Raw genomic sequence first — 57,671 nt, forward strand, 5'->3', positions numbered from 1 at the left:
ACCCCCCAACAGCCCCCCACTCCACCCGGAACAACCCATCCCGACGCCCCGCCAACACCCCCAACCCCGCCACATCAACCGACCGCAACACCAACGACCCCACCACCGCCACCGGAACACCCACAGCATCAGCAACCAACACCGACACCGCATCCCCACCCACCGGCACCAACCGCACCCGCACCGCCGACGCACCCACCGCCGCCAACGACACACCACCCCACACAAACGGCAACCGCACCCCACCACCCACCGGCAACACCGCATGCAACGCACCATCCAACAAAGCCGGATGCACCCCAAACCCACCCACATCACCCCCCACCGACTCCCCCAACACCACCTCCGCAAAAACCTCAACACCCCGCCGCCACACACCCCGCAAACCCCGAAACACACCCCCATACCCATAACCAGCCGCGTGCAGGAGCTCGTATCGGTCGGAGATGTCCACCGGTTCGGCACCGACGGGCGGCCAGATCGTCAAGTCCTCATCCGGGAGGGACGGTTCGTCGGCGCTGAGACGGCCTTCCGCATGGACGACCCACGCCTCGTCGAGTTCGCCTCCCTCGGTCCGGGAATGGACGGTGACCGGCCTCTGCCCGTCCGCCTCCGCTCCCCCGACGACGACCTGGAGGTTGACGGCACCCTGTTCGGGCAAGGCCAGCGGTGTCTGCAGGGTGAGTTCGACCAGATGGCCGCAGCCGACCTCGTCCCCCGCGCGAATCGCCAGCTCCACGAACCCGGTCCCCGGAAAGAGAACAGTCCCGGCGACGGCATGGCCGGCGAGCCAAGGATGGGTGCGCAGGGACAGCCGCCCGGTCAGAACGGCTCCGTCCCCCGTAGCGAGGCTTACCGCCGCGCCGAGCAGCGGATGGTCGGCGGCTGCCAGCCCCGCGCCGCTGACGTCGCCCGTGGCCGAGTTGGACTCCAGCCAGTACCGGTCACGTTGGAAGGCGTAGGTCGGCAGATCGACCCGCTCCACGGCACGCCCCGCGAAGACGGCGGCCCAGTCGATGTCGACACCCCGCACCCACAGTTCAGCGGCACCGGCGATCAGCCGGGCGTTCTCGTCCTCGTCCCGACGCAGGCTCCCCACAACGGTGACCGACGTCTCGGCCGCCTCCGCGATGGCCTGCACCGCAGTCGTCAACACCGGATGCGCGGACACTTCGATCAACCGTGAGTGCCCCTGAACCAGCACCTTCTCGACCGCGTCGGTGAACTGCACCGGCCGACGCAGACCCTCGTACCAGTAGGTCGCGTCCATCGTCGACGTGTCCAGGGCCTCACCGGTCACCGTCGAGATCAACGGAATACGCGCCCCATGCGGCCGCACAGGGGCAAGGGCCTCCAGGAGACGCTCTCGGATGTCCTCCACCTGCGCGGAGTGCGACGCGTAGTCCACCGGGACCCTGCGCGCCCGGACGCCGGCCGCCTCGGCCACCGCCGCGATCTCGTCCAACGCCTGCGGGTCACCGGCCACGACAGTCGCATCCGGACCGTTGAACACGGCGACCGACACCCGATCCCCGTACGTCTCAACCCACTCAGAGACCCGCTCCGGACCGGACGCCAGCGACAACATGCCACCACGACCGGCGAGTTCGTCCCGAACGGCTGCCGACCGCAGCGCCACCACCCGCGCCGCGTCCTCCAACGACAGCGCACCCACCACCGCCGCAGCCGCAATCTCACCCTGCGAATGACCGATCACCGCCGCCGGCACCACCCCGAGCGACTCCCACACCGCAGCCAGCGACACCATCACCGCCCACAACACCGGCTGCACCACATCAACCCGCTCCAGCCAGGCGTCGTCGTCATCCCGCAGTACGTCGGTCAACGACCAGTCCACGAAGGACCCGAGCGCCGCCTCACACTCACCGATCCGCGCCGCGAACACCGGCGAGGACTCCAACAACCCCCGCCCCATCCCCAGCCACTGCGACCCCTGCCCCGGAAACACCAACACCGGAGCACCAGAGGCCCCCGACGCCACGCCCGAAGCAACCTGAGCCGAAGCGCCACCCGAAGCCAACGCCCCAAGCCCAGCGACCAGTTCAGCGCGCTCCCGCCCCCACACCACCGCCCGATGCTCGAACACCGAGCGTGAGGACCACAGCCCCCAACCCACATCCACGGGCGCACCCGTGACGCCCGCGAGCCGCCCGGCCTGCTCCGCCAACGCCTCCGCCGAACGACCCGACACCAACCACGGCACCACGGGCGACCCGGACAAACCTCCGGACGCACCGGGCATCGCCGGCGCCGTCCCGGAGTCGGAAGCCTCCTCCAGGATCACGTGGGCGTTCGTCCCGGAGATGCCGAAGGAGGAGACAGCCGCGCGACGGGGTCGGTCGTGGGACGTCCACGGCCGGTCCTCCGTGAGCAGGCGGACGTCTCCCGCGGACCAGTCGACGTGAGGCGTGGGCTCGTCGACATGCAGGGTGCGCGGCAGCACGCCTGCCCGCATCGCCATCACCATCTTGATGACACCAGCGACACCCGCCGCCGCCTGCGTATGCCCGACGTTCGACTTCACCGACCCCAACCACAAGGGCCGTTCGGCATCCCGCCCCTGCCCGTACGTCGCCAGAAGCGCCTCGGCCTCGATCGGGTCACCCAGAGTCGTCCCCGTGCCGTGTGCCTCCATGGCATCCACGTCCGGCGGGGTGAGGTCGGCGTTGGCGAGGGCGGCGCGGATGACGCGCTGCTGCGACGGGCCGTTCGGTGCGGAGAGGCCGTTCGAGGCGCCGTCCTGATTGATCGCGGACCCTCGGACGAGGGCCAGCACCCGGTGCCCGTTGCGGCGTGCGTCGGACAGCCGCTCCACCACCAGGACCCCGACACCCTCCGCCCACCCGGTACCGTCCGCCGCCGCCGCGAACGGCTTGCACCGACCGTCCGCGGCAAGCCCCCGCTGACGGCTGAACTCCACGAACATGCCAGGAGTGGGCATGACGGTGACGCCGCCCGCGAGCGCGAGATCGCACTCACCGTTGCGCAACGACTGCACCGCCAGATGCAGCGCGACCAACGACGACGAACACGCCGTGTCCACCGTGACCGCCGGCCCCTCCAGACCGAACGAGTACGACAACCGACCCGAGACCACACTCGCCGCATTACCGGTCAGGGTGAATCCCTCTACGGGTTCGGCCGCCTCGTGGAGGCGGTCGCCGTAGTCCTGGGACATGGCACCCGCGAAGACGCCGGTGAGGCTGGAGCGCAGGGAGCCGGGGGCGATTCCGGCACGTTCGACGGCTTCCCAGGAGGCTTCGAGGAGGAGCCGCTGCTGCGGGTCCATGGCCAGGGCCTCGCGCGGCGAGATACCGAAGAAGTCGGCGTCGAAATCGCCGACGTCCCGCAGGAAGCCGCCCGCGCGGGTGTAGCTGGTGCCGTGGTGGGCGGGGTCGGGGTCGTAGAGAGCGTCCAGATCCCAGCCACGGTCGGCCGGGAAGTCCCCGACCGCGTCGCCACCCTCATCGACCACCCGCCACAGGTCCTCGGGGGACGCGACCCCGCCGGGGTAACGGCAGGCCATGCCCACGATCGCGATGGGTTCGCCGACATGGGTGGTGGGGGTGGGGATGGAGGTGCGGTGGGACGGGGCTGCACCGAGGAGTTCGGCGCGGAGGTGGTCGGCGAGCACCGCCGGGGTGGGGTGGTCGAAGAGGAGTCCCGCGGGCAGGCGAAGACCGGTGGTGGCGGTGAGTCGGTCGCGGAGTTCGACGGAGGAGAGGGAGTCGAAGCCCAGGTCTTTGAAGGTCCAGGAGACGTCGATGGCGTCGTCGTCGGTGGTGGAGTGGCCGAGTACCAGCGCGATGTCCTCCCTGACCTGGTCGAGGACGGCGCGCGTCTGCTCGGCGACGCTGGTGAGCCCGCTGAGACGGCGCCGCCAGCCGGTGGTGTCCGTACCGCTCTCGGCCGGCGCATCCGCCGTCGGCTCCGGCCCGGTGCCGGCGTCGACGCCACCGCCACCGTCACCATCGCCATCGCCCCCACCAACCCCCGCCACGGAGGCCGCTGCCACCCCCGTCCCCGTCCCCGTCTCGCTCAACCAGTACCGCTTCCGTTGGAAGGCGTACGTCGGCAGCGGGACGCGGCGTGCGGTGGGACCGCCCGTGAAGGCGGGGAGGGCCGGGGCGGCGCCCCGGACGTACAGGCCGGCCACGGCTCGCAGCAGGGTCTGTGGCTCGGGGCGCCCGCGGCGCAGTGCGCTGAGGAAGGCCACGTCGGTGGGGCGGGTGTCCTCGGGGCGGGCGGCGAGGCATTCCCGTGCCATGGCGGCGAGGGTGCCGTCGGGGCCGAGTTCGAGGAACGTGGTGACGCCCTGGTCGAGCAGCCAGTCGACGCCGTCGGCGAACCGGACGGTGTGGCGGACGTGGCGTACCCAGTGGTCCGGGTCGCTGAGTTCCTCGGTGGTGGCGGGGCGGCCGGTGAGGTTGGAGACGACCGGGATGGCGGGCGGGTGGTAGGTGAGGCCGCGTGCGACGGCTCGGAAGTCGTCGAGCATGCCGTCCATGTGGGCGGAGTGGAAGGCGTGGCTGACGCGCAGGGCGTGGATCTTGCGGCCGCGTTCGGTCCAGGTGGCGGCGTAGGCGGTGACGGTGTCGGCGTCGCCGGAGATGACGCAGGAGCCGGGGCTGTTGACGGCCGCGATCGTGATGTGACCGTCCAGTCCGGCGAGTTCGGGGGTGACCTCGGCCTCGGTGGCCTGGAGGGCGACCATGGCGCCGCCGCCGGGCCGGCTCTGCATGAGGCGACCGCGCGCGGTGACGAGGGCGCAGGCGTCGGGGAGCGTGAGGACGCCGGCGATGTGGGCGGCGGCGATCTCGCCGACGGAGTGGCCGAGTGCGTAATCGGCCGTGACACCGAGGGATTCCGTGAGGCGGTAGAGGGCGACTTCCAGGGCGAACAGGGCGGTCTGGGTGAGTGCGGTGCGGTCCAGGCGGGCGGCGTTCTCGGGGGTGGGTGGGGCGGTGAGCAGCAGGTCGCGTACGTCCGGGTCGAGGTGGTCGCAGACGGCGTCCAGCGCTTCGGTGAAGGTGGGGTGGGTGGTGTACAACTCCCTTCCCATGGCGATGCGTTGGCTGCCCTGGCCGGAGAAGAGGACGGCGGTGGTGCCGTCGGTGGCGGTGCCTTGGACCAGGTCCGGGGAGGTGCGGCCTGCGGCGAGGGCGGCCAGTGCCGCGGCGCCCCGGTCCAGGTCGGCGGCGAGGACGACGGCGCGGTGGGTGAAGGCGGTGCGGGTGGTGGCCAGCGAGTGGCCGAGGTCGGCGGGGGTGTGCTCGGGGTGGGTGTCGAGGTGTTCGCGGAGCTTGCGGGCCTGGGCGCGCAGGGCGGTGGCGGTACGCGCGGAGAGGGTCCAACCGTGCAGGGGCGGCGGGCCGGTGGGCGTGGTCGTGTCGGTGCCAGGGGATTCCTGGCCGCCCATGACGGCTTCGGCGGTCCGGGGTGGTGCCTCGGTGAGGACGACGTGGCAGTTGGTGCCGCCCATGCCGAAGGAGCTGACTCCTGCGAGGAGTTGGCGGTCGGGTTCGGGCCAGTCGCTGAGCGTGGTGTGGACGCGCAGGCCCAGTTCTTCGAGGGGGATGTCGGGGTGGGCCTGTTCGTAGTTGAGGCTGGGGGGCAGTTGGCGGTGGCGCAGGGCGAGGACGGTCTTGAGGAGTCCGGCGATGCCAGCGGCGCCTTCGAGGTGTCCGATGTTCGTCTTGACGGAGCCGACGGCGACCGACCGGCCCGCGTGGCGGGCGGCGGTACCGACGGCGGCGCCGAGCGCGGCGGCCTCCACGGGGTCGCCGCGGCGGGTGCCGGTGCCGTGCAGTTCGACGTACTGGACGTGGGTGGGGTCGATGCCGGCGCGGTCGTAGGCCCGGGTGAGGACGCGCTGCTGGCCCTCGGGGGTGGGGACGGTGAGGCTCTCGCCGCCGCCGTCGTTGCCGGTGGCGCTGCCCGCGATGACACAGTGGACGTCGTCGCCGTCGGCGAGGGCGCGGGCGAGGGGTTTGAGGACGACGAGTCCGGCGCCTTCGCCGCGTACGTAACCGTTGGCGCGGGAGTCGAAGGTGTAGCAGCGGCCGTCGGGTGAGAGGGCGCCGAACTTGGCGGTGCTGAGGGTGCTTTCGGGGGCGAGGTTGAGGTTGACGCCGCCGGCCAGGGCGAGGTCGCTCTCACCGCTGCGGAGGCTTTCGCAGGCGAGGTGGACGGCGACGAGGGAGGAGGACTGTCCGGTGTCGACGGTCATGCTGGGTCCGCTGAGGCGGAGCGTGTAGGACACTCGGTTGGCGATGATGCTGCGGTGCAGGCCGGTGACGCTGTGGGTGCCGATGGCGGGGGCGCCCCGGCGGTGCAGGAGGGTGGCGTAGTCGTCCCAGATGGCGCCGACGAAGACGCCGGTGCTGTGCTCGCCGAGGGTGTGGGGGAGGATTCCGGCGTCCTCCAGGCTCTCCCAGCCGAGTTCCAGCATGAGGCGTTGCTGGGGGTCCATGGCGGTGGCCTCACGGGGTGCGATGCCGAAGAAGGCGGGGTCGAAACGGTCGACGTGGTCGAGGTAGCCGCCGCGCCGGGTGTCGGGCGTTCCCTCGGCGGTGGGGTCGGGGGCGAAGTGGGCCTCGGTTTGGCGGCGTTGGGGCGGGGTGGTGGTGACGGCCTCGCGGCCTTGGCGCAGCAGCTCCCAGAAGGCGGCGGGATCGGGGGCGCCGGGGAGGCGGCAGGCGAGGCCGATCACGGCGATCGGCTCGGGGTGCGTCGCGTGCGCGTCCGCGGGGTGGGTGCGGCCGACAGAGCTTCCCGTTTTCGCCACCAGGTCTCCCATTGACGCTCGGCTCCTGTGGAGCACAACCGAGTTGCGGATCGTTCGGGGGCCGGGGTCGGGGTGAGGGGGTGGGTGTGGGGTATCGGGAGGCGGAGCGCGTCCGGGGCGGCCGGGGCGGGGAGCCCTGTTCCGGCCACCTCGGACGGTTTCCGCGTCTTCTTCGCCGTGTTGCCACCTGCGGTGGTGCGTGGTCCGGCGTGTGCGTCACCCTGTGCTCCGGCCAAGATGTCGCCAACCCTAGGAAGACGGGCGGGGCGACCCAACCCCTGATCTGTCCGGGCCGGTCGGGCAACGGGGTGGGGGGTCATGAATAGGGGTGGGGCGCGTAGGGGTGTCGCGGCTCGCGGCGCGGCTGTGACACTGCTGCGGTCCGTCCGGCGGCGAGCGGTGCGGCAAGGGGGCGAAGTCCGTGTCCGACGAGGTGGGGCGAGGGGACGAGGTCCATGTCCGACGAGGTGGGGCGAGGAGGCAAGTCCGTGTCCGACGAGGTGACGCGCAAGGCTCTGGCCGTGGCGCACTGCGAGCGCGTCAACGCCGGTGATGTGGAGGGGTTGTTGGCTCTCTACTCGCCGGGCGTACGGTTCGAGGATCCGGTGGGTTCCGGTGAGCGCCTCGGTCATGGCGCGCTGCGTTCGCACATCGCGGGTGCGGTGGCCGCGGGGGTCCATGACGCGTACGGGGAGCCGGTCGCGGCGCCCGACGGGCGGCATGCCGCGGTCCCGGTCACCTCGACGATGGATTTCCTGCCGAACGGGCCGTTGATGGTGCGCCACGGGCTGCTGGAGCGTCCCGAGGATCCGGAGAAGGCGCGTCTGGAGTTCACCTGCATGCTGGTCATCGAGGTCGGCGCGAGTGGGCTGATCGAGGACATGCGGGCCTATTGGGGCAGGTCGGATGTTCGCTTCGTGGACTGATACCGGGACCGTGAAGGAGGGGCGCCCGCTGTGGTGGACGAGGTGAGGCGCAAGGCGGTGGCGCTGGAGTACTGCCGGCTGCTCAACGCCGGTGATCTGGAGGGTGTCCTGGCACTGTTCGCCCCCGATGTGCGGTTCGAGGATCCGGTGGGGTCGCCCGCGCTGGTGGGGCGTGAGGCGGTGGGCCGGCATCTGGCGGCCGCGGTCGCGGCGGGCATCGAGGAGACGCCGGGCGTGCTGACGGCGGCACTGGACGGGGAGAGCGTGACGCTCGCGGTCACCGGGACCATGGCGGTGCCGGGTGCGGCGGACGGGAGTCGGGTGGCGTTCCGGCTGGTCAGTGTGATGCGGGTGACCGAGGAGGGCCTGATCCGGGAGGCCCGGGTCATCGCGGGGCGTTCCGATGTCACCCCGGTCGGCTGAACCCCCGGCCGCTCGGCGCAGCGCCTGCTCCTCAGCGCAGGAGTGCGCGCTCCTCCGGGGTGAGCGGGGGTTCGGTGAGGGGAGGCTGGGCGGGGCCGGTGCGCAGGGCGTTGAGCACGGCGGGTGACTGGAGGCTGGTGACGGGGGCGGCGAGGGTGGTGACGCCGGCGCAGGCGGCGCTGACGACCGGGTCGGAGAGGCCGACCGTGCCGACGCGTTCGGAGAAGTCCTGGCGGGTGTGGAGTTCCTCGGAGAGCCGCGGGTCCTTCGCCTCGACGCGGCAGCCGGGGTAGAACACGTCCTGGGAGGCCGCGAGGATCCAGGGGTCGTCGATGGCGTCCGCGATCCGCCGCAGGACCGTCCGCGCGAAGTCGGGGGTGCCGCGGTCGCGGCGCAGCGCGCGGTCGAGGACGGCGACGGCGCGGGCGGCGGAGCTCATGCCGTGGCCGTAGACGGGGTTGAAGGCGGCGAGGGCGTCGCCGAGGACGAGGAGGTTGTCGGGCCAGCGGTCGAGTCGGTCGTAGTGGACGCGGCGGTTGGCGGTGCTGCGGGAGCCGCGGACCGGTCCGAGGGGCTCGGCGGTGGCGAGCACCTCGCCGACCAGGGGGTGGCGCAGTCCTTCGGCGAACGCGGTGAAACCGGCCTCGTCGGTGGGTGGTTCGTCGCCGCGGGTGCCGGAGAGGGTGACGATCCACTGACCGTCCTCGACGGGCAGGATCAGTCCGCTGCGGCCGGGTACTCCGGCGCGGTAGTCGGCGTAGACGCTGACCATGGGGAAGCGGGCGGCGGCGCGTCGGGGGGCGCGGTGGACGCGGGTGGAGTAGGTGATCCCGGAGTCGACGATGTCCTCTTCCGGTTCGGGGATGCCGAGTGGGGTGATCCACTGGCGGAGCCGGGAGCCGCGTCCGCCGGCGTCCACGACGATCTCGGCGTCGAGTTCGGAGCTCTCGCCGGTGTCGAGGTCGCGGACGGTGAGGCCGTCGAGGCGGGCTTCGGTGCCGCGCAGTGCCTGGACCTCGGTGCGGGCCCGTACGGTGACGTCCGGGTCGGCGCGGACCTGGTCGCGGACCGTCCAGTCCAGCAGGGGGCGGCTGACGGCGATGAGGAACTGCGTCTCGGGGAACCGGCGTTGCCAGCCGTACGGGGACAGGTTGACGAGGTCGGACTGGACGCCGATGCGGTGGGCGCCGGCGGCGCGCAGCCGGTCGACGGTGCCGGGCAGCAGGGAGTCGACGATGCGTGCGCCGCCGGACCAGAGCAGGTGGGCGTGGCGGGCCTGGGGTACGCCCTTGCGGAGTGCGGGGCCGTCGGGGAGTTCGTCGCGGTCGATGACGGTGACCCGGTCGAAGTGCCTGCGCAGGGCCCGTGCCGTGAGCATTCCGGCGAGGCCGCCGCCGATCACGGCGGCGTGGCTGGGGGTCGTCGACACGGGTGCGTTCCTTCCGTCGGCACCTGGACCTGACCTCGCAATGTAGGGAGCCGACGGCGGGCGGACCAACCCCTAAGTTCGCTGGTCGCTCCCCAGGGGCCGGGGCTGCGCGGATGCGGGTGGTGCGGCGTCAACCCCTATGCGGGGCAACAGGGGTGGGTCGTTCCGGAGCCGCCGAGCGGAGGCCCGGGAAGTCATGGTCCGGCAAAGTTCCGGCAAGAATTCGGCCCTTGAACTGTCGTAGGCTGTCGGCTCGGACAGCACTCGACGACGGTCCGGCGGGGCGAGGACGACGCGGCACGGGCGCTTGGAAATCAGCTCATCCAGTGCTTGAGGACAGAGGACTACCGTCACGACACCGGTATCGGCTGCCCGGCGGGCGGCCCTGCCGCGGCGGTGACGTGTCGTCCCCCGGTGCCACGACGCGTACCCGCTGCCGCGGGGGCGCCGTCCCGGCGCGGTCGGACCAGCGTGAAGGGCACACGTGGAGGGCACAGCGGATGGAAGACGCCGGCTTATTCCATGACGTCGCGTTGAGGGGGGACCAGGGCGGGTGGCACTGATTCAGCGGGAGACCCAGCTCGGTCGGCTCCGTTCGGCCTTCGACCACTGCGACGACCGGCACGGCGGACAGGTCTGTCTGATCACGGGCGGGATCGGGAGCGGCAAGACGGCGCTGCTGGAGGTCTTCGCTCGGGAGGTCACCGGGCGTTCGGCGCGTCTGCTGCGTGCCGTCGGCTCACGTGCCGAACGCGACCTCCAGTTCGCCGTCGTGGACCAGCTCATCGACAGTTCGGGCCTGGGGCGCGCCTCGATGCGCCAGGTCGCCACCGCCGTACGTCATCTGGCCCGCACCCCGCCCCCTCCGCTGCCCGTGGTAGGGGGTGCCGAGGCGGCCGCCGAGCGGAGTGCGCCGTTCCCGGGGCCGGCCACGACGGAGCGGCCGTTGCCGTCGACCGTGCACGGGACGCTGGCCGCCCTGCTCGATCTGGCGGGTCCGGCACCGCTGGTGATCACCGTCGACGATGTGCACCACGCCGACCACAGCTCGTTGCAGTGCCTGCTGTACGCGGTGCGCAGGCTGCGGCACAAGCGGATCATGGTGGTGCTCACCGAGTCCGCGGCGTTGCGTGCCTCGCATCCTCATTTCCGGGCCGAGTTGATGAGCCGGCCGTACTTCTCCCGGATCGATCTGGCCCCGCTGACCGATGAGGCGCTCGGTCTGCTCGCCGAGACCCATCCGGTGCCCGCCACCCGTGCCCGGATCGCCCGCAGGGCGCCCGCGCTGACCGGTGGCAGCCCGCTGCTGATGCGGGCGTTGCTGGAGGATCCCGCCGCGGCCGGCACCGTCCCGCGGCCCGCGACGCCGTTACGGGGCCCGGCCGGGGCCGATCCCGCCGTGGGTGCCGGCGACGGACCGCTCGCCCAGGCCGTGCTGCGTTCCCTGTACCGGCATGAGCCCGAAGTCCGTTCCGCAGCACGGGTCTTGGCGGTGCTGGGGCGTCCCGCGCCGCTGCCCGTACTGGCCCGGTTACTGGCGCTCACCCCCGATCTGACCGCGCAGGCGGTGCAGTTGCTGGCTCAGTCGGGTCTGGTGGACGGCGACCGGATCCGGCGCCCGCTGGCGACCGCGGTGCTGGCGGACCTGTCGGCGGAGGAGCGGCGTCGGCTGCACCGGCGGGCGGCGGAGGTGCTGCACGAGTTCGGTGCCGAGCCGGAGGTGATCGCCCGTCATCTGATCGGCGCCGAGTGGGCCGAGCCGGAGTGGGCGGAGCCGGCCCTGCACCGGGCGGCCGAGCAGGCCCTGGCCGCGGGGCGGCCCGACATCACGTGCGCGTGTCTGTTGCTGGCCCGGCGGGGCGCGCCGGGCACCGGGTGGACGGCGGCCGACGGTCTGCTGCTGCGTTCCCGCTGGCAGCTCAACCCGCTGTCCGTCACGGCGGACCTGGAGGCGCTCGCGGCGGCGGACCGGCCGACGACGGCCGCGCTGGCCGGCGTACCGGCGCTGCTGTGGCAGGGCCGGGGTGACACGGCCCGGTCGATCCTCACGGCCGTCGCCGGTCTGGGCGACTCCTCGCCCAGGGCGCGCGCCCTGCTGGCCGGGTCGCGGCTGCTGCTGTCGCTGGTCCGCCCCGACCACTGCCCTCGGGCGCGCGCCGAGGCCCGCGGCGTCACGGAGTCCGGAACCGCGGCCTCGGTCGGCGGCCGGCATCTGGACGCGCTGCTGCTGCTCGCCGACACGCTGACGCCCGAACGGCAGGCGGGGGACGCGGCGGCGGTCGCGGAGTTGATGATCCAGCGTCATCTCGCCGACGACGGTGCGCTCGGACTGCTGGCGGTCCTGCTGCTGGTGATGGTGTACTCGGGCCGCTCCGAGCTGGTGTGCGAGTGGACGCGGATGCTGCTGGCCCGGCCGGCGGTGGAGTACGCGCCGGGCTGGAAGGCGGTGCTGCACGCGATCCGTGCGGAGGCGGCGCTGCGGCTGGGTTCGCTGGAGGAGGCGGAGGAGCAGGGGCGGGCCGCGCTCACCGTGATCAGTCCGCAGGCCTGGGGGGTGGCGGTGGCGGGGCCGCTGGGCACCCTGGTGGCGGCGGCGACCGAGGCGGGCCGGTTCGAGGACGCCGAGCGCTGGCTGGCCGGGCCGGTGCCCGCGGAGTCGTTCCGTACGCCGCTGGGGCTGCACTACCTGGCGGCGCGGGCCCGCTACGAGCTGGCGATCGGGTGGCGCCGGGCGGCGGCCGACGATCTGCGCTGGGTGCGCCGGGAGGTGACGGCCTGGCGGATGGACAGCGCGGCCCTGGTGCCGTGGCGGCTGGACCTGGCGCGGGTGCAGCTCGCGCTCGGGCAGCGGCGGGAGGCGGTACGGCTGCTGGAGGAGCAGTTGGATCCCGTGCGCTCGGTGGACGACCGCACCCGGGGCGCGGCGCTGCGCCTGCTCGCCGGTCTGCTGCCGGAGCAGGGCCGTCAGCTGCTGGCGCGGGCGGTGAAGGTGCTGGAGGCGAGTGGGGACCGCCGGGAGCTGGCCCGTGCGCTGTCCGACCGGGCGCGGCTGCTGCGGCAGGGCCCTACCGGGGACGAGGCGCCGCGGATCCTGCACCGGCGGGGCCACACCCGGGCGCCCTCCGAAGGGGGGCCGTACCCGGTCGAGCCCCGGGCGGGAGGGCCGGACCGCTCCGGACCGCAGGGCCGCTCCGGGACGCAGGACCGCTCCAAGGGTTCCGATCGCGCTGAACGTCCTGACCGGGCGGAGCCGCGCGGCGGTCTGAGCGAGGCCGAGAGCAGGGTCGCCGCGCTGGCCGCGCAGGGGCACACCAACCGGCAGATCTCCAGCAAACTGTTCATCACGGTGAGCACCGTGGAGCAGCATCTGACGCGGATCTACCGGAAGTTGGACGTCAAGCAGCGCGCTGATCTGGCGACCCGGCTGGCCTCGGCGGGCGCGGCCGGCCCGTGAACCGGCCGCTCTTGCGGGGCCCCGCGTTTGCGGGGGCGTCAGGGTGAGGCGGACGCGGCGGTGGAGCGGAAGGCGTCGACGCTCTCCTTGACCGCCGCGGTCACCTCCGCGGGCCGTCCGTTGAGGTAGAAGTGGCCCCCGGGGAAGGACCGGAAGCGGAAGGTCCCGCTCGTGAGCTGCTCCCAGGCGCGGGCGTCGTCCAGGCTCACCCGGGAGTCGGACTCGCCGGCGAGGACGGTGACCGGCGCGGTGAGCGGCGCGGGGTCGGGGATCTCCCGGTACGTCTCGACGGCCCGGTAGTCGGCGCGCAGCGCGGGCAGCACCATCCGCAGCAGTTCCTCGTCGTCCAGGATGCCCTGTTCGGTGCCGCTCAGTTCGCGGATCTCGGCGATGATGCCGTCGTCGTCGCGCAGGTGGACGGTCTCCTCGCGGAAGCGGTGCGGGGCGCGCCGCCCGGAGGCGATGACGCCCAGCAGTTCGCCGCCGCCGGTGGCCTCCAGCCGGCGGGCGATCTCGTAGGCGAGGACGGCGCCCATGCTGTGTCCGAACAGGACGACGGGTCCGGCCGGCTCCGAGACGAGCGCCCGGTACACCTGTTCGGCGAGGTCCCGCAGGTCGCTCACCGGGGTCTCCCGGTGCCGGTCCAGCCGGCCCGGGTACTGCACGCAGAGCACGTCCAGTTCCGGCGCGAGCGCGCGGGACAGGGGAAGGAAGTAGGGGGCGGAGCCCCCCGCGTGCGGCAGGGCGAGCAGCTTGACGGCGCCGGGCGTGGACGGTGTGTACCGGCGGAACCATGTGTCGTACGGACCGGGTGCCGACATGACGGGCGGTACCTCCAGCGATCGGGGTGGCGGGCCACGCGGGCGGAACGTCCGCCGACGGCCCACCCTACGAGCCGGGACGGGGACGGCAGAAGCCCTTACGACCCCTACTCCGCCCCGCCCGGCCGGGCGTCGCCGCGGTGGGGTCAGTCGTCCAGCGCGTCCATGACGTCCGCGAGGTCGACGAACTTGAAGCCGGTGGCGGTGCGGTCGTCGGACTGCGGGGTCTCGGCGCCGTCCTGCACGACCAGCAGTCCGTCGGGGTAGCGGCGGCCCAGGGACTGGTTGAGGACGGCCGCTCCGTCGCACTCCTCGGAGCCGTCGAGGGTCGCGGAGGCGGCCGTGACACGGAAGCCGCCCTCGTACTCGTTGTCGTCCTCGATCTCGCGGTCGTAGGCGGCGAAGGTGTTGTCGCCCTGGCTGGAGGCGAGGAGGTAGCCGTCGCCGTCGCCCTCGGGGATCAGGGTCAGGCCCTCGACGTCGGCGGAGATACGGCGGCCGCCGTAGCCGGGGTCGGTGCCCGGGGTGCACTCCTCGGTGGCCTCGTCGTACGTGCCGGGGATGCCGTACTCCCGCACCTTGTCGACCAGTCGGGGCTTGCCCTTGAGGTCGGCGGGGACGCGCCAGATGCCGACGTCCTCCTGGCCGGCGTAGAGGACGCCGTTGGCGGGGTCGACGACCATTCCCTCCACCTGGGGCAGTTCGCCGGGCTCCAGGCAGGGGGTCCAGGAGGTGCGGTCGGGCAGCGTGAAGGACGAGGGGAGGTCGAGGGTGCGGATCTTGCGGTATCCGACGGTGCCGGACCTGGTCGGCAGCAGTTCGAGCAGGGCGACGCTCGTCGTCTCCCGCTGGCTGACCAGGGCGTACGAGCGGCCGCGGTCGGTCCAGGTGGCCAGGCCGTAGGCGGTGCGCTGGTCGTTGATCTCGTCCTGGTCGGCGGAGAAGACGGGGGCCGCGGACGGGTCGGTGACGTCGGTGAGCGGGCCGCCGGCCCGGTCGCGGTCGATGCGGTAGAACCGCAGCCGGTCGTTGCCGCGGTCGGTGGTGACGGCGAGGTCGGCGCGGCCGGTGGACAGTTTCAGGCCGTGCACCAGGTCGACGTTGTTGAGGCGGCCCGGGGCGTCCTCGTCGGTGGGTCCGGCGGGCGCGGCCACGGACTGGACGAGCTGTGCGTCGAGGTCGTAGACGCGCAGGCCGCCCTCCTTGGCGGTGGCGACGACCAGGCTGCGGCCGGGGTTGGCGTCGTTGCGCCAGATCGCGGGGTCGTCGGCGTCGGAGTTGCCGCCGGCCTCGTCGTCGTAGAGGGGGGCCGTCTCGGCGCGGGGGGTGAGCGTGGGCAGGGCGGACGATGCCTGTGCCGGGGCGGGCAGGGTCACGGCGAGGGCCACCAGCGTGGCCGTCGCCACGAGGATGTGCGTACGGCGGCTACGGGTCTCGGACACGCTGACGCTCCTTGGGGTCAAGATCGGATGCGTCCCGAAGCCTTTCGGGGGCGCGTGTCCTGGAGGTGTCCGTAGCCCGCCGCCGGATGGACCTGGCATGAACGCTACGTCTTCATACAGCGAACTACCACTCTCCGCACCTCAGTTGACGGCTGCTCCCGCCACTTCTTCGGTCACTCCGTTGAGTTCCGAGTCGGGGTGGGAGCCGTAGGGGCGGGTGAACGCCTCCATGCCGTGCCCGGCGGGGTCGCGGAAGTACACGCCCCGGCCGCCGTCGTTGCGGTTGATCCGGCCCGGGTGGCGGCCGTGCGGGTCGGCCTGGATGGGGATCCGCGCCGTGACGAGGCGGGCGAGGATCGCGTCGAACTCCCCCTCCGAGACGAGGAACGCGTAGTGCTGGACGGGGATGTCGGTGCCGACGGTCGCGAAGTCCAGGGTGACGCCGTTGGCGGTGACGACGGGCAGGAAGGGCCCGGCCGGTGTCCCGGTCTCCAGGCCGAGGATCCCGGCGAGGAAACGGGCGGACCGCTCCCGGTCGTGGGAGAGGACGATGGTGTGGTTGAACTCGACTGACACGGTCAATGCCTCCACGGGCATGTCGCGGAACCTCCATGCCTCACCCGACCGGTGACCGACACGCGATGCCGCGGGGGTCACCCTAGGCGCAGGGGTGCCGCCGGGTCGAGCGGTCCTGCGCCGGGAGGCTGTCCTCCAGGTCCGCGAGGGCCTTGCGGGCGGCGGTGATCCGGGCGAGGAGTTCCTTGTCGGCGGGCGGGGTGTCGTCCTGGCGTTCCCGTTCCAGCTCCCGGGCCTCCTCCAGCGAGCTGATCACGACCCCGATCAACACGTTGACCAGTACGAACGAGGCGATGAGTACGAAGGAGCCGTAGTAGACGACGCTCCAGCGGGTGACCTCAAGGCCCGCGTGGACGGCGTCGCCGAGTCCGTCCAGGGTCATCAGCAGGAAGAGGGTGAGGATCGCGCGGCCGATCGAGCCGTACTGCTCGGGGTTGTGCGCGCCGAGCAGCAGCCAGCCGATCATGGCGTACACGTACAGCAGGAGGGCGCCCACCAGCAGGAAGCTGACCGTGCCGGGCAGGCTGCGGCCCACCGCCACCATCACGATGCGCAGTTGGGGCAGGAAGCGGGCGGTGCGCAGCACTCGGGCCAGGCGCAGCAGCCGCAGGACGGTGGCGTTCTCCCGGACGACGGGCAGGAACGCGCAGGCCACGACGGCCAGGTCGAAGAGGTTCCACGGGTCGCGGAGGAAGTCGCGGGGGCGGTCGGCGTGGGCGCACAGGCGCAGGGCGATCTCGACGGTGAAGGCGGCCAGGCACAGGTGCTCGGCGAGCCGCAGCCCGTGGGCCCAGTCGGCCGCGAGGCCGCGGTAGGTCTCCAGTCCGAGCAGGGCGGCGTTGGCGAGGATGAGGGAGAGGACGGTGAGGGCGAACCAGCGTGCCTCGGTGATGCCGCGGGCCCACTGGGCGAGCGCCCGCCGGGCGGGCCAGACGGAGTTCTGCGGGTGGAGCGGATGGTCGGTCATCGTGCTGAATCTGCTCCGCCGCGGGGGACGGTATGCCGGGGGCACGCATGTACGAATGGGTGGGCACGGCCCTCAAGAGCCGTGCCCACGCCGTCAGTTCGCCCTGCGCCGCAGTCCGGCCGCGGCCAGCGCCGCCCCCGCGAGGCAGAGCCCGCCGGTGAGCACCACGGCCGCGTGGACGCCGTTGAGGAAGGCCTGTCCGCTGCCCTCGACGACGGCGGCGCGCACCGCGGCGGGCATGTCGGCGGAGACGGGCGAGATGCCCATCGCCACCGCGTCCTGGGCCTCGGCCAGTGATCCGGCGAGGCCGGACGGCACGCCCGCCGCGGTGAGTTCACCGGTGAGGGTGGCGCCGACCTTGGCGCTGATCAGGGACACCAGGACGGAGGTGCCGAGTGCGCCGCCGATCTGGAGGGTGGTGGCCTGGAGGCCACCCGCGACGCCTCCGTCCTGCACGGGGGCGTTGCCGACGATGGCGTCGGAGGACGCGGCGAGCACCATGCCGACGCCGAGGCCCAGGGCCACGAAGGGCGGCCACATCGTGGCGTAGGAGGAGTCGGTCTGCCAGGTGAGCATGCCGAAGCAGGCGGCGGCCTGGAGCACCATGCCCAGCGGCATCGTGAACCGGGCGCCGAGACGCAGGGTGAGGGCGGCGCCCAGCGGGGAGGCGACGAGCGAGGCGAGGCTCAGCGGCAGGGTCCGCACGCCCGCCTCGACGGGGGTGAAACCGCGGACGTTCTGGAGGTAGAGCATCACGAAGAAGATCACGCCGAGCATGACGAAGAAGTTGAGCGCGGTGATGATCGCGCCGACCGTCAGGGAGCGGCTGCGGAACAGGCGCATCGGCAACAACGGGTGCTCGACCCGGGTCTCGTACCAGCCGAACAGCACCAGCAGGAGCACGCCGGCCGCGACGGCGGCCCAGGTGCCGGCCGAGGTCCAGCCCCAGGTCTCGCCCTTGACGACGCCGAAGACCACGCTGAGCAGGCCGAGCGCGAGCAGCAGGACCCCGGGGACGTCGAAGCGGTGGTGGCCGGTGGAGTTCTTGCTCTGGGGCAGCACGGTCATGCTGAACAGCAGGGCCGCGACGCCGATGGGCGCGTTGATGTAGAAGACGGACTCCCAGCTCACGTGCTCGACGAGCAGGCCGCCGACGATGGGGCCGAGGGCGGTGGAGACCGCGGAGACCATGGCCCAGATGCCCACGGCCATGCCGAACCTGCGCGGCGGGAAGACCGCGCGCAGCAGGCCGAGGGTGTTGGGCATCAGCAGGCCGCCGAAGACGCCCTGGAGGGCGCGGAAGGCGATCACGCCGGTGATCGAGCCGGACAGGCCGATGGCGACGGAGGCGAGCGTGAACCCGGCCACGCCGATGAGGTAGTAGGTGCGCCGGCCGAAGCGGTCGCCGAGCTTCCCGCCGAGGATGAGGGTGGCGGCGAGGGCCAGCAGGTAGGCGTTGGTGACCCACTGGAGCTGGGCGGTGTCGGCGTTCAGGGCCTCCCCGATCGCGGGGTTGGCGATGGCGACGACGGAGCCGTCGAGCTGCACCATGAACAGGCCGAACGCCACGGCGCACAAGGTCAGCCAGGGGTTGGCGCGGCGGCCCGCGGCGGGTGGGGTCGGTCCGGACGCGGGCAGGGTGGGGTGATCCACGGACGTGGACGGCATGAAAGGAGCCTTGTCTTCGAAAAGGGCGTGCGGAAGGAAGAAGGGAAGAGGGGAGGGAGGAGAGAGGGAATCCCGGGGCGCGCCGGCGGAGAGTGCCGCTCAGCGGACGGCGGGGTGGAGCCGGTCCGCGAGGGCGTCGAGCGCGTCGAGCGCGGAGCCCAGGGCACCCTGCTCGCCCTCGGTGAGGGACATCAGCGCGTCCCGCACGTACCCGGCCTCCAGCGCGCGCACCTCGGCGAGCCGCCTGCGGGAGGTGGCCGTGAGGTGGAGATGGGCGACCCGCTTGTCGGTGCCGTCCTGCCTGCGCTCCAGGAGTCCGCGCTCGGTCATCTGGGAGACGAGGGCGCTGACATTGTTGGGCTTCATCAGCAGGGCCTCGGCCGCCTCGCGCACGGTGGCGCCCTCGCGCCGCGCGACATACCGCAGCAGGGCGAGCTGGCCCTCGGGCGGCTTGGGATGCGGATAGTCCGCGGCGACCCGGCGGTCCAGGGCCCGGTGCAGCGCGAGCACCCGCTCCGCGAGCCCGGCGGCTACGCGGTCGAGGTCCCGGCTGGGGGCGCTGGAGGGGGTCACCCCGACAAGATAGGTATGCCATCATAGGTATGTCAAAAAGACCTCCTGCCCGACGACCTACCGCCCCAGGACCCGCTCCCGCAGATTCGCGGCACCGATATCCGCCGCCCAAGCCCCGCAACCGAGAGGCCGGAGCCCGCCCGATGACCCCACCGACCCGTGTCTCCTCCCGCCCCCGCACCCCTCGCCCGCCCGTCCCCCAGACCGCCCTCGGGGTCGGCGCCATCCTGCACGGGCCCCGGGGCCTGCTGCTCGGACGGCACCGGCACGGCACCTGGGAGCTGCCGGGCGGCATGGTGGAGCCCGGGGAGTCGCTCCAGGAGACGGTGGTGCGCGAACTGACGGAGGAGACCGGCCTCACGGCCCGCCCCGAGGACGTACGGCTGCTGGGCACCCTGCTGGACCGGGTCGAGGACGTCGTACGGGTCACCGTCGCCGCCCAGGTCACCGTCTGGCGGGGCGAGCCGGCCGACCAGGTGGACGAGAAGGTCGGCGACTGGCGCTGGTACGCCCTGGACGCGCTGCCGCAGGAGATGTTCGTGTGCAGCGCCCAGGCCCTCACCGCCTGGCGCCCCGGCCTGCCGATCGACCACACCCCCGCCCTCTTCACCCCGTTCGCGACCGCCTGAGCGGCGCTGCAACCCTCTCGCAACCTCTCCCGTGGTGCCCTGGTCCGTCCGGCCGGCGACGGCCCGGTGACCCGGATCCGGCTCCCCTGGGGATGGTTGGCATGTACGAGGAGATCCCGCGCGTCGAACTGACGCCCGCTGCCGCCGATCTCGTGCGGCAACTGCACGCGCGGCACGGCCCGCTGATGTTCCATCAGTCCGGCGGCTGCTGCGACGGCAGCGCGCCCATGTGCTACCCGGCGGGAGAGTTCCGCACCGGCGGGTCGGACGTACTGCTCGCGGAGCTGTACGTGGACGGGGTGGAGGTGCCGGTCTCCTTCTGGATGTCGCGCAGCCAGTTCGAGGCGTGGAGTCACACCCGGCTGATCGTCGACGTGGTCGAGGGCCGGGGCAGCGGCTTCTCCCTGGAGGCACCCGAGGGGGTGCGTTTTCTCATCCGTTCTCGCGTCGTCGGCGCATAGCCACCCCCTCGCCCGTCTCCGTCTGGTGCACTTCCCCTGAGTCCTGGAACAGTTGACGAGCCCTCAGGGGGAACTGTGACAGATCGTCGGAGACGGTTCGCGGCAGGCAGAACGGCCCTCACGTTACTCACCGCACTCGGCGCGCTGGCCGGTACCGCCCTGGTGGGGGCGGCACCGGCCAGCGGCGTTCCCGGCGCCGGCCGGATCGCGCCGGGTGTCGGCTACGAACAGTTCGACATCCCGGTCGCCCGCGGCACCGCGCACGGCCACCTGCTGCGGGTGGACCTCAACGACCCGCGCGTCTCGCTGGACCTGCTGTACCCGGGGCAGGTGGCGGCTCGGGCCGCGGTGTCGCGGCTGGCGGACACCCAGGGCGCCGTCGCCGGGGTGAACGGCGACTTCTTCAACATCACCGAGACCCAGCACCCGGGCGTCGCGGCGACCGGCGCGAGCGTGGGACCGGCGGTCGCGGGCGGCCGTACGCTCAAGGCGGCGGTGCCCGACGGGCAGCGGTTCGGGCCGGCGCTGCCGCCCGGCACCGGTACCGAGGACGTCCTCGGGATGGGCGTGGACCGCCGGGCGAGGCTGGACGACATGGAGCTGACCGGCACGGTCCGCACGGCGACCGGGAACCTGCGGCTCGCCGGGCTCAACCAGTACGCGCTCGCGGAGAACTCGGTCGGAGCGTTCACCTCCGACTGGGGCTCCGTCTCCCGGGCTCGCGCGGTCTGCGGCACGGACGCCGACCGGGGCGCGCCGTGCAGCACCGACACCCACGAGGTGACGGTCCGGGGCGGCCGGGTGGTGGCAACCGCCGACGCCCCGGGCAGCGGCACGATCGCGGCCGGGACGACCGTGCTGGTGGGCCGGGAGGCGGGGGCGCGGCAGCTGCGGAAGTTCGTTCCCGGGCAGCCGGTGAAGGTACGGCACCGGCTGGTGGCGGCCGCCTCGAAGGTCACCTACCGGTTCGCGGTCGGCGGGTACCCGGTGCTGTCGGGCGGGCGGCCGCTGCCGGGCCTGGACGACCGTACGGCGGCGGTGCGCACCGCCGTGGGCGTCGGGGCGGGCGGGAAGCGGGTGCTGCTGTTCTCGCTGGACGGCGGATCGGCGTACCAGGGCATGACGATCGCCGAAGTGGCCGCGTTCATGGGCGAGTTGGGTGCGTCGGAGGCCTTCTCCCTGGACGGCGGCGGCTCCTCGACCCTGGTCGCCCGCGCTCCGGGGGCCTCGGCGGTGACCGTGCGCAACCATCCCTCCGGCGGCGTGGAACGGGCCGTGCCGAACGGCATCGGGGTGTTCGTCAGACGCTGACGGGGCCCCCGAGGACGCGTGTGCAGAGCCCCGGCGGCCTCACGGCTTCAGTCCGCTGACGATGTCGGCGGTGGCCGTGAGGCCGCTGTGGATGGTGGGCGCGATGCTGGAGCTGGCCATGTAGAAGCCGAGCAGCGCGCACACCAGGGCGTGGGAGACCTTGAGTCCTCCGTTGCGCAGGAAGATCACCGCAAGGATCAGGAGCAGCAGCACCACAGAGATGGAAATCGCCATCGTCAACCTCCTCCGCCACGCCGTACCGTCCGGTTCACGGCGTTCGGCCGCAAGTGTGGCGTAGCGGAGGGTTCGTCCGGGCGGCTGGGCCGTACTCCGAACGAGTGGTGTCACGTGCGGTCGTGGGCCTCCAGGAAGGCCCGCAGGCCGGACAGGTCGTCGGTGTTGAGGTGGTCGACGTCGGCGGCGAGGAGTTCGGCCCACAGCGCGTCGCGCTCGGGGCCCGGCAGGTCCGGGGTGGCCCAGAAGCGGACCCGCTGCCCCCGGGAGTGCGCCGCGTCCATGATCGCCCGCAGCTTCTGCCGCTCGGCCTCGGGGAAGGCTCCCGCGCCGCGCCAGGTGAAGTTGTTGGACCAGTTGTCGCTGATCAGCGGGATGAAGGAGGCGGGTGCGGGGCTGCCGAGGTCGGCGAGCCGGCCGTCGTAGAAGGCGCGCCGTACGCGTTGTGCCTCCATGGGGACCCGGGCGGCGCGGTCACCGGAGATCACGGCGGTGACGGGGCCCGGGTGGACCCGGCCGTGGGCGTAGGTGGTGAAGAGGTGGCGGTGGCGCTTGAGGTGCCGGTCGAGTTCGGCGTAGGTGGAGGAGCCCTCGGTCTTGATGTCGATGAGCAGTTGGAGGGGCCTGCGGTGGCCGCGGTACACGGAGCCGCGGTTGGCCCTGACCCGTGCGGCGAGCGGGTCGAGGTAGAGGGACTCCAGGGTGCGGGCGGGGTCGAGGTCCTCGGGGTCGTGGGCGACGAGGAGTTGGTCGCCGACGAGGAAGATGTCCGCCTCCAGGCTGCCGAAGCGGTGGTCGAGGGCGTCCAGCAGGGGCCTGGTGTGCTCGTAGTCGTTGTGGGCGTGGGCGCGCCACAGCGGGCGGGGGCGGTGTCCGTTCCCGGTGGCGTACGCGCTGCCGACCGGCGGGGCGAGGACCCCCGCGAGTGCGGCGCCGGCCGTGGTGAGGGCTCCGCGACGAGTGATGAGCGCCATGTGCTGCCTCCCTGTGGGGCGATCCGAACCACAGGGAGTATGGGGCGACTTGGCACTCGCTGAACCTGTACATGCCAGGAGTTGGCCGGACTGCCTCCGCGCGTTCACTCCTTCCGCCCCGGCGCACGGAAGAGCCCGCCCCGGCCGGGGCGGGCTCTTCGCGGGTGAGGTGCGTCAGGGGGCCTGGAGGTCGACCAGCCGGGCCAGCGCGGCGCGGTGGGCGCCGGCGGTGCCGTAGGCGAGGGAGTCCGCCTTGGCCCGCTTCAGGTACAGGTGGACCGGGTGCTCCCAGGTCATGCCGATGCCGGCGTGCAGTTGCAGCGCCTCCTCGGCCGCGTGCACCGCGACGGGTGCCGCGTACGCCTGGGCGACGGCGACCGCCACCTCGGCGTCCGTGTCGGCGGCCAGCGCCCCGGCTGCGTTGCGGGCGGCGGCGCGCAGGTTGACGACCTCCAGCCACAGCTGGGCCAGCCGGTGCTTGAGCGCCTGGAAGCCGCCGACGGGCCGGTTGAACTGCTTGCGCTCCTTGAGGTAGCGCACGGTCTCCGTCAACGTCCATTCGGCGAGGCCGAGTTGCTCGGAGGCGAGCAGACCCGCCCCGGCCCGCAGGGCCCGCCGCACGGCCGGTGCCGCCTCGCCGAGCGGACGTCCCTCAGCACCGTCCAGCGTCACCGTCGCGACCGGCCGGGTCAGGTCCAGGGAGACCTGCGGGGTCACCGTCACGGCCTCCGCGTCCACCGCGTGGAGCACGCCGTCGTCCGCGGGCACCAGGAACACGTCGGCGGCGGCCGCGTCGGCGATCCCCGTCAACTCGCCGTGCAGCAGCCCGCCTTCCTGCCGTACGGACCGGTGGGCGGCGTCCGGTGCCACGTGCAGGGCGACGGCGAGGGCGCCGATCCGGCGGCCGGAGGCCAGCTCGGTCACCAGGTCGGTGGCGCCGCAGGCGAGCAGCGCCTCGGTGGCGACCACGGCGCTGGTGAGGAAGGGCACGGGGGCGACCGCGCGGCCCAGTTCCTCCAGGACCACGGCGGCTTCGCGGTGCGTGGCGCCCTGGCCGCCGTGCTCCTCGGGGACCAGCAGGCCGGCCAGGCCCATGCCGTCGGCGAGCGCCTTCCAGGCCGCCAGGTCGTGCGGGGCGGCGGACTCGGTGCGCACGATGAGGCCGGGGGCGTCGCAGTGGTCGGCGAGCAGGTCCCGGACGGCCGCGCGCAGCGCCTCTTCCTCCTCCGAGTACAGCAGATCGGGCTGTGTGGTCACCGGGCCAGGTCCTTCCATGCGACGTCCTTGTCGGTGCGCGGCTCCGCGGGCAGGCCCAGCACGCGCTCGGCGACGATGTTCAGCAGGACCTCGCTGGTCCCGCCCTCGATGCTGTTGCCCTTGGAGCGCAGATAGCGGTATCCGGCGTCCCGGCCGGTGAAGTCCACCTGCTCGGGGCGGCGCATGGTCCAGTCCGAGTACAACAGGCCCTCCGCACCGAGGAGTTCGACCTCCAGGCCGCTGATCTCCTGGTTGAGGCGGGCGAAGCCGAGCTTCATGCCGGCGCCCTCGGGGCCGGGCTGTCCGGCGACCAGCTGCTGGCGCAGGCGCTCCCCGGCGAGCCGGGCCACCTCGGCGTCCACCCACAACTTCAGCAGCCGCTGGTGGAGTTCGTGGGTGCGCAGGTCGGGGCGTTCGCGCCAGGTCCGGGCGACCGGGCCGATCATGCCGCCCTCGCGGGGCAGCCGCATACCGCCGATGGCGACGCGCTCGTTGTTGAGGGTGGTCTGGGCGACCTTCCAGCCCTCGCCGACCGCGCCGAGCCGGCGGGTGTCGGGGATGCGGACGTCGGTGAGGAACACCTCGTTGAACTCGGCCTCGCCGGTGATCTGGCGCAGCGGCCGGACCTCCACGCCGGGGTCGGTCATGTCGCAGAGGAAGTAGGTGATGCCCGCGTGCTTGGGGACGTCCGGGTCGGTGCGCGCGATGAGGATGGCCCAGCGGGCCACATGGGCGCTGGACGTCCACACCTTCTGCCCGTTGACGACCCACTCGTCGCCGGTGCGCACGGCACGGGTGCCGAGCGCGGCGAGGTCCGACCCGGCGCCCGGCTCGCTGAAGAGCTGGCACCAGACCTCCTCACCGGTCCACAGGGGACGCAGGAAGCGCCGCTTCTGCTCGTCGGTGCCGAAGGCGAGGATCGTCGGGGCGGCCATGCCGAGGCCGATGCCGATCTTGCGGGGGTCGTTGTCCGGGGCGCCGGCGGCCTCCAACTCGGCGTCCACGACGGCCTGGAGGGAGCGCGGGGCGGCGAGGCCGCCGAGGCCCTCGGGGTAGTGGACCCAGGCGAGTCCCGCGTCGAAGCGGGCCCGCAGGAAGTCCAGGCGGTCGGTGGTGGCGGGCGGGTGCGCGGCCAGGAACTCCTGGGTGAGGCGGCGCAGTTCGGTCGTGTCGGTCATGCCGCTCCCTCCGGGACGACCGCGACCCGGCCGGTGGTGACGCCGTCGCCGACGCGCTGGACGGCCTCGGCCGCCTCGCCGAGCGGCACCCGCTCGCTGATCAGCGGCTTGATCGCGCCGCGCGCGGCCAGTTCGGTGAGCTGCTCGTGGCAGTGCTGGACCAGCTTGGGGTTCTTGGTGTTGTACAGGCCCCAGTGCAGGCCGAGGATCGAGTAGTTCTTCACCAGGGCGTGGTTGAGCGCGGGGCTGGGGATGGTGCCGCTGGCGAAGCCGACGACGACGATCCGGCCCTCGAAGGCGACGGTTTTGGCGGACTGGGTGTAGGCGTCGCCGCCGACGGGGTCGTAGATCACGTCGGCGCCCCGTCCGCCGGTGGCCTCCTTGACGGCGGCGACGACGTCCTCGGCGCGCCGGTCGATCACCACGTCGCAGCCCAGCTCGCGGGCGGTGGCGGCCTTGTCGGCGCCGCCGACGACGCCGATGACGGTGGCGCCGGCCGCCTTGCCGAGCTGCACGGCGGCGCTGCCGACCCCGCCGGCCGCGGCGTGCACCAGCAGCGTCTCGCCGGCTTCGAGCCCGGCCCGCCGGTGCAGTCCGAACCAGCCGGTCTGGTAGCCGATGTGCAGGGCGGCCGCCTCGGCGTCGTCCAGCGCCTCGGGCGCGGGCAGCAGGGCGGCGGCGTCGGCCACGGCGTACTCGGCGAAGCCGCCGTGCGGCAGTGCCGGGTTGGCGATGACGCGGCGGCCGTCCTCGGTCTCGCCGCAGATCTCCAGGCCCGGTGTGAACGGCAGCGGTGGCCGCACCTGGTAGTGGCCCCGGCACATCAGCACGTCGGGGAAGTTGATGTTGGCGGCGCGCACCCTCAGCAGGACCTGGCCGGGACCGGGCGTGGGCCGCTCGATCTCCGCCGGGCGCATCACCTCGCTCGGCTCGCCGTTCTCGTGCACTTGCCATGCCTGCATGCGGGGCCTCCAGGGACTGCGTCGTCTGACCGGGGTCCTCCGCATACTAAGCGGTCGCTTGTCGATCAGGGAACAGTCGGGTGCGTCACGCGTCCGCGCACGGCCCCGGGGCCCCTCACTCCTCCCGGTCGCGCCCCTTGGGCCTGGCCCTCACATGCATCCGCTCCCCCTGCGGCCCGAACAGGCTCAGGAACTCCACCGGCCCCTCCCCCGTCGACCCGAACCAGTGCGGCACCCGGGTGTCGAACTCGGCGGCCTCCCCCGCGCCGAGCACCACGTCGTGCTCCCCCAGCACCATGCGCAGCCGGCCGGAGAGCACGTACAGCCACTCGTAGCCCTCGTGGGTGCGCGGGTCGGGCTCCAGTCGGCGCTGCGGTTCGAAGACCTTGAACGCCTGGAGGCCGCCGGGCTGCCGGGTGAGCGGCCAGTGCGTGCGGCCGTGGCGCTCGATCGGCTTGCCGGCCCGCACCCGGGGATCGCCGACCGCGGGGGCGCCGACCAGTTCGTCCAGCGGCACCTGGTGGGCCTGCGCGATGGGCAGCAGCAGCTCCAGGCTCGGTTTGCGCAGCCCGGACTCCAGCCGGGACAGCGTGCTCACCGAGATCCCGGTGGCCTCGGAGAGCGCCGCGAGGGTGACCTCCCGCTCCTTGCGCATCTGCTTCAGCCGCGGACCGACACCTGCCAGGACTTCCTCGGTACTCATACGCTTATTGCAGATTCGGCAACAACGTTTGTCAATCCCGTGCCCACGGAGCGACCGTGGGCGCATGACCGAGACCCACGCACTGAACGAGACCCGCACACCGGACGACGGCTACGAGGTGATCGTGATCGGGGGCGGCGCCGCGGGCCTGTCCGCCGCGCTGATCCTGGGCCGCGCCCGCCGCCGCACCCTGGTGATCGACGCCGGTGAGCCGCGCAACGCTCCCTCCGCCCATATGCAGGGCTATCTGTCCCGGGACGGGATGGCGCCGGCCGAATTCCTGGCGATCGGGCGCGAGGAGATCGCCCGCTACGGCGTGGAGCTGGTCCGGGACCGGGCGGTGGGCGTCACCCGGGACGGCGACTTCACCGTGGCCCTGGAGAGCGGGCGCGCCGTCCGCGCCCGGCGCCTGGTGGTCGCCACCGGGCTGAAGGACGAACTGCCCGCGGTGCCGGGGCTCGCCGAGCGGTTCGGGCGGGACGCGCTGCACTGCCCCTACTGCCACGGCTGGGAGGTGCGCGACCGGGCCTTCGGTGTCCTCGCGACGAGCCCGCTCAGCGTCCACCAGGCGCTGATGGTCTCCCAGTGGTCGGCGGACGTCACGCTCTTCCTGCACGAGGTCGACGAGGCGGAGCTGTCGGACGACGATCTGCGCAGGCTCGCCCGCGCGGGCGTGAAGGTGGTGCCCGGAGCCGTCGCCGAGGTGCTGGTGGAGGACGACCGGCTCACCGGGGTCCGGCTGACAGACGGCTCGGCGCACGCCCGGGAGGTGCTCTTCGTGGCGCCGCGCGCCGTTCCCCGGACCGGTCTGCTGCGGGAGCTGGGCGCGGAGCTGACCGAGACCCCGTTCGGCGCCTATCCGGTGGTCGACCCGACGGGCCTGACGACGGTGCCCGGGGTGTGGGCGGCGGGCAACGCGATGGGCTTCGGCGAACAGGTCGTCAACGCCGCGGCGGGCGGCTACCGGGCCGGGGCCACCATCAACGGCGAGCTGCTCATGACGGACCTGGACGCCGGCTGAGGGCTCCGCCGGCGGACTTGGACGCAGGCGGGGCGCTCCGCGCGGGCGGCCGGTCCCCGGCCCCGGCCGTCCGGGTGTGGAGCGGACGGCCGGGGTGCACCATGGGCGCATGCTGCTGGACCGGCTCGCCCGTGTGTCCCAGGAGATCGCCGCGACCTCGGCCCGCTCCCGGAAGGTCGCCCTGCTGGCGGAACTGTTCCGGGACGCCGAGGCCGCCGACGTGCCGATCGTCATCCCGTACCTGGCGGGGCGGCTGCCGCAGGGGCGGCTCGGCATCGGCTGGAAGGTCCTCGGCCGTCCGGTCGCCCCGGCCTCCGCACCCACCCTCACCGTGGCCGGGACCGACGCCCGGCTGACCGCGCTCGGCCAGGTCTCCGGTACCGGATCGCAGGCCGAACGGGCGCGCCTGGTAGGCGAGTTGATGGCCGCGGCGACCGAGCCGGAACAGCGGTTCCTGTTCGGTCTGATCACCGGCGAGGTGCGGCAGGGCGCGCTGGACGCGGTGGCCGTGGAGGCCCTCGCGGAAGCGACCGGGGCGCCGGCGGCGGACGTACGGCGGGCGGTGATGCTGGCCGGCTCGCTGCGGACGGTCGCCGAGGCCCTGCTCGGCGAAGGCCCCGCAGCGCTCGGCCGGTTCCGGCTCACCGTGGGGCGGCCGGTGCTGCCGATGCTGGCGCAGAGCGCGTCGTCGGTGTCGGAGGCGGTCGCCAAACTCGGTACCTGCGCGGTCGAGGAGAAGCTCGACGGCATCCGGGTCCAGGTGCACCGCGACGGCGACTCCGTGCGCGTGTACACCCGCACCCTCGACGACATCACCGACCGGCTGCCCGAACTGACGGCGGCGGCCCTGGAGCTGAACGGGCGCCGGTTCGTCCTGGACGGGGAGGTCCTCGCCTTCGGCGCGGACGGGCGCCCCCGCTCCTTCCAGGAGACCGCCGGCCGGGTCGGCTCCCGGGTGGACGTGACGGCGGCGGCGAGCGCCGTGCCCGTCTCCCCGGTGTTCTTCGACGCGCTCCTCGTCGACGGACGCGACCTGCTCGACCTGCCGTTCGCCGACCGCCACGCGGAACTCGCGCGCCTCGTCCCCGAGCCGATGCGGGTGCGGCGCGCCCTGCTCTCCGGTGAGGAGGACGGCCTCCGGGGCGAGGAGTTCCTGGCCGCGACCCTGGAGCGGGGACACGAGGGCGTCGTGGTGAAGGCGCTGGACGCGGCCTACAGCGCCGGGCGGCGCGGGGCGGCCTGGCTGAAGGTCAAGCCGGTGCACACCCTCGACCTGGTTGTCCTGGCCGCCGAGTGGGGCCACGGACGGCGCACCGGCAAGCTCTCCAACCTCCACCTCGGCGCCCGCACCGCCGACGGTTCCTTCGCGATGCTCGGCAAGACCTTCAAGGGCATGACCGACGCGATGCTGACCTGGCAGACTCGGCGCCTGAAGGAGCTGGCGGTCGAGGAGGCCGGCCACGTGGTGACCGTACGGCCCGAACTCGTCGTCGAGATCGCCTACGACGGCCTCCAGCGGTCCACCCGCTACCCGGCCGGCATCACCCTGCGTTTCGCGCGGGTGGTGCGCTACCGGGAGGACAAGCGCCCCGAGGAGGCGGACACGGTGGAGACCCTGCTGGCGGCCCATCCCGAGGTGAGCCCGTGAAGTTCAGCGCGGGCCTGCTGCTGTTCCGCCGCACCGGGCCGGACCTGGAGGTCCTGCTGGGCCATATGGGCGGCCCGTTCTGGGCGGGCCGCGACACGGGCGCCTGGGGCGTGCCGAAGGGCGAGTACGAACCGGAGTCGGAGACCGCGTGGGACGCGGCCCGGCGGGAGTTCCAGGAGGAGCTCGGCCTGCCGCCGCCCGACGGCGAGGCGGTGCCGCTCGGCGAGGTCCGCCAGTCGAACGGCAAGCTGGTCACCGTGTGGGCGATCGAGGCCGACCTCGATCCCGGCACCGTCACCCCCGGCACCTTCCGCATGGAGTGGCCACCGAAGTCGGGGCTGACCGAGGAGTTCCCCGAGCTGGACCGGGTGGCCTGGTTCCCTCTCGACCGCGCGCACACGGTGATCGTGCGGGCGCAGGGCGCCTTCCTGGACCGGCTGGCGGAGCACTCGGGCTGAGCCGCCGCGTTGCGGGCACCGGCGACGCGCGGGAAGGTCGAAGCACAGCAAGCTCCCCGGGAGGACGGCCATGCCCATCGCGACGGTGAACCCGGCGAACGGCGAGACACTCAAGACGTACGAGGCCATGGGCGCCGAGGAGATCGAGCGCCGCCTCCAGCTCGCCGAGGCCACGTTCCGGACCTACCGGACCACGGCGTTCGCCGAGCGCGCCCGGCTGCTGAAGCGGGCCGCGGACCTCCTGGACGAGGACGGGGCGGACATCGGGCGGGTGATGACCACCGAGATGGGCAAGCCGATCCGGCAGGCCCGCGCCGAGGCCGCGAAGTGCGCCAAGGCGATGCGCTGGTACGCCGAGCACGCCGAGGAACTCCTCGCGGACGAGGTGCCCGCCGCGTCCGACGTACGGGACTCCGGCGCCTCGCGGGTGCTGGTGCGCTACCGGCCGCTCGGCCCGGTGCTCGCCGTGATGCCGTGGAACTTCCCGCTGTGGCAGGTGGTGCGGTTCATGGCGCCCGCCCTGATGGCGGGCAACGTCGGCCTGCTCAAGCACGCCTCCAACGTGCCGCAGACCGCGCTGTACCTGGAGGACCTCTGCCACCGGGCCGGGTTCCCGGAGGGCGCCTTCCAGACCCTGCTGATCGGCTCCGGCTCGGTCGCGGAGATCCTCCGCGACGAACGCGTGAAGGCGGCCACCCTCACGGGCAGCGAGCCCGCGGGCCGGGCCGTCGCCTCGATCTGCGGGGACATGGTGAAGAAGACCGTGCTGGAGCTGGGCGGCAGCGACCCGTACGTGGTCATGCCCTCCGCCGACCTCGACCGGGCCGCCGAGGTCGCGGTCACCGCCCGCGTGCAGAACAACGGGCAGTCCTGCATCGCCGCCAAGCGCTTCATCGTGCACACCGACGTCTACGACGCCTTCGCCGAGCGGTTCGTCGCCGGCATGAAGGCGCTGAAGGTCGGCGACCCGATGGAGGAGGAGACCGAGGTGGGGCCGCTCGCCACCGAGCAGGGGCGGACCGACCTGGAGGAACTGGTCGACGACGCGGCGCGCAGCGGCGCGGCCGTGCTGTGCGGCGGTCACCGGCTGCGCCGGCCGGAGCTGCCCGGCTGGTACTACCCGCCGACGGTGCTCGCCGACGTCACCCGGGAGATGCGCATCCACCGGGAGGAGGCGTTCGGCCCGGTGGCCACGCTGTACCGGGCGGGCGACCTCGACGAGGCGGTGCTGATCGCCAACGACACTCCGTTCGGGCTCAGTTCGAACGTATGGACGCGGGACGAGGCCGAGACCGACCGCTTCGTCCGGGACCTGGAGGCGGGCGGGGTCTATGTGAACGGGATGACGGCCTCCCATCCGGCGTTCCCGTTCGGCGGGGCCAAGCGCTCGGGGTACGGGCGTGAGCTGTCCGGGCACGGAATCCGGGAGTTCTGCAACATCACCACGGTTTGGCACGGGGCGTGACCGTCGCGCGGCTACCATCCCGTTTGTGAACCGCGAAGTGACTCTGCCTCTGATCGTCGACGACCGCGGGACCCTTCAGGTGTCTGCCGCCGATGTCAGCAAGTTGTTGCGCACCGTGGGTGCGCGCTGGCTGCACCTCGTCGAGGCGGGGGAACAGGGGCTCGACGAGGACACGGTGGCCGCGCTGACGATCGAGCTGGCCAAGCTCGCCGACCGCATCGACGTGGCCTGCATCGCGCACAGCAGCGGCGGCACCTCCTAGCCTCGGCCGGCCGTCGCCTCCCGGATGGCGTAGCTCCGCGCGAGATCGCCGCCACCCCGGGCGAAAGTGGACTACACCACTCTTCGAGGCGAAGGCAGGCCCGGTCCATGGCGACTCTGTGCAGACCCTCCGTGTCCGTTCCCGAGCATGTGATCACGCTGGAGCAGACACTGGAGCTGGCCCGCTCCCGCCACGCCGACCACCCCCAACTGCCCCTGGCTCTCCGCCTGATCGAGAACACCGGGGTGCGCACCCGGCACCTCGTGCAGCCGATCGAGGAGACGCTGAGGCACCCCGGCTTCGAGGACCGCAACAAGATCTACGTCGCGGAGGCGAAGGCCCGGGTCCCCGCCGTCGTACAGCGGGCCCTCGACGACGCGGAACTGCTCACCACCGACGTCGACGTGATCATCTACGTCTCCTGCACGGGCTTCATGATGCCCTCGCTGACGGCCTGGCTGATCAACGAGATGGGCTTCGACCCGACCACCCGTCAGATACCGATCGCCCAGCTCGGCTGCGCGGCCGGCGGCGCGGCGGTCAACCGGGCGCACGACTTCTGCACGGCCTACCCGGAGGCCAACGCGCTCATCGTGGCCTGCGAGTTCTGCTCGCTGTGCTACCAGCCCACCGACCTCGGCATCGGTTCGCTGCTCTCCAACGGCCTGTTCGGTGACGGGATCGCGGCGGCCGCGGTGCGCGGCCGGGGCGGCGAGGGCATCGAACTGGAGCGCAACGGCTCGTACCTGATCCCCAAGACCGAGGAGTGGATCATGTACGACGTGCGGGCCACCGGCTTCCACTTCCTGCTGGACAAGCGGGTGCCGGCCACGATGGAGCCGCTCGCCCCGGCGCTCCAGGAGCTCGCGGGGCTGCACGGCTGGGACGCGGCCGACCTGGACTTCTACGTGGTCCACGCGGGCGGTCCCCGGATTCTCGACGACCTGAGCAGGTTCCTCCAGGTCGACCCGCACGCCTTCCGGTTCAGCCGGGCCACGCTCACCGAGTACGGCAACATCGCCAGCGCCGTCGTCCTGGACGCGCTGCGACGGCTGTTCGACGAGGGCGGTGCCCGGGAGCGGGCGCGCGGACTTCTCGCCGGGTTCGGGCCCGGCATCACCGCCGAGATGACTCTCGGCCGCTGGCGGCGCAAGGACGAAGAGGCGGCATGACCGAAGAGACACTGACCGAGATCCTTCCCCCGGTCCGGCACTGGCCGGCGCTCGATCTGAACGGCGTCGCGTTCGACCCGGTGCTGACCGAGCTGATGCGGGAGGACCCCCTCACCCGGATCCAGCTGCCCAACGGCGAGGGCTGGGCCTGGCTGGTCACCCGGTACGAGGACGTACGGATGGTGGTCAACGACCCGCGGTTCAGCCGGGAGGCGGTCATGGACCGACCGGTCACCCGGCTCGCCCCGCACTTCATCCCGGCCCGTGGCGCGGTCGGCTTCCTGGACCCGCCGGACCACACCAGGCTGCGCCGCTCGGTGGCCGCCGCGTTCACCGTCAAGGGCGTGGAGCGCATCCGTGACCGCGCCCGCCGCATGCTGGAGGAACTGGTCGACGAGCTGATCCAGGACGGGCCGCCGGCGGACCTGACCGCGACGGTGCTGACCCCGTTCCCGATCGCGGTGATCTGCGAGCTGATGGGCGTGCCGGCCGCCGACCACCGGGTCATGCACACCTGGACCCAGCTGATCCTGTCCTCCGCGCACGGCGCCGACATCAGCGAGAAGGCCCGCGACGAGATGGGCGCCTACTTCACCGAACTCATCGGCCGGCGGGCGGACGGCCCCGGCGAGGACGTCGCCTCCCTGCTGGGCGCGGCCGTGGGCCGGGGCGAGGTGACGACGGAGGAGGCCGTGGGACTCGCGGTGCTGCTCCAGATCGGCGGCGAGGCGGTCACCAACAACAGCGGCCAGATGTTCTACATCCTGCTGACCCGTCCGGATCTCACCGCCCGGCTGCGCGCCGAGCCGGAGATCCGCCCGCAGGCCGTCGACGAGTTGCTCCGCTACATCCCGCACCGCAACGCGGTCGGTCTGTCGCGGATCGCGACGGAGGACGTGGGCGTGCGCGGGGTGCGGATCCGCGCCGGGGACGCGATCTACGTGTCGTACCTCGCCGCCAACCGGGACCCGGACGTCTTCCCGTACCCGGAGACGATCGACTTCTCCCGGACCCCGAACCCGCATGTGTCCTTCGGCTTCGGCCCGCACTACTGCCCCGGCGGGATGCTGGCGCGGCTGGAGTCGCAGCTCCTGCTGGACGCGCTGCTGGACCGGCTCCCCGGGCTGCGGCTCGCCGTGGACGCGGAGAAGGTGCCGTTCAGGAAGGGCGCGCTGATCCGCGGGCCCGAGTCGCTGCCCGTGACGTGGTGAGCGGCCGGTGACGGCGACGGAGGGACTGCTGGTGCCGCCGGGGCACGGCCGGGTGGTCGAGGCCCCGGCGCACCAGGTGACCTTCAAGGTCACCGGCGCGCACTCCCGGGCCGCGTCCACCTTCGAGGTGGTCGTGCCCCCCGGCTTCGACGTGGGCGCCCATGTGCACACCCGCAGCGAGGAGCTGTTCTACGTGCTGGAGGGCGAGCTGGACGTGCTCGCCTTCGAGCCCTTGGTGCGCACCCCCGACAACTGGCGGCGCTGGGAGTCGGGTTCGGGCAACCGGGTGGTGCGCGCGACGCCGGGCACGGTCATCGTCGTCCCCCCGGGCTGCCCGCACGCGTTCGCGAACCCGACGGACGGCCCGGCGAAGATGTTCTTCCAGGCGTCCCCGCCCCCGGACCACGAGCGCTACTTCGAGGAACTGCTCACCATCCTGGACAACGACGGCCCCCCGGACGACAGGGCAATCGAGGAACTACGAGCCCGATACGACATCGAGCAGCTCACGCCCTTGAAACACGCGTGACTGTTCCTACCAAGGGGCGCGGGGCTGTATCGATGTGCGGCTCCGCCGCTTGGGCGCGACCAGCCCCCACGCACCGGCAGCCGCGCATCTACCGAATGGACATCCCCGAGAGCGTCCGAGCGATCACCAACCGCTGGATCTCACTCGTCCCCTCGAAGATCGTGTAGATCGCCGCATCCCGATGCATCCGCTCCACCGGGTACTCCCGCGTGTACCCGTTGCCGCCGAGAATCTGGATCGCCTGCCCGGACACCTTCTTCGCCGTCTCGCTGGCGAACAGCTTGGACATCGACCCCTCCGCCGCCGTGAACGGCTTGCCGTTGACGGCCATCCACGACGCCCGCCACACCAGCAGCCGCGCCGCGTCGATCGACGTCCGCATGTCGGCGAGCTGGAAGGCGACACCCTGGTTGTCGATGATCGGGCGGCCGAACTGCTCACGCGTCGTCGCGTATTCCAGCGCCACCTCGTACGCGGCACGGGCGGTGCCCACGGCCATCGCGCCCACCGCCGGACGCGAGGCCTCGAACGTGGCCATCGCCGCGTTCTTCACCCGCTCGCCGCCGGCCTTCGCCCGCTCGCGGGCCCGGGCCAGGCGCTCGTCCAGCTTCTCCTTGCCGCCGAGGAGGCAGGAACCGGGCACCCGGACGTTCTCCAGGACGACCTCGGCGGTGTGCGAGGCGCGGATGCCGTGCTTCTTGAACTTCTGCCCCTGGGACAGGCCCGGCGTGTTCGGCGGGACGATGAAGGAGGCGTGGCCCTTGGAGCCGAGTTCGGCGTCGACGACCGCGACGACGACGTGGACGTTGGCGATGCCGCCGTTGGTCGCCCAGGTCTTGGTGCCGTTGAGGACCCACTCGTCCTTGGCCTCGTCGTACACGGCCCGGGTGCGCATGGAGGCCACGTCGGAACCGGCGTCGGGCTCGGAGGAGCAGAACGCGGCGACCTTGACATCGTTGGCGTCGCCGTACATCTGGGGGATCCAGGTGCCGATCTGCTCCTCGGTGCCGTTGGCGAGGACGCCCACGGCGGCCAGGCCGGTGCCGACGATGGAGAGCGCGATGCCCGCGTCGCCCCAGAACAGTTCCTCCATGGCCATCGGGATGCCGAGTCCGGTGGCGTCGAAGTACTGCTGGGCGTAGAAGTCCAGGGAGTAGATGCCGACCTTGGCGGCCTCCTGGATGACCGGCCAGGGAGTCTCCTCACGCTCGTCCCATTCGGCGGCCGCGGGACGGATGACATCGGCGGCGAAACCGTGCAGCCAGTCGCGGACCTCCTTCTGTTCGTCGTTGAGCTCCATGGTGAACTCGGCCATGACCCCTCCAGCGGCGGCGCACGTGCATGTTACTTGCGGTAACCGAAGTCTGTTACCGGTCGGTAGGAAAAGTCAACTCCTGATGACCGGTCGGCAGCCCGTTCGATGTCAGCGCCGTGTTGAGTGTTAGTTTGCGCAGGCGTCACCGAAACAGCACGGGTGGGGAGAGCACATGGACACCACACAGCGGACCGAGCAGCAGCGGTCCGCGGACCGCCGGCGGCGCGAGCTGCTGGAGGCCGCCGACCGGGTGGTGCTGCGCGACGGTCCCCAGGCCTCGATGAACGCCATCGCCGCCGAGGCCGGGATCACCAAGCCGATCCTGTACCGGCACTTCGGCGACAAGGGCGGACTGTACGCGGCCCTCGCCAAGCGGCACACGGACGCGCTGTTGGACTCGCTGCGCGCCGCTCTGGACGCCCCGGCCGAACGGCGGGCGCGGGTCGAGGCGACCCTGGACACCTATCTCGCCGCCATCGAGGCCCGGCCGCAGGTCTACCGGTTCCTCATGCACCCGGCCGAGGGCGGGCAGCCCGGCGACCAGGGTTTCGATATCGGCAAGCACTCCGCCCCGGTGCTGCGGCGGATGGGCGAGGAGTTGGCGCAGGTCATCGAGGAGCGGCTGGACATGGGGCCCGGGAGCCAGCAGCTGGCCCGGGTCTGGGGCCACGGCATCGTCGGGATGATGCACGCGGCCGGCGACTGGTGGCTCGGGGAACGTCCCTGCACCCGCGCCGAGTTGGTGCGGAGCCTGGCCGACCTGCTGTGGGGCAGACTCGCGGAGGCCGGGGACCGGGTCGGCGGCCCGAGGTTCTGAGGGCGGTGCGCTCACCCGTGCCAGGACGCCCTGGCCACCTGCCGCATCAGCCGCCGGTGGCGCCAGCCCGTCAGCCGGTCCGCGTAGACCTTCCCCTCGACGTGGTCGCACTCGTGTTGCAGGCACCGGGCGAAGAACCCCGTGCCGTGCACGGTCACCGGCTCCCCCGTCATCGTGAACCCCTCGACCACGGCGTGGTCGTGGCGCTCCGTCCCGGCCTCCAGACCCGGCAGGGACAGACAGCCCTCGGGACCGCGCACCACCACCCCGTCGGCCGTGACCAGGCGGGGGTTCACCACATGACCCACATGCCGTACGTCCTCGTCGTCCGGACAGTCGAAGACGAACACCCGGAGCGGTTCGCCGACTTGACCGGCGGCCAGGCCCACGCCCTGCGCCGCGTACATCGTCGCGAACATGTCCTCGACGAGCGTCGCCAGTTCGGGACCGAAGTCGGTGACGTCCCGCGCGGGGGTGTGCAGAACGGGGTCACCGAGCAGGGTGAGAGGCCGGACTCGCCCACGGGTGCCCGGAATGGAGCCATGTCGCATGGCGGCAAGGTTACGGCCGATTCGGGCGTGCGAATGTATCTCGATAGGCTGACCACCTACGACGTTGGGAGGATCGAGGACTGATGGCAGGCAACTCGGACCCGCTCACTCCGCGGGCCAAGATCGCCGTGACCGCGGGCAAGGCGGTCGCGGCGGCATCGCGCGCGGCGGGGCGCGGCAGCGGATCGGTGATCGGCGGCCGGGTGGCGCTGAAGCTCGACCCCGACCTCCTCGCGCGGCTGGCGCAGAACCTGGACGTCGTCCTGGTGTCGGCGACCAACGGCAAGACCACGACCACCCGGCTCATCGCGGAGGCGCTGGGCGCCGCGGGACCGGTCGTCTCCAACGCGCTCGGCGCCAACATGCCGGCCGGCATCACCTCGGCGCTGGCCGGTGGCTCCGAGGCGCGGTACGGCGTGATCGAGGTCGACGAGAAGTACCTGGCGGGCGTCGCCCGGGACACCGACCCCAAGTGCATCGCGCTGCTCAACCTCTCCCGCGACCAGCTCGACCGCGCCGCGGAGACCCGGATGCTGGCCGAGAACTGGCGCGAGGGCCTCGCGGGCTCCAAGGCAGTGGTCGTGGCCAACGCCGACGATCCGCTGGTGGTGTGGGCCGCGTCCTCCTCCCCCAATGTGATCTGGGTCGCGGCCGGGCAGATGTGGAAGGACGACGCCTGGTCCTGCCCGTCCTGCGGCGGTGTGATGCAGCGGCCGGGCGACGACTGGTTCTGCGGCGAGTGCGGCTTCCGCCGGCCGACGCCGAGCTGGGCCCTCTCCGGCGACCACGTGCTCGACCCGCACGGCTCGGCCTGGCCGATCCACCTCCAGCTGCCGGGCCGCGCCAACAAGGCCAACGCGGCCTCCTCGGCCGCCGTCGCCGCCGTGTTCGGGGTACCGCCGCAGGTCGCCCTGGAGCGCATGTACCAGGTGCAGGCCGTGGCCGGGCGCTACGACATCGTCCAGTTCCAGGAGCGGGACCTGCGCCTGCTGCTCGCGAAGAACCCCGCGGGCTGGCTCGAAACGTTTTCCCTGATCGACCCGCCGCCGACGCCGGTGATCCTCTCGGTGAACGCGCGCGGCGCCGACGGCACCGACACCTCCTGGCTGTGGGACGTCGACTACACGCGTCTGACCGGGCACCCGATCTGTGTCATCGGCGACCGCAAGCTGGACCTCGCGGTGCGTCTGGAGGTCGCGAACCAGCAGTTCCAGGTCTGCGAGAACCTCGACCAGGCGGTGCAGCTCTGCCCGCCCGGCCGGATCGAGGTCATCGCCAACTACACCGCCTTCCAGGACCTGCGCCGCCGCGTCGGCAACTGACGTACCCGTAAGGACAGTGACTTCATGAGCGACAACCAACTGCGGGTCGTCTGGATCTACCCGGACCTGCTGAGCACCTACGGCGACCAGGGCAACGTCCTCGTGGTGGAGCGGCGGGCCCGGCAGCGCGGCCTGGACGTGGCCCGGCTGGACGTGCGCAGCGACCAGCCGATCCCGACCTCCGGCGACATCTACCTGATCGGCGGCGGCGAGGACCGGCCGCAGCGGCTCGCGGCCGAGCGGCTGCGCCGGGACGGCGGTCTGCACCGGGCCGTGGGCAACGGCGCGATCGTGTTCTCGGTCTGCGCCGGCTACCAGATCCTCGGCCACGAGTTCGTCAACGACCTCGGCCAGCGCGAGCCCGGCCTCGGTCTGCTGGACGTGGTCTCGGTGCGCGGCGAGGGCGAGCGGTGCGTCGGTGACGTGCTCGCCGACATCGACCCGCGGCTCGGCCTGCCCCCGCTGACCGGTTTCGAGAACCACCAGGGCGTCACCCACCTCGGCCCCACCGCCCGCCCCTTCGCCCAGGTCCGCCTCGGCAACGGCAACGGCACCGGCGACGGCACCGAGGGCGCGTACAACGACACCGTGTTCGGTACGTACATGCACGGGCCGGTGCTCGCCCGCAACCCGCTCATCGCCGACCTGCTGCTGAAGCTGGCGCTGGACGTCAACGCCCTGCCGCCGACCGACGACCGCTGGTACGAGGCGCTGCGCAACGAGCGGATCGCGGCCGCCCAGCAGCCCGCCTGACCTGCGCTTCCAGGGGTACTGAAGCGGCCTTCCAGCGCGCGGTGCCACCGTGTTCACCGGGCCCGCCTGACGGCACGTCCGCTCACATGTGCGGGCGCGTCCAGCAGGCGGACGCCGGGTACGGTGCCACCCCCTCACGCCGGTAGGGTGGCCGGGATCAAGCCGGACAGCGCGGTCCGGTCCCCGGCCCACGTTGAGAAGGTATTTCGGGCTATGCGCATTGGTGTCCTCACGTCCGGCGGCGACTGCCCCGGCCTGAACGCCGTCATCCGGTCCGTCGTGCACCGTGCCGTCGTCGACCACGGCGACGAGGTCATCGGTTTCCGGGACGGCTGGAAAGGCCTCCTGGAGTGCGACTACCTCAAGCTCGACCTCGACGCGGTGGGCGGCATCCTCGCCCGCGGCGGCACCATCCTCGGCTCCTCCCGGGTCCAGCCCTCGCATCTGCGGGACGGCGTGGAGCGGGCCAAGGGGCATGTGGCGGAACTCGGGCTCGACGCGATCATCCCGATCGGCGGCGAGGGCACGCTGAAGGCGGCCCGGCTGCTGTCGGACGGCGGCCTGCCGATCGTCGGGGTGCCCAAGACTATCGACAACGACATCGCCGTCACCGATGTGACCTTCGGCTTCGACACGGCCGTGGGCGTCGCCACCGAGGCGCTCGACCGGCTCAAGACGACCGCCGAGTCCCACCAGCGGGTGCTGGTCGTGGAGGTCATGGGCCGTCACACCGGCTGGATCGCGCTGCACTCCGGCATGGCGGCCGGCGCGCACGCGATCGTGGTCCCCGAGCGCCCCTTCGACATCGAGGAGCTGGCCCGCAAGGTGGGCGAGCGGTTCGAGGCGGGCAAGCGGTTCGCGATCGTGGTGGCCGCGGAGGGCGCGAAGCCCGCGCCGGGCTCCATGGAGTTCGACGAGGGCGGCAAGGACGTCTACGGTCACGAGCGCTTCGCGGGCATCGCGCGCCAGCTCTCCATCGAGCTGGAGCACCGGCTCGGCAAGGAGGCCCGCCCGGTCATCCTCGGGCACGTGCAGCGCGGCGGTACGCCGACCGCGTACGACCGGGTGCTCGCCACGCGCTTCGGGTGGCACGCGGTGGAGGCCGTGCACCGCGGCGAGTTCGGCATGATGACGGCGCTGCGCGGAACGGACATCGTCATGGTGTCCCTGGCCGAGGCCGTCGAGACGCTGAAGACGGTGCCGGAGGACCGGTACGCCGAGGCGGAGTGCGTCCTGTAGGTCCCCTCCGGCCGCGATCCGGCCGTGCTCGACCCGCCCCCGGTCACGAGGCTGACCGGGGGCCGTTCTAATGTGGGGCCGGACAGACTCGCACAACCCCCACGAAACAGGAGCCGGCGGATGGATCACAGCGGGCACGGGACGATGGTGGATCTGCCACCGTTCACGCTGGGCCGGGGGCTCCAGTGGTCGCCCGACCCCTTCTTCCTGGTCGCCTGTCTCCTGGGGCTCGCCCTGTACGGATGGGGTGTGGTGCGGCTGCGGCGGCGCGGGGACTCCTGGCCGGTGGCCCGCACGGTGTCGTTCGTCGCCGGTGTGCTGAGCATCGCGCTGATGATGTGCACCGCGCTCAACGACTACGGCATGGTCATGTTCAGCGTGCACATGGTGCAGCACATGGTGATCAGCATGCTGTCGCCGATCCTGATCCTGCTCGGGGCGCCGATGACGCTGGCGCTGCGCGCGCTGCCGGTCGCGGGCCGGGGCCGCAAGGGGCCGCGCGAACTGCTGCTGGCGCTGCTGCACAGCCGCTACATGCGGATCGTCACGCATCCGGTGTTCACCATCCCGCTGTTCATCGCGAGCCTGTACGCCCTGTACTTCACTCCGCTCTTCGACTTCCTGATGGGCTCGCCGACCGGGCACATCGCGATGATGCTGCACTTCCTCGCGGTGGGCGTGGTGTTCTTCTGGCCGATCATCGGCGTGGACCCCGGGCCGCACCGGCCCGGCTATCTCATGCGGATGCTGGAGCTGTTCGCGGGCATGCCGTTCCACGCGTTCTTCGGTATCGCGCTGATGATGGCGTCCGCCCCGATGGTCAAGACCTTCGAGAACCCACCGGCCTCGCTGGGGATCGACGCCCTCTCCGACCAGAACGCGGCCGGCGGTATCGCCTGGGCGTTCAGCGAGATTCCGTCCGTGCTGGTGCTGATCGCGCTGCTGTTCCAGTGGTACGGCTCGGAACAGCGGCAGGCCAAGCGCAAGGACCGGGCCGCCGACCGGGACGGCGACAAGGAACTTGAGGCATACAACGCCTATTTGGCCTCACTCAACGCAAAAAGCGGACAATCGGCGTGAACGGCGTCTGCGTTCACTAGCATGAGGCGCGTCGGGGGAACCTTCGGTAACTGAGCGCGGGCGCGGCCACCTGGACCATCGCGGAACCGGGGAGTCACCGGATGCCTTCAGGAGCGTGGACGTCGGGGGTGGGCCGGGTCGTCGCCGGCCGTTATCTGCTGCTGCACCGGCTGGGCGCCGGCGGCCGGGGGCCGGTCTGGCTGGCCCACGACCGGAGCCTGGTGTGCGAGGTCGTCCTCAAGGAGATCGCGGGACCGGGCCCGCTCACGGGCGGGCCGCCGGACCATCCGCACGTGGTGACCGCGCTCGACGTGCTGGAGCACGAGGGGCGGCCGTGGATCGCCACCGAGTACGTGGCGGGCGCGGTGGCTCTGCGGGACCTCGTCGGGCGGCACGGCCCGCTCGCCCCGGCCGAGTGCGCACGCGTCGGCCTCGCCGTGCTGGACGCGCTGTCCGCCGGGCACGAGCAGGGGATCGCGCACGGGGACGTGCAACCGGCGAAGGTGCTGCTCGCGCCGGACCGGACGGGCGCCCCGCACGGCCGGGTGCTGCTCGACGACTACGGGGTGCCGGGACCGCCGGACGCGGGGACCGGGCCGGCGTGGACGCGGGGCCGTCCGGCCCCGGGGCGGGTCGGGGGCGGGCCCCCGGGTCCGGCCGCCGATCTCTTCGGCCTGGGGTGCACCCTCTACTTCGCCGCCGAGGGACGGGCGCCGTTCGCGGGTGAGCCGCACGCGGCGGCGGACGAACCGCCGCCCGCAGCTCACGCCGGCGCGCTCGCCCCGCTCGTCCGGGCGCTGCTCGCGCGGGACCCGGCGCTGCGGCCGTCGGTGGCCGAGGCGCACGCCGCGCTGTCCCGGGTCCTGGTGCCGCAGGGCGATCCGCACGGCCGCCCCCGGACCGACCCGGAATCCCAGCCGCAGTGGGCGGTCACCGTCCCGCCGCCCTCGGGGCCGCGACACGCCCGGCGCCGGATGCCGCGCACCGCGCTCGCCGGGCTGCTCTCCGTCGCGCTCGTGGCGGGCGGCGTCTGGTACGCGGTGGCCGATCAGGCCGGGGCCGAGAAATCGGCTCCGCCCTACGGCGCGGGCGTCGGGCTCGCCCGGCCGCTCCAGGAGGGCGACTGCGTGCTCACGGACTGGCCTGGGACCGTGCCCTTCCACGGGACGCCCCGGCTGACCCTGGATCCGAGCTGCGCGGACAGGGATCCGGACGGCCAGGTGGTGGCGCTGATGGCGGCCGGTTCGGCGGAGCGGGCCCCGGTCGAGGGGCAGGCGCGCTGCGAGGAGCTGACGCGGGAGCTGCGGAGCGGGCTCGCGGACGTGCGGGCCCTAGCGGTGGTTCCGACCGAGGCCGGGTTCGAGGCGGCCGGGCGGCGCACCGCCTGTCTGGTGCTGGGCGCGCACGGACCGCTGTACGGGCCGCTCGGCGGCCATCGCGAGCCGGGCACGGCCTTCGCGGACACCGCGACGATGCAGCGCCGGGACTGCCTGGACGTACGTTCGAATGGGGAGGCGAGGCTGGTGTCCTGCGCGGGCACCTATGACGAGCAGGTGCTCGGATTCACCCGTTTGGGTCAGAGTGTGACGCTCGCCGAGGCCCGTACCGCGTCCGGGCCCGCCTGCGCCCGTGAGGTGCCGCCGCGCGACTACGGTTTCGACCCCTCCGTCTATGCCGCCGGGTCCCGGACCAGCCCCGGTCCCTGGAAATCGGGCACACATTTCGTCGTGTGCACCGTACGGAAGCAGAACGGGGGCACCATGGAGGGGGACGAACCATGAGGAGGGTGTTGCGATGCCCGGTTCTACGGACGGCTCTACACGGACGATGGGGGTGCTCACCGTCGGCGGACTCGTCGTGGTGACCGCCTACACGGTGGCGCTCGGCAGCAACGGCTGGCTGTGGTTCGGCTGGGTCGTGCTCGGGCTGATCACTCTCGGCATGGTGGTCACCAAACCCTCGTGACCCTCAGGCGCCGGTGAGCCGGCGCGCGGAGTGCACGCCCGGCTGGTACTTGGGCAGCCGGGCGGTCACCTTCATCCCCGCTCCCACGGCGGTCTCGATGACGAGGCCGTGGTCGTCTCCGTAGACCTGCCGGAGCCGGTCGTCGACATTGGAGAGTCCGATGCCGCCGGACGGGCTGACCTCGCCGGCGAGGATACGGCGCAGCAGGGCGGGATCCATTCCGGCGCCGTCGTCCTCGATGACCACCAGGGCCTCGGCGCCGGCGTCCTGTGCCGTGATGCTGATCCGGCAGGTGCCGCTGGAGGCAGCCCTGCCCTCCAGGCCGTGCTTGACGGCGTTCTCCACGAGCGGCTGGAGACAGAGGAAGGGCAGCGCGACCGGCAGCACCTCGGGGGCGATCTGGAGGGTGACGGCGAGACGGTCCCCGAAGCGGGCCCTCACCAGCGCCAAGTACTGGTCGATGGCGTGCAGTTCGTCGGCGAGCGTGGTGAAGTCCCCGTGCCTGCGGAACGAGTAGCGGGTGAAGTCCGCGAACTCCAGGAGCAGTTCACGGGCGCGCTCGGGGTCGGTGCGGACGAACGAGGCGATCACGGCGAGCGAGTTGAAGATGAAGTGCGGGGATATCTGGGCCCGCAGCGCCTTGATCTCGGCCTCGATCAGCCGGGTGCGGGACTGGTCGAGATCGGCCAGCTCCAATTGGACGGAGACCCAGCGGGCGACCTCCCCGGCGGCCCGGACCAGGACCGCGGACTCGCGGGGCGCGCAGGCGACCAGCGTGCCGTGGACCCGGTCGTCGACGGTCAGCGGGGCGACGACCGCCCAGCGCAGCGGGCATTCGGGGGTGTCGCAGGTCAGCGGGAACGCCTCGCCCCGACCGGAGTCCAGCGGTCCGGGCAGGCGTTCCATGATCTCGGCGCGGTGGTGGGCGCCCACGCCGTCCCAGGCCAGCACCTCCTCCCGGTCGGTCAGGCAGAGCGCGTCGGTGCCGAGCAGGGAGCGCAGCCGACGGGCGGACCGTCGGGCGGTCTCCTCCGTCAGCCCCGCCCGCAGCGGAGGCGCGGCGAGGGCGGCGGTGTGCAGGGTCTCGAAGGTGGCGTGTTCGACGGGCGTGCCCAGTCCGCCCTGGCTCTCGGGGCGCGCGGTGCGCCGCCCGAGCCAGAACCCGGCGGCCAGCAGCGGGAGTACGGCCACGCACAGTCCGGCGATGAATCCGCTCATGCCCTCGCCTCTCCCCCGGCCGGAGGCGTGCCCGGCCCGTGTTCCGTCATGGCTTCACCTGCGCCAGTTCCTCCGGGAGGTGGAACCGGGCCAGGATCGCCGGCGTCCCGGCAGGCACCCGGTTCGGGGTGGCCAGGGACACCAGGATCATCGTCAGGAAGCCCAGCGGTACCGACCAGAGGGCCGGCCAGGCCAGCAGGGCGTGCAGCGCGCCGGCGCCGGGGAAGCCGGCCATGGTCGCGGCGACGGCGAGCAGGGCCGAGCCGCCGCCCACCAGCATTCCGGCGGCGGCCCCCTGCGGGGTGAGCCGGCGCCACCAGATCCCGAGCACGAGCAGCGGGCAGAACGAGGACGCGGACACCGCGAACGCCAGCCCCACCGCGTCGGCCACCGGAAGCCCGCCCACCAGGACGCTCGCCGCGAGCGGCACGGCCATCGCGATCAGCGTGCCGAGCCTGAAGTGCCGTACGCCGCGGGAGGGGAGGACGTCCTGGGTGAGGACGCCCGCGACGGCCATGGTCAGTCCGGAGGCGGTGGACAGGAACGCGGCGAAGGCTCCGCCGGCCACCAGCGCGCCCAGCAGGTCGCCACCCAGGCCGCCGATCATGCGTTCCGGCAGCAGCAGGACGGCCGCGTCCGCGTGGCCGGAGAGGGTGAGTTCGGGGGCGTACAGGCGGCCGAGGGCGCCGTAGACCGGGGGCAGCAGGTAGAAGACGCCGATCAGGCCGAGGACGGCGACGGTGGTGCGGCGGGCGGCGACGCCGTGCGGGCTGGTGTAGAAGCGGACGACGACATGGGGCAGGCCCATGGTGCCGAGGAAGGTGGCGAGGATCAGCCCGTAGGTGGCGTACAGCGGGCGTTCGCCGCGGCTCTCGGCCTGGGACGGGGAGAGGCCGCCGTCGCCGGTGCGTCCGGGGTCGGGCACGTCGGCGCCCGGGGCGAAGGTCAGCCGGGTGCCGGCGTCGATGCGATGGGTTCCCGCGGGGAGTCGGAGCCGTTCGTCCTCGTGGGTCCGGCCGTCGACGGTGCCGCTGACGGTGACGGTCAGGGGCCGCTCCAGGCGCAGGTCGAGGCGGTCGTCGACGCGCACGACGCGCTGTTCGCGGAAGGTCGCGGGCTCGTCGAAGGCGTGGTGGGGGGCGCCGTCGCGCTGCCAGGCGAGGACCAGGAACAGGGCGGGCACCAGCAGCGCGGTGAGCTTCAGCCAGTACTGGAACGCCTGGACGAAGGTGATGCTGCGCATGCCGCCCGCCGCGACGATGGCGACCACCACGACCGCCACGATCACTCCGCCGAGGGAGTCGGGCGCCCCGGTGAGGACCGTCAGCGTCAGCCCGGCGCCCTGGAGCTGGGGCAGCAGATAGAGCCAGCCGACGCCGACGACGAAGGCCCCGGCCAGGCGCCGTACCGCCGGGGAGGCGAGCCGGGCCTCGGCGAAGTCGGGGAGCGTGTAGGCCCCGGAGCGGCGCAGCGGGGCGGCGACGAAGAGGAGCAGGACGAGATATCCGGCGGTGTAGCCGACCGGGTACCAGAGCATGTCCGGGCCCTGGACCAGGACGAGGCCGGCGATGCCGAGGAAGGAGGCGGCGGAGAGGTACTCGCCGCTGATGGCGGCGGCGTTCAGCCGGGGGCCGACGGTGCGGGAGGCGACGTAGAAGTCGGAGGTGGTGCGGGAGATGCGCAGGCCGAAGGCGCCGACGAAGACGGTGGCGAGGACGACGAGGGCGACGGCGGGGACGGCGAAGTTCTCGTTCACGGCCCCTCAGCGGTCCTGGTCCTCGACGAGGCGGACGAAGTCCCGCTCGTTGCGCTCGGCGCGCCGCACGTACCAGCGGGCGAGCACCACGAGCGGGGCGTACAGGCAGAAGCCGAGGACCGTCCACTCCAGGCGGTCGGAGTCGGGGATGGTGGCGAACAGCAGGGGCAGCGGCAGGATCAGCAGGCCCAGCACGGCCGCCACGGCGAGCGCGGCGCGCAGTTGGGAGCGCATCAGGGAGCGGACGTAGGTGTGGCCGAGGGTGGTCTGCTCGTCGATCTCGGTGCGCGGGCGGTAGTAGCCGGAGGCGGGCCGGGTGCGGCGGGGCGGTCCGGTGACGACGACGCGGCGTTCGGCGGGGTCCTGGTGGGGCACCGTCACGTCCTCCGCATCAGCAGGTCCCGCAGCTCGCGCGCGTGACGGCGGCTGACCTGGAGTTCCTCGGCGCCGACGACGACGCTCACCGTGCCCGCGTCGAGGCGGAGTTCGCCGATGTGGCGCAGGGCGACGAGATGGCGGCGGTGGATGCGGACGAAGCCGCGGGAGCGCCAGCGCTCCTCCAGGGCGGACAGCGGGATGCGGACCAGATGGCTGCCCCGGTCGGTGTGCAGCCGGGCGTAGTCGCCCTGCGCCTCGACATGGGTGATGTCCTCGACGGGCACGAAGCGGGTGACGCCGCCGAGTTCCACGGGTATCTGGTCGGGGTCGGGTTCGTGGACGGGTATGCGGGGGCCGGTGTCGGTGCGTTCGGCGAGTTCCGCGGCCCGGCGGACGGCCTCGGCGAGCCGCTCCTTGCGGACGGGCTTGAGGACGTAGTCGACGGCCTTGAGGTCGAAGGCCTGCACGGCGAAGTCCTCGTGCGCGGTGACGAACACGACCAGCGGCGGCTTGGCGAACCCGGTGAGCAGCCGGGCCAGGTCCAGGCCGTCGAGGCCGGGCATGTTGATGTCGAGGAAGACGACGTCGATCGCCTCCGGCCCGGCGGGCCCCGACTCCAGCGCGCGGTTGATGCGGCGCAGCGCCTCGGTGGCGTCCCCGGCGCCCTGTGCGCTGCCGATGCGGGGGTCGGCGTTGAGGAGGTACAGGAGTTCCTCCAGCGAGGGGCGTTCGTCGTCGACAGCCAGGGCGCGCAGCATGAAGGTGGAGTGTAGGAGCAATTCGCGACGCTGCACACGGGCCGGGCCGCGGACGTCGGTGCTGGATAGGGTGCCGCCATGAACAGCAGGCCAGCGCCGTTCGACGAGCTCGACCGGAAGATCATCACCGCGCTGATGGCGAACGCCAGGACCAGTTTCGCCGAGATCGGCACGGCCGTCGGGCTGTCCGCGACGGCCGTGAAGCGGCGGGTGGACCGGCTGCGCGAGTCCGGGGTGATCACCGGTTTCACGGCGACGGTGCAGCCGTCGGCGCTGGGCTGGCGCACGGAGGCGTACGTGGAGGTGTACTGCGAGGGCGCGGCCCCGCCGCGGCGGCTGGCGGAGGTGGTCCGCAACCATCCGGAGATCACCGCGGCGATGACGGTGACGGGCGGCGCGGACGCGCTGCTGCACGTGCGGGCGCGGGACGTGGAGCACTTCGAGGAGGTGCTGGAGCGGATCCGTACCGAGCCGTTCATCCGGAAGACGATCAGTGTGATGGTGCTGTCCCATCTGCTCCCGGAAAGTCCGGAGGCGGGAGCGAGTCACCCGGCGCCGGACGGCGCAGCGGATCTGCGCTGAGCGGCTGAATCACGCAGCAATCCTGCGTGAACACGCAGCCCTCGTTGCTTGTCGGGCGTATGGGTCACTTTCTACCTTGGTGTCAACCCACTCCACACCGCAGGAAGCGGAGGAACCCCTCTGTGTCCGAAAGCCGTGTGCCGCGCCGGCGGCGCTTCCTCGTCTGCGAACCCAGACACTTCGCCGTGCAGTACGCGATCAATCCCTGGATGCATCCCGACACCCGGGTCGACGTCGACCTGGCCCGGGAGCAGTGGCAGTCGCTGATCCGGGCCTACCGCGTCCACGGTCACACCGTCGACACGGTGGAACCCGTCCCCGGTCTGCCCGACATGGTCTTCGCCGCCAACAGCGCGGTCGTCGTGGACGGCCAGGTCTTCGGCTCCCTCTTCCACGCCCCCGAGCGGCGCCCCGAGTCCCTCCACTACGACACCTGGTTCAAGGCGTCCGGCTACGACGTCCACCGCCCGGAGTCGGTCTGCGAGGGCGAGGGCGACCTGGTGCCGACGGGCCGGTACATCCTGGCCGGCACCGGGTTCCGCACCACCCGGGAGGCCCATCGCGAGGTCCAGGAGTTCTTCGGCGTCCCGGTGATCGGCCTGACGCTGACGGACCCGTACTTCTACCACCTGGACACCGCGCTGTTCGTGCTCGGTGAGGGCGCCCAGGAGAACATCGCCTACTACCCGGACGCCTTCTCGCCGGGCAGCCGCGAGGTGCTGCGCCGCCTGTACCCGGACGCGGTGGAGGCGACCCGCGAGGACGCGATGGCCTTCGGCCTCAACTCCGTCTCCGACGGCCTGCACGTCTTCATCTCGCCGGACGCGACCGCGCTCGCCGAGCAGCTGGCCGGCCGCGGCTACGTCCCCGTCCCCGTCGACCTGTCCGAGCTGCGCAAGGCAGGCGGCGGCGTCAAGTGCTGCACCCAGGAGATCCGCTGATGACCGCACCCGCGCACACCCGTTCGTCCGCCGACCTGATCCGTGCCGAGGAGCCCGTCCTCGCGCACAACTACCACCCGCTGCCGGTCGTCGTCGCGCGCGCCGAGGGCACCTGGGTGGAGGACGTGGAGGGCCGCCGCTACCTCGACATGCTGGCGGGCTACTCGGCGCTCAACTTCGGGCACCGCCACCCCGGCCTGGTCGAGGCCGCGCACCGGCAGCTGGACCGGCTCACCCTCACCTCCCGGGCCTTCCACAACGACCGGCTCGCCGAGTTCGCCGAGCGGCTCGCCGCGCTGACCGGCCTGGACATGGTGCTGCCCATGAACACGGGCGCCGAGGCGGTGGAGAGCGCCGTCAAGGTGGCCCGCAAGTGGGCGTACGAGGTCAAGGGCGTCCCGGCCGACCGGGCCACGATCGTGGTCGCGGCGGACAACTTCCACGGCCGTACGACGACCATCGTCAGCTTCTCCACCGACGAGTCCGCCCGCAGCGGCTTCGGGCCCTTCACGCCCGGCTTCCGGGTCGTGCCGTACAACGACCTGGCCGCGCTGGAGGAGGCCGTCGACGAGACCACGGCGGCCGTGCTCATCGAGCCGATCCAGGGCGAGGCGGGCGTGATCATCCCGGACGACGGCTATCTGGCCGGGGTCCGTGAGCTGACCCGCCGCAAGGGCTGCCTGTTCGTCGCCGACGAGATCCAGTCCGGCCTCGGCCGCACCGGGCACACCCTGGCCGTGGAGCACGAGTCGGTCGTGCCCGATCTGGTGCTGCTCGGCAAGGCGCTGGGCGGCGGAATCGTGCCGGTCTCCGCGGTGGTGGGCCGTCGGGACGTGCTCGGGGTCCTCCGGCCGGGTGAACACGGCTCGACCTTCGGCGGCAACCCGCTGGCCGCCGCCGTCGGCACGGCCGTGGTGGAGCTGCTGGAGACCGGTGAGTTCCAGCGCCGGGCGGCCGAACTGGGCGCCGGGCTGCGGGACGGTCTGACCGGGCTGGTCGGCAGGGGCGTCGTCGGCTTCCGCGCCCGCGGCCTGTGGGCGGGCGTCGACATCGACCCGGCCGTGGGCAGCGGACGGGAGATCAGCGAGCGGCTGATGGCGGAGGGCGTGCTGGTCAAGGACACCCACGGGTCCACCGTCCGGCTGGCCCCGCCGCTGACGATCACCGCCGAGGAGCTGGCGGGCGCGCTGGCCTCGCTGGAGAAGGTGCTGGCCCGGGGCTGAGGCCGCGCGCGGTGGCCGACTCCGCCCCGCGCTGCCAGGGTGAACACTGAGGTCTGAGGTGGTGGACCACTGACGTAGACCTCAGGGACTCATCGCGACTCTCAGCGACGGAGAGGCCGGCCGTGGGCACACACGAGGAGCAACCCATCGAGCGGCATCGGTTCGACGTGGCCGATGCCGTACCGGTGCTGCTCGACGCCCAGGGACTGGTGACCTGCTGGACCGGCCAGGCCCGGCGGCTGCTGGAGCACCCGGCGGCCCGGGTGGTGGGACGGCCGGTGGCCGAGCTGCTGACGCCCGCGGACGCGGCCCGCGTCCCCGAACTGGCCGAGCGCTGTCGCCGGGACGGCGGCTGGGCCGGACTGCTGACCGCCCGGCACGCCGACGGTCGGCCGGTGCGGCTGATGGTGCGGGTCGTCGCGGCGCCGGAACCCGACGGCCCGGCGCGCTGGCTGGCCCTGCTCTCCGAGATGGAGCGGGCACCCGGCTGGGACATGAGCCGCACGGTGCTGGAGCAGATGGTGGACCGGTCGCCCGTCGGGATAGCGATCGTGGACACGGATCTGAAGTTCGTGTGGTCCAACGCGGCGCTGGAGGAGTTCGGCGGCGGAGAGCCCTTCGAACGGCTGGGGCAGCGCCTCGCGGACATCCAGCCCGGCCTGGACGCCTCGGCCGTCGAGGCGCAGATGCGCCGGGTGCTGGAGACCGGGGAACCGGTCGTCGGGTACGAGCACCTCGGCCATGTGCGCTCGGCACCGTACCGGGAGACGGCGCACATGATGTCGTTCACCCGGCTGGAGGACGCGCGGGGCAGGGCGATGGGCGTCTACTACACGGTCGTCGACGTCAGCGACCGGCACCGGGCCCGCCGCCGCCTGGCCCTGCTGGACCGGGCGGGCCGGCACATCGGGCGCACCCTGGACGTGGTGCACACCGCCCAGGAGCTGGCGGACGTGGCCGTGCCGAGCTTCGCGGACGTGGTCCGGGTGGATCTGCTGGACTCCGTCCTGCACGGCGCCGAGCCCTCCCCCGGTCCGCTGACCGGAACGGCGCCGGTGCGGCTGCGCCGGGCCGGGCACCGCTCGGAGCACGAGGACGAGGCGGCCGGCCTCGGGGAGACGGCCGAGTATCCCGCCGGGTCGCCGCCGATCCGCTGTCTGACCGACGGAGACTCCTGGCGCGCCGAGCGGCTCGACCCGCTCGCCCGGGAGTGGGCCACGGACGTGCTGGGCCACGAGGCCACGCTGCGGGAGCTGGGGCTGCACAGCGCGATGATCGTGCCCGTCCGGGCCCGGGGCGTCACCCTGGGCATCACGACCTTCTTCCGGCGCAGCCGCAAGGAACCGTTCGACGAGGACGACCTGCGTCTCGCCGAGGACCTGGTCTCGCGGGCCGCGGTCTGCGTGGACAACGCCCGCCGCTACACGCGCGAGCGCGACGCGGCCCTGGTGCTCCAGCGCAGTCTCCTGCCGCACCGGCTGTCGGAGCAGGACGCCGTGGAGGTCGCCGCCTGCTACCGGCCCGCGGACGAGCTGACCGGCCTGGGCGGCGACTGGTACGACGTGGTACCGCTGTCCGGGGCGCGGGTGGCGCTGGTGGTGGGCGAGGTCCCCGGGCACGGCATCGGCGCCGCCGCCTCCATGGGCCGGCTGCGCACCGCCGTACGGACACTGGCCGCCCTGGACCTGCGGCCCGAGGAGGTCCTGGCGCACCTGGACGACCTGGTGGGGCGCACGGCCCGGGACGAGGGCGGACCGCCGTACGTCACGGGACTGGAGGGCGCCGACAGCATGCAGGCGGTGGGGGCGGGCTGCGTGTACGCGGTGTACGACCCCGTCGACGGGCAGTGCACGATGGCCGCCGCCGGGCATCCCGGCCCGGCCGTGGTGCTGCCCGACGGGGAGGCCACCTTCGTGAAGCTGCCGCAGGGGCCGCCGCTCGGCGTGGGCGGGCCGCCCTTCGAGTCCGTCGAGTCGGTGCTCGCCGAGGGCAGTGTCCTCGCCCTGTACACCGACGGTCTGCTGGCCCGCGGGGAGGCCGACCCGGACCGGCTCCGTCCGGCGCTGGAGCGTCCGGCGGCCTCGCTCGCCCTGCACTCCCGGGCCGTGGTCGACGCGCTGGTACCGGTGCGCCCCGACGACGACGTGGTCCTGCTGATGGCCCGCACCCGGCTGCTGGGGGCGGACCAGGTCGCGGACTGGGACCTGCCGAGCGACCCGGCCGTGGTGGCCGACGCCCGTAAGAACGCCTCCCGGCAGCTCTCCGCGTGGGGCCTGGAGCACCTGGCCTTCACCACCGAGCTCGTCGTCAGCGAACTGGTCACCAACGCGATCCGGTACGCGTCAGGACCGATCCGGCTGCGGCTGATCAGGGAGCGCACGCTGATCTGCGAGGTCCTCGACGGCGGCGCCTCCGCGCCGCATCTGCGCCACCCCCGGGTCACCGACGAGGGCGGACGGGGGCTGCTGCTGGTGTCCCAGTTCAGCCAGCGGTGGGGCACCCGTTTCGCGCCCGAGGGGAAGATCATCTGGGCCGAGCAGTCCCTCACCGACCCGATGGAGTGAGCGGCTGGAGCGGATCCGTACGGAGGCGGGGCGAGACCGGGAAGGTCCCGGTGGTGAGGCAGGAGCCATGAACGACACGGAGATCGACTACGCGGCGGTCTTCCATGCGCTGCCCGGCATCGTCGCCCTGCTGACCCCCGACCTGGTCTACGCGGACGTCAACGAGGAGTTCCTGCACGCGACCGGCCGCAGACGGGAGGATCTGATCGGCCGCTATCTGTTCGACGCCTTCCCGGAAAACCCCAACGACCCCGCCGCGACCGGCATGCGCAATGTCTCCGCCTCGCTCCAGCGCGTGCTCTCCACCGGCGAGCGGGACGCGATGGCCGTCCAGCGCTACGACGTGGAGTCCGTCGAACGCCCCGGGCACTGGGAGGAGCGGTACTGGAGCCCGGTCAACGCCCCGGTCCTCGGGCCGGACGGACAGGTCGTCCTGCTGGTGCACCGGGTGGAGGAGGTCACGGAGCTGATCCGGGGCCGCGGCAGATCCTCCGCCGACCGCGCCCGGGTGCTGGAGGCCGAGCTGTACACCCGGGCCCGGGAACTGCAGGAGCTGAACGACCGTCTGCGCCAGGCCCACGCCCGCGAACGGGAGGTGGCGCTGGCCCTCCAGGAGGCGATGCTGCCCGCCCGCCGCAAGGTCCGCCACCAGGCCGTGGCCGTGCGCTACCGGCCGGCGGTCGGCGCGCTGAACGTGTGCGGCGACTGGTACGACATGGTCGACCTGGTGGGCGGCAACCGGCTCGGGGTGTCGGTCGGCGACGTCGTCGGGCACGGCCTCGGGGCCGCGTGCGTCATGGGCCAGCTGCGCAGCGCGCTGAGCGCCGCCTCCCGGGTCGCCGCCGGACCCGCCCAGGCCCTCGACGTCCTCGGCCGGTACGCGCATGTCGTCGTCGGCGCGGAGTCGGCGACCGCGGTCACCACCTTCGTCGACTTCGACCGGCGGACCATCTCCTACAGCAGCGCCGGCCATCTGCCGCCGGTGCTGCTGCACGCCGACGGCCGGGTGGAGTTCCTGGACCGGGCCACCGACCCCCCGCTCGACGCCCATCCCGATCCGATGCCGAGACCGCAGGCGGAGACCCGGTTCACCGAGGGCGCCACGCTGGTGCTCTACACCGACGGCCTGGTCGAACGGCGGCGGGAGGACATCCACGACAGCCTGGCCCGGCTGGCCGGCTCCCTGGTGGAGCACCGCCACGACGACCCCGAGGCCTTCGCCGACGCGGTCCTGCTGGATCTGCTGCCGCACGGCGGCGCCACCGACGACACCGCACTGGTGGTGGTGCGCCTCTGACGGAACGTGAGAGCGCTGTCAAGGTCGTCGGAAAGGTCTGCGCCACTCCCCCCGGTACCGGTTCCGGCCTCCGCCGCCCAGCCCTACACTGGCACCCCCACAGCACCCTGGCTGACCTGCCGGAACACGGCAGTTGAGCCGATCCGCCGGAGTGGAGGAGCAACTCCTTGTTCTACTACCTGCTCAAGTACGTGTTGCTGGGGCCCTTGTTGAGACTGGTGTTCCGGCCCCGCACCGAGGGCCTCGACCATGTGCCGTCGTCCGGCGCCGCGATAGTCGCCGGCAACCACCTCTCGTTCTCGGACCACTTCCTGATGCCCGCGATCCTCAAGCGCCGCATCACCTTCCTGGCCAAGGCCGAGTACTTCACCGGCCCCGGGCTCAAGGGCCGCCTGACGGCCTTCTTCTTCCGCAGCGCCGGGCAGATCCCGGTCGACCGCTCCGGCAAGGAGGCCGGCAAGGCCGCGATCCGCGAGGGCCTCGGTGTGCTGAGCAAGGACGAACTGCTCGGCATCTACCCGGAGGGCACCCGCTCCCACGACGGCCGCCTGTACAAGGGCAAGGTCGGTGTCGCCGTGATGGCGCTGAGGGCGGGCGTGCCGGTGATCCCCTGCGCGATGATCGGCACCTTCGAGGCCCAGCCGCCGGGCAAGGTGATCCCCAACCTCCACCCGGTGCGGATCCGCTTCGGGGAGCCCCTCGACTTCTCCCGCTACGCGGGCATGGAGAACGAGAAGGCGGTGCTGCGCGCGATCACCGACGAGATCATGTACGCCATCCTGTCGCTGTCCGGACAGGAGTACGTCGACGAGTACGCGGCGGTGGTGAAGGCCGCGCAGGCGGGCGAGGCCAGGGCGCGGCGCTTCCCGAGGATGCCGCTCGGCTGACCGCCCCGGTGTTCACGCGGTGAGGGACGCCAGCGCCTCGTCCAGTGTTCACGCGGTGAGGGACGCCAGCGCCTCGTCCAGGACGCGGCGCAGCAGCCTCGCGTCCGGGGCGACGGCGGTGACCAGCGCGGCGGGCCCGGGCAGCGGGAACAGCACGGCGTTCTCGGCGAGGCAGCGGGCGGTCACCGGTTCCTTCTCGAACTCCGGCCGCGCGACGACGAGTTGCCCGATCGCACGCAGTCCGGCGAGTCCGGCGGGCCCGTCCCAGCCGCCCGGGGCGCCGGGGCCGCAGGCCAGTTCCTGGTCCAGCACGGTCCGCCCGGCGATCCGCAGCGTGAGCCGGCTGGTGAGCCGTCCGGGCTCCTCCCCCACCCGGCCGAGGACCTGCTCCTCGCGCAGGACGAGCCGGGCTCCCGCCGCCAGGTCGGCCCGGGTGGTGACCCGCAGGTCGCTGCCTTGCGCGGAGATCAACTGCTCGGGCAGCCAGTGCAGTTCGCCGCGGTCGGCGACGGTGAGGCGGACGTCGTAGTGGGCCTCGCCCTTGGCCTGGCCCGGCAGCGCGATGGTCGCGGCGGCGGACCCGACGTGCAGCCGCGCCCCCTCCGCCACCTCGGCCTCGACGGCGAACCGGTCGCCGCCGAGCGGGCCGCTCATCGCGCCCACGAGCATGACCCGCGCCTCGGTGCCGCTCGCCCGGGTGCGGCGCGGCGCGAGCGGCCCCTGCCCTTCCAGCACCGGCAGCGCGGTGCCGCCCCGGCCGTCCTCCCGGGCCGCGATGCGTGCGGTGGCGGCGACGCCGGTGGAGATCACGCCGGTGGAGATCACGCCGACCACGCGGCGAGTTGCGCGCGCACCCAGTCGGCGACGTCCCGGACGCCGTCCTCGCCGCGCAACGACTGGAAGACCACGGGAAGTTCGGCCCGCTGGGCCTTGGCGTCGGCCGCCATCCGGGCGAGGTCGGAGCCGACGTGGGGGGCCAGGTCGGTCTTGTTGACGACGAGCAGGTCGGCAGTGGTCACGCCGGGTCCGCCCTTGCGCGGGATGTCGTCGCCGCCCGCGACGTCGATCACGAAGATCTGCGCGTCGACGAGCCCCTTGGAGAAGGTCGCGGTGAGGTTGTCGCCGCCGGACTCCACCAGGATGAGGTGGAGCGGCCCGACCTCGTCCTCCAGGTCCTCGACGGCTTCGAGGTTGGCGGAGATGTCGTCCCTGATCGCGGTGTGCGGACAGGCGCCCGTCTCCACGGCGGTGATCCGCTCGGGCGGCAGCACGGCCTCCCGGAGCAGGAACTCGGCGTCCTCGCGGGTGTAGATGTCGTTGGTGACGACGGCGAGGGAGAGTTCGTCGCGCAGGGCCCGGCAGAGCGCGGCGACGGTGGCGGTCTTCCCGGACCCCACCGGGCCGCCGAGCCCGATCCGCAGGGCGCGCCGCGAACCGTCGGGGCGGCGGGCGTCGGCGCTCACGGCGGCGGGACCGTCGTGGGAGTGGTCGAGATGCATGGGAGGCTCCGTTTCTTCGGGGTTTCGGCCCGTCCCGGGTCCGAGGGTCGGTGCGGTCAGGACGCGAACAGCCGTACGGCCCAGGAGGCGTGGGCCTCGGCGCCGATCTCCAGCAGCGGGGAGGAGCCGGCGGGCAGGGCGTCGACCCCCTCGTCGAGCGCCGTGCGGGCCGCGGTGACGGCGGACTCGGCCACCACGTCCAGTTCCGGCGCCAGCCGCGCCAGGACGGCCGTGGCCCGGAAGGGGTCCAGGCTCAGCAGCCGCACCGTCGCGGACGCTGGCCCGCTGACGCTCTCGTAGACCGCGCAGTACGCGGCGTCCATCGGGCCGAGACCGGCCGCGCGGGCGGTCACGCCCAGCACCACCGGCTGATGCGCGCCCTTGGGGAACTGCCCTGCCAGGGCGTCGAGTTCGGGCGACGGCCAGGTGGCGCGGGCGGCCCGCACCAGCTGCCGCCCGAGTCTGCGCGCGGCGAGCCGCAGCGCGGGCGACGGGGTGCGGGCGTCCGCGGCCGCGTCCAGGGCGACGGGGTCCATACCGAGCGCGGCGGCCGCCGCGAACGCCGCGGCCACCCTTCCGGCCGTGTGCAGCCGTCCGCGGCAGAACTCCTCCAGGTCCGCCGCCCCGGTGACCCGGCCCGCCTTGACGGCCTCCTCCGCGCCCCCGGAGTGCGCGTGTCCTCCGGCGGGGAAGCGGCCGTCGGCGAGGACGAGCAGTGCTGCCCTGGACATCAGAAGAGGAAGTAGCGCTGAGCCATGGGCAGTTCAGCGGCGGGAGTGGCCTCGACCAGCTCCCCGTCGATGTGGACGGCGAAACTGTCGGGGTCCACCCGCACCTCGGGCCGGGCGTCGTTCTGCCGCATGTCGGCCTTGGTGACCCCGCGTGTGGACTCGATCGGCACGAACTTCTTGCCGAGCGCGAGCCGTTCCGGCAGCCCGTCCTCGATGGCGAGGGGCGCCACGAA

At 72.8% G+C, this 57,671-nt stretch carries 50 protein-coding genes and 1 pseudogene (1 of these 51 running past the window's edge); 27 read left to right on the forward strand and 24 right to left on the reverse strand.

The genetic code is table 11. The annotated features are described in order from the left end of the window. The coding region (locus AB0E07_RS28840; RefSeq protein ID WP_362258413.1) for a beta-ketoacyl synthase N-terminal-like domain-containing protein at positions 1-6,820 on the reverse strand (6,820 nt) is incomplete at its 3' end. A gap of 476 nt (positions 6,821-7,296) precedes the next feature. Here AB0E07_RS28840 and AB0E07_RS28845 point away from each other — a divergent pair. Together AB0E07_RS28845 and AB0E07_RS28850 are read left to right on the forward strand one after the other, a co-directional pair. Then, on the forward strand, positions 7,297-7,734 hold the full coding sequence (locus AB0E07_RS28845) for a nuclear transport factor 2 family protein (protein ID WP_362258416.1): 438 nt from the start codon (positions 7,297-7,299) through the stop codon (positions 7,732-7,734). Between the two features lie 33 nt (positions 7,735-7,767). After that, positions 7,768-8,157: a nuclear transport factor 2 family protein gene (locus tag AB0E07_RS28850; protein WP_362258419.1), complete on the forward strand. Its 390-nt coding sequence runs from the start codon at positions 7,768-7,770 to the stop codon at positions 8,155-8,157. A gap of 31 nt (positions 8,158-8,188) precedes the next feature. On the opposite strand, the gene AB0E07_RS28855 is transcribed toward AB0E07_RS28850, so the two are convergent. Then, positions 8,189-9,586, reverse strand: coding sequence for an FAD-dependent monooxygenase (locus AB0E07_RS28855; protein WP_362258422.1), 1,398 nt, complete (start codon positions 9,584-9,586; stop codon positions 8,189-8,191). Between the two features lie 553 nt (positions 9,587-10,139). On the opposite strand from AB0E07_RS28855, the gene AB0E07_RS28860 reads away from it, so the two are divergent. Beyond that, entirely contained in the window at positions 10,140-13,040 is a 2,901-nt protein-coding gene (locus AB0E07_RS28860) for an AAA family ATPase (protein WP_362258425.1), read from the forward strand. 38 nt (positions 13,041-13,078) lie between these two features. On the opposite strand, the gene AB0E07_RS28865 is transcribed toward AB0E07_RS28860, so the two are convergent. The 6 genes from AB0E07_RS28865 to AB0E07_RS28890 form a co-directional block, all read right to left on the reverse strand. Next, positions 13,079-13,861, reverse strand: a complete 783-nt coding sequence (locus AB0E07_RS28865; RefSeq protein WP_362258428.1) for an alpha/beta fold hydrolase — start codon at positions 13,859-13,861, stop codon at positions 13,079-13,081. A 146-nt stretch (positions 13,862-14,007) separates the two neighbouring features. Next, positions 14,008-15,303, reverse strand: coding sequence for a phytase (locus AB0E07_RS28870; RefSeq protein WP_362258431.1), 1,296 nt, complete (start codon positions 15,301-15,303; stop codon positions 14,008-14,010). A gap of 141 nt (positions 15,304-15,444) precedes the next feature. Next, entirely contained in the window at positions 15,445-15,879 is a 435-nt protein-coding gene (locus AB0E07_RS28875) for a VOC family protein (protein WP_362258434.1), read from the reverse strand. An 82-nt stretch (positions 15,880-15,961) separates the two neighbouring features. Then, complete coding sequence (locus AB0E07_RS28880) at positions 15,962-16,846, reverse strand: ion transporter (RefSeq protein WP_362258437.1); 885 nt, start codon at positions 16,844-16,846, stop codon at positions 15,962-15,964. 93 nt (positions 16,847-16,939) lie between these two features. Continuing rightward, complete coding sequence (locus AB0E07_RS28885; protein ID WP_362258440.1) at positions 16,940-18,514, reverse strand: MFS transporter; 1,575 nt, start codon at positions 18,512-18,514, stop codon at positions 16,940-16,942. A 99-nt stretch (positions 18,515-18,613) separates the two neighbouring features. Next, the gene (locus AB0E07_RS28890; protein ID WP_362258442.1) at positions 18,614-19,087 is read right to left on the reverse strand and encodes a MarR family transcriptional regulator; all 474 of its coding nucleotides are present in this window, start codon (positions 19,085-19,087) and stop codon (positions 18,614-18,616) included. A 143-nt stretch (positions 19,088-19,230) separates the two neighbouring features. Between AB0E07_RS28890 and AB0E07_RS28895 the strand changes: the two are divergent. The 3 genes and pseudogenes from AB0E07_RS28895 to AB0E07_RS28905 all read left to right on the forward strand — a co-directional run. Then, positions 19,231-19,716 (forward strand): annotated as a pseudogene (locus AB0E07_RS28895) (NUDIX hydrolase); the annotation flags it as partial. 101 nt (positions 19,717-19,817) lie between these two features. Further along, the gene (locus tag AB0E07_RS28900; protein WP_362258444.1) at positions 19,818-20,177 is read left to right on the forward strand and encodes a DUF779 domain-containing protein; all 360 of its coding nucleotides are present in this window, start codon (positions 19,818-19,820) and stop codon (positions 20,175-20,177) included. 75 nt (positions 20,178-20,252) lie between these two features. Next, positions 20,253-21,488, forward strand: coding sequence for a phosphodiester glycosidase family protein (locus AB0E07_RS28905; RefSeq protein ID WP_362258447.1), 1,236 nt, complete (start codon positions 20,253-20,255; stop codon positions 21,486-21,488). Positions 21,489-21,527: 39 nt separating this feature from the next. Here the strand turns inward: AB0E07_RS28905 and AB0E07_RS28910 are convergent, their stop codons facing one another. From AB0E07_RS28910 to AB0E07_RS28935, 6 genes are all read right to left on the reverse strand, one after another. Beyond that, positions 21,528-21,722 (reverse strand): hypothetical protein, encoded by a 195-nt coding sequence (locus AB0E07_RS28910; RefSeq protein WP_362258449.1) that lies wholly within the window; start codon positions 21,720-21,722, stop codon positions 21,528-21,530. Between the two features lie 110 nt (positions 21,723-21,832). Beyond that, positions 21,833-22,696 (reverse strand): phosphatidylinositol-specific phospholipase C/glycerophosphodiester phosphodiesterase family protein, encoded by an 864-nt coding sequence (locus AB0E07_RS28915; protein ID WP_362258451.1) that lies wholly within the window; start codon positions 22,694-22,696, stop codon positions 21,833-21,835. A gap of 174 nt (positions 22,697-22,870) precedes the next feature. Continuing rightward, the gene (locus tag AB0E07_RS28920; RefSeq protein ID WP_362258454.1) at positions 22,871-23,953 is read right to left on the reverse strand and encodes an acyl-CoA dehydrogenase family protein; all 1,083 of its coding nucleotides are present in this window, start codon (positions 23,951-23,953) and stop codon (positions 22,871-22,873) included. Next, entirely contained in the window at positions 23,950-25,131 is a 1,182-nt protein-coding gene (locus AB0E07_RS28925) for an acyl-CoA dehydrogenase family protein (RefSeq protein WP_362258457.1), read from the reverse strand. The genes AB0E07_RS28920 and AB0E07_RS28925 overlap by 4 nt, the downstream gene beginning before the upstream one ends. Further along, positions 25,128-26,093, reverse strand: coding sequence for an NADPH:quinone oxidoreductase family protein (locus tag AB0E07_RS28930; RefSeq protein ID WP_362258460.1), 966 nt, complete (start codon positions 26,091-26,093; stop codon positions 25,128-25,130). The genes AB0E07_RS28925 and AB0E07_RS28930 overlap by 4 nt, the downstream gene beginning before the upstream one ends. 115 nt (positions 26,094-26,208) lie before the next feature. After that, positions 26,209-26,796: an XRE family transcriptional regulator gene (locus AB0E07_RS28935; RefSeq protein WP_362258463.1), complete on the reverse strand. Its 588-nt coding sequence runs from the start codon at positions 26,794-26,796 to the stop codon at positions 26,209-26,211. 64 nt (positions 26,797-26,860) lie between these two features. Between AB0E07_RS28935 and AB0E07_RS28940 the strand changes: the two genes are divergently transcribed. From AB0E07_RS28940 to AB0E07_RS28975, 8 genes are all read left to right on the forward strand, one after another. Continuing rightward, positions 26,861-27,817 (forward strand): NAD(P)/FAD-dependent oxidoreductase, encoded by a 957-nt coding sequence (locus AB0E07_RS28940; protein WP_362258466.1) that lies wholly within the window; start codon positions 26,861-26,863, stop codon positions 27,815-27,817. Between the two features lie 109 nt (positions 27,818-27,926). Further along, the gene (locus AB0E07_RS28945; protein ID WP_362258469.1) at positions 27,927-29,465 is read left to right on the forward strand and encodes an ATP-dependent DNA ligase; all 1,539 of its coding nucleotides are present in this window, start codon (positions 27,927-27,929) and stop codon (positions 29,463-29,465) included. Continuing rightward, the gene (locus AB0E07_RS28950) at positions 29,462-29,923 is read left to right on the forward strand and encodes an NUDIX domain-containing protein (protein WP_362258472.1); all 462 of its coding nucleotides are present in this window, start codon (positions 29,462-29,464) and stop codon (positions 29,921-29,923) included. Before AB0E07_RS28945 ends, AB0E07_RS28950 begins: the two co-directional genes overlap by 4 nt. 70 nt (positions 29,924-29,993) lie before the next feature. Beyond that, positions 29,994-31,388 (forward strand): NADP-dependent succinic semialdehyde dehydrogenase, encoded by a 1,395-nt coding sequence (locus tag AB0E07_RS28955; protein ID WP_362258475.1) that lies wholly within the window; start codon positions 29,994-29,996, stop codon positions 31,386-31,388. A gap of 25 nt (positions 31,389-31,413) precedes the next feature. Next, on the forward strand, positions 31,414-31,650 hold the full coding sequence (locus tag AB0E07_RS28960; RefSeq protein WP_362258479.1) for a DUF6213 family protein: 237 nt from the start codon (positions 31,414-31,416) through the stop codon (positions 31,648-31,650). Positions 31,651-31,757: 107 nt separating this feature from the next. After that, on the forward strand, positions 31,758-32,822 hold the full coding sequence (locus AB0E07_RS28965; protein ID WP_362258482.1) for a type III polyketide synthase: 1,065 nt from the start codon (positions 31,758-31,760) through the stop codon (positions 32,820-32,822). Then, positions 32,819-34,033, forward strand: coding sequence for a cytochrome P450 (locus AB0E07_RS28970; RefSeq protein WP_362258485.1), 1,215 nt, complete (start codon positions 32,819-32,821; stop codon positions 34,031-34,033). Before AB0E07_RS28965 ends, AB0E07_RS28970 begins: the two co-directional genes overlap by 4 nt. 7 nt (positions 34,034-34,040) lie before the next feature. Then, positions 34,041-34,562, forward strand: coding sequence for a cupin domain-containing protein (locus AB0E07_RS28975; RefSeq protein WP_362258488.1), 522 nt, complete (start codon positions 34,041-34,043; stop codon positions 34,560-34,562). Positions 34,563-34,650: 88 nt separating this feature from the next. Here the strand turns inward: AB0E07_RS28975 and AB0E07_RS28980 are convergent, their stop codons facing one another. Continuing rightward, on the reverse strand, positions 34,651-35,877 hold the full coding sequence (locus AB0E07_RS28980; protein WP_362258491.1) for an acyl-CoA dehydrogenase family protein: 1,227 nt from the start codon (positions 35,875-35,877) through the stop codon (positions 34,651-34,653). Between the two features lie 172 nt (positions 35,878-36,049). Between AB0E07_RS28980 and AB0E07_RS28985 the strand changes: the two genes are divergently transcribed. After that, a complete protein-coding gene (locus AB0E07_RS28985; RefSeq protein WP_362258494.1) occupies positions 36,050-36,694 on the forward strand; it encodes a TetR family transcriptional regulator in 645 nt (214 codons plus the stop codon). An 11-nt stretch (positions 36,695-36,705) separates the two neighbouring features. Here the strand turns inward: AB0E07_RS28985 and def are convergent, their stop codons facing one another. Further along, positions 36,706-37,245, reverse strand: a complete 540-nt coding sequence (gene def, locus AB0E07_RS28990) for a peptide deformylase (RefSeq protein ID WP_362258497.1) — start codon at positions 37,243-37,245, stop codon at positions 36,706-36,708. Between the two features lie 83 nt (positions 37,246-37,328). On the opposite strand from def, the gene AB0E07_RS28995 reads away from it, so the two are divergent. The 6 genes from AB0E07_RS28995 (at position 37,329) to AB0E07_RS29020 (ending at position 43,604) form a co-directional block, all read left to right on the forward strand. Further along, positions 37,329-38,567, forward strand: a complete 1,239-nt coding sequence (locus AB0E07_RS28995) for a MurT ligase domain-containing protein (protein WP_362258500.1) — start codon at positions 37,329-37,331, stop codon at positions 38,565-38,567. A 24-nt stretch (positions 38,568-38,591) separates the two neighbouring features. Next, positions 38,592-39,320 carry a glutamine amidotransferase gene (locus AB0E07_RS29000; protein WP_362258503.1) on the forward strand — a complete coding sequence of 243 codons (729 nt, stop codon included), beginning with the start codon at positions 38,592-38,594 and terminating at the stop codon, positions 39,318-39,320. A gap of 213 nt (positions 39,321-39,533) precedes the next feature. Next, positions 39,534-40,559, forward strand: coding sequence for a 6-phosphofructokinase (locus tag AB0E07_RS29005; RefSeq protein ID WP_362258506.1), 1,026 nt, complete (start codon positions 39,534-39,536; stop codon positions 40,557-40,559). Positions 40,560-40,679: 120 nt separating this feature from the next. After that, positions 40,680-41,639: a cytochrome c oxidase assembly protein gene (locus AB0E07_RS29010; protein WP_362258509.1), complete on the forward strand. Its 960-nt coding sequence runs from the start codon at positions 40,680-40,682 to the stop codon at positions 41,637-41,639. Between the two features lie 101 nt (positions 41,640-41,740). Further along, positions 41,741-43,420, forward strand: coding sequence for a septum formation family protein (locus tag AB0E07_RS29015; protein WP_362258512.1), 1,680 nt, complete (start codon positions 41,741-41,743; stop codon positions 43,418-43,420). 46 nt (positions 43,421-43,466) lie between these two features. Then, the gene (locus AB0E07_RS29020) at positions 43,467-43,604 is read left to right on the forward strand and encodes a hypothetical protein (RefSeq protein WP_362258649.1); all 138 of its coding nucleotides are present in this window, start codon (positions 43,467-43,469) and stop codon (positions 43,602-43,604) included. A 3-nt stretch (positions 43,605-43,607) separates the two neighbouring features. Here the strand turns inward: AB0E07_RS29020 and AB0E07_RS29025 are convergent, their stop codons facing one another. From AB0E07_RS29025 to AB0E07_RS29040, 4 genes are read right to left on the reverse strand one after another with little or no spacing between them, the layout of a single operon-like run. Further along, complete coding sequence (locus AB0E07_RS29025) at positions 43,608-44,822, reverse strand: histidine kinase (protein ID WP_362258515.1); 1,215 nt, start codon at positions 44,820-44,822, stop codon at positions 43,608-43,610. 46 nt (positions 44,823-44,868) lie between these two features. Next, positions 44,869-46,578, reverse strand: a complete 1,710-nt coding sequence (locus AB0E07_RS29030; protein ID WP_362258518.1) for a cation acetate symporter — start codon at positions 46,576-46,578, stop codon at positions 44,869-44,871. 6 nt (positions 46,579-46,584) lie between these two features. Beyond that, the gene (locus AB0E07_RS29035) at positions 46,585-46,953 is read right to left on the reverse strand and encodes a hypothetical protein (RefSeq protein ID WP_351929163.1); all 369 of its coding nucleotides are present in this window, start codon (positions 46,951-46,953) and stop codon (positions 46,585-46,587) included. A 2-nt stretch (positions 46,954-46,955) separates the two neighbouring features. Then, positions 46,956-47,714: a LytTR family DNA-binding domain-containing protein gene (locus AB0E07_RS29040; RefSeq protein WP_362258521.1), complete on the reverse strand. Its 759-nt coding sequence runs from the start codon at positions 47,712-47,714 to the stop codon at positions 46,956-46,958. 78 nt (positions 47,715-47,792) lie between these two features. Here AB0E07_RS29040 and AB0E07_RS29045 point away from each other — a divergent pair, with 78 nt between their 5' ends. The 6 genes from AB0E07_RS29045 (at position 47,793) to AB0E07_RS29070 (ending at position 55,208) form a co-directional block, all read left to right on the forward strand. Further along, entirely contained in the window at positions 47,793-48,296 is a 504-nt protein-coding gene (locus AB0E07_RS29045; RefSeq protein WP_362258524.1) for an Lrp/AsnC family transcriptional regulator, read from the forward strand. 122 nt (positions 48,297-48,418) lie between these two features. Then, positions 48,419-49,237 (forward strand): dimethylargininase, encoded by an 819-nt coding sequence (gene ddaH / locus AB0E07_RS29050; protein WP_362258527.1) that lies wholly within the window; start codon positions 48,419-48,421, stop codon positions 49,235-49,237. Beyond that, positions 49,237-50,460 (forward strand): ornithine--oxo-acid transaminase, encoded by a 1,224-nt coding sequence (rocD, locus tag AB0E07_RS29055; RefSeq protein WP_362258530.1) that lies wholly within the window; start codon positions 49,237-49,239, stop codon positions 50,458-50,460. The genes ddaH and rocD overlap by 1 nt, the downstream gene beginning before the upstream one ends. 122 nt (positions 50,461-50,582) lie before the next feature. Continuing rightward, the gene (locus tag AB0E07_RS29060; RefSeq protein WP_362258533.1) at positions 50,583-53,024 is read left to right on the forward strand and encodes a SpoIIE family protein phosphatase; all 2,442 of its coding nucleotides are present in this window, start codon (positions 50,583-50,585) and stop codon (positions 53,022-53,024) included. Between the two features lie 67 nt (positions 53,025-53,091). Then, the gene (locus tag AB0E07_RS29065; protein WP_362258535.1) at positions 53,092-54,321 is read left to right on the forward strand and encodes a SpoIIE family protein phosphatase; all 1,230 of its coding nucleotides are present in this window, start codon (positions 53,092-53,094) and stop codon (positions 54,319-54,321) included. A 167-nt stretch (positions 54,322-54,488) separates the two neighbouring features. Beyond that, entirely contained in the window at positions 54,489-55,208 is a 720-nt protein-coding gene (locus tag AB0E07_RS29070) for a lysophospholipid acyltransferase family protein (protein WP_362258537.1), read from the forward strand. 48 nt (positions 55,209-55,256) lie between these two features. Here the strand turns inward: AB0E07_RS29070 and AB0E07_RS29075 are convergent, their stop codons facing one another. The 4 genes in view from AB0E07_RS29075 to AB0E07_RS29090 are tightly spaced (at most 56 nt apart) and all read right to left on the reverse strand, a layout consistent with a single transcriptional unit that may run on beyond the window. Further along, the gene (locus tag AB0E07_RS29075; RefSeq protein WP_362258540.1) at positions 55,257-56,033 is read right to left on the reverse strand and encodes an urease accessory protein UreD; all 777 of its coding nucleotides are present in this window, start codon (positions 56,031-56,033) and stop codon (positions 55,257-55,259) included. Then, positions 56,030-56,707, reverse strand: a complete 678-nt coding sequence (ureG, locus tag AB0E07_RS29080) for an urease accessory protein UreG (protein WP_362258543.1) — start codon at positions 56,705-56,707, stop codon at positions 56,030-56,032. Before ureG ends, AB0E07_RS29075 begins: the two co-directional genes overlap by 4 nt. A gap of 56 nt (positions 56,708-56,763) precedes the next feature. Continuing rightward, positions 56,764-57,438, reverse strand: coding sequence for an urease accessory UreF family protein (locus AB0E07_RS29085; RefSeq protein WP_362258546.1), 675 nt, complete (start codon positions 57,436-57,438; stop codon positions 56,764-56,766). Beyond that, positions 57,438-57,671 carry the final stretch of an urease subunit alpha gene (locus tag AB0E07_RS29090; protein ID WP_362258548.1) on the reverse strand. It continues 1,488 nt past the right edge of the window, so the window shows 234 of its 1,722 coding nt (coding positions 1,489-1,722); its start codon lies beyond the right edge, outside the window; its stop codon occupies positions 57,438-57,440. The genes AB0E07_RS29085 and AB0E07_RS29090 overlap by 1 nt, the downstream gene beginning before the upstream one ends.

The organism is Streptomyces sp. NPDC048002 (assembly GCF_040653275.1).
In the GTDB taxonomy this organism is placed as follows: Bacteria; Actinomycetota; Actinomycetes; order Streptomycetales; family Streptomycetaceae; genus Streptomyces.

Coding starts and splice junctions, on each gene's coding strand:
- AB0E07_RS28865 (WP_362258428.1), bottom strand. CDS start 13,861: ATGTCGGCACCCGGTCCGTACGACACATGGTTCCGCCGGTACACACCG.
- AB0E07_RS28880 (WP_362258437.1), bottom strand. CDS start 16,846: ATGACCGACCATCCGCTCCACCCGCAGAACTCCGTCTGGCCCGCCCGG.
- AB0E07_RS28885 (WP_362258440.1), bottom strand. CDS start 18,514: ATGCCGTCCACGTCCGTGGATCACCCCACCCTGCCCGCGTCCGGACCG.
- AB0E07_RS28900 (WP_362258444.1), top strand. CDS start 19,818: ATGTACGAGGAGATCCCGCGCGTCGAACTGACGCCCGCTGCCGCCGAT.
- AB0E07_RS28910 (WP_362258449.1), bottom strand. CDS start 21,722: ATGGCGATTTCCATCTCTGTGGTGCTGCTGCTCCTGATCCTTGCGGTG.
- AB0E07_RS28915 (WP_362258451.1), bottom strand. CDS start 22,696: ATGGCGCTCATCACTCGTCGCGGAGCCCTCACCACGGCCGGCGCCGCA.
- AB0E07_RS28925 (WP_362258457.1), bottom strand. CDS start 25,131: ATGACCGACACGACCGAACTGCGCCGCCTCACCCAGGAGTTCCTGGCC.
- AB0E07_RS28930 (WP_362258460.1), bottom strand. CDS start 26,093: ATGCAGGCATGGCAAGTGCACGAGAACGGCGAGCCGAGCGAGGTGATG.
- AB0E07_RS28935 (WP_362258463.1), bottom strand. CDS start 26,796: ATGAGTACCGAGGAAGTCCTGGCAGGTGTCGGTCCGCGGCTGAAGCAG.
- AB0E07_RS28940 (WP_362258466.1), top strand. CDS start 26,861: ATGACCGAGACCCACGCACTGAACGAGACCCGCACACCGGACGACGGC.
- AB0E07_RS28945 (WP_362258469.1), top strand. CDS start 27,927: ATGCTGCTGGACCGGCTCGCCCGTGTGTCCCAGGAGATCGCCGCGACC.
- AB0E07_RS28955 (WP_362258475.1), top strand. CDS start 29,994: ATGCCCATCGCGACGGTGAACCCGGCGAACGGCGAGACACTCAAGACG.
- AB0E07_RS28965 (WP_362258482.1), top strand. CDS start 31,758: ATGGCGACTCTGTGCAGACCCTCCGTGTCCGTTCCCGAGCATGTGATC.
- AB0E07_RS28970 (WP_362258485.1), top strand. CDS start 32,819: ATGACCGAAGAGACACTGACCGAGATCCTTCCCCCGGTCCGGCACTGG.
- AB0E07_RS28980 (WP_362258491.1), bottom strand. CDS start 35,877: ATGGCCGAGTTCACCATGGAGCTCAACGACGAACAGAAGGAGGTCCGC.
- AB0E07_RS28985 (WP_362258494.1), top strand. CDS start 36,050: ATGGACACCACACAGCGGACCGAGCAGCAGCGGTCCGCGGACCGCCGG.
- def (WP_362258497.1), bottom strand. CDS start 37,245: ATGCGACATGGCTCCATTCCGGGCACCCGTGGGCGAGTCCGGCCTCTC.
- AB0E07_RS28995 (WP_362258500.1), top strand. CDS start 37,329: ATGGCAGGCAACTCGGACCCGCTCACTCCGCGGGCCAAGATCGCCGTG.
- AB0E07_RS29000 (WP_362258503.1), top strand. CDS start 38,592: ATGAGCGACAACCAACTGCGGGTCGTCTGGATCTACCCGGACCTGCTG.
- AB0E07_RS29005 (WP_362258506.1), top strand. CDS start 39,534: ATGCGCATTGGTGTCCTCACGTCCGGCGGCGACTGCCCCGGCCTGAAC.
- AB0E07_RS29010 (WP_362258509.1), top strand. CDS start 40,680: ATGGATCACAGCGGGCACGGGACGATGGTGGATCTGCCACCGTTCACG.
- AB0E07_RS29015 (WP_362258512.1), top strand. CDS start 41,741: ATGCCTTCAGGAGCGTGGACGTCGGGGGTGGGCCGGGTCGTCGCCGGC.
- AB0E07_RS29020 (WP_362258649.1), top strand. CDS start 43,467: ATGGGGGTGCTCACCGTCGGCGGACTCGTCGTGGTGACCGCCTACACG.
- AB0E07_RS29025 (WP_362258515.1), bottom strand. CDS start 44,822: ATGAGCGGATTCATCGCCGGACTGTGCGTGGCCGTACTCCCGCTGCTG.
- AB0E07_RS29040 (WP_362258521.1), bottom strand. CDS start 47,714: ATGCTGCGCGCCCTGGCTGTCGACGACGAACGCCCCTCGCTGGAGGAA.
- AB0E07_RS29045 (WP_362258524.1), top strand. CDS start 47,793: ATGAACAGCAGGCCAGCGCCGTTCGACGAGCTCGACCGGAAGATCATC.
- rocD (WP_362258530.1), top strand. CDS start 49,237: ATGACCGCACCCGCGCACACCCGTTCGTCCGCCGACCTGATCCGTGCC.
- AB0E07_RS29065 (WP_362258535.1), top strand. CDS start 53,092: ATGAACGACACGGAGATCGACTACGCGGCGGTCTTCCATGCGCTGCCC.
- ureG (WP_362258543.1), bottom strand. CDS start 56,707: ATGCATCTCGACCACTCCCACGACGGTCCCGCCGCCGTGAGCGCCGAC.
- AB0E07_RS29085 (WP_362258546.1), bottom strand. CDS start 57,438: ATGTCCAGGGCAGCACTGCTCGTCCTCGCCGACGGCCGCTTCCCCGCC.